The sequence below is a fragment of the Neobacillus muris genome (assembly GCF_943193175.1).
Taxonomy (GTDB): Bacteria; Bacillota; Bacilli; order Bacillales; family Cytobacillaceae; genus Neobacillus; species Neobacillus muris.
On sequence record NZ_CALPDF010000007.1, the window covers coordinates 57672 to 114669 of the forward strand.

Annotated in this window: 64 protein-coding genes and 1 riboswitch (2 of these 65 only partly in view); of the genes, 18 read left to right on the top strand and 46 right to left on the bottom strand. The window is 42.5% G+C overall.

Annotated features, from left to right (window positions below):
• Positions 1 to 608, bottom strand: partial view of an FAD binding domain-containing protein gene (locus tag NFS43_RS07345; protein ID WP_251550957.1) — the 5' portion only. The gene continues 247 nt to the left of window position 1, outside the view; 608 of the gene's 855 nt are visible here — the first part of the coding sequence; the start codon lies at positions 606 to 608; the stop codon falls past the left edge of the window.
• Between the two features lie 55 nt (positions 609 to 663).
• Positions 664 to 1704, bottom strand: coding sequence for an XdhC family protein (locus NFS43_RS07350; protein WP_251550959.1), 1041 nt, complete (start codon positions 1702 to 1704; stop codon positions 664 to 666).
• 379 nt (positions 1705 to 2083) lie between these two features.
• Here NFS43_RS07350 and NFS43_RS07355 point away from each other — a divergent pair, with 379 nt between their 5' ends.
• Together NFS43_RS07355 and ade are read left to right on the top strand one after the other, a co-directional pair.
• Positions 2084 to 2554: a nucleoside deaminase gene (locus NFS43_RS07355; RefSeq protein WP_251550961.1), complete on the top strand. Its 471-nt coding sequence runs from the start codon at positions 2084 to 2086 to the stop codon at positions 2552 to 2554.
• Between the two features lie 20 nt (positions 2555 to 2574).
• On the top strand, positions 2575 to 4320 hold the full coding sequence (ade, locus tag NFS43_RS07360; protein ID WP_420910305.1) for an adenine deaminase: 1746 nt from the start codon (positions 2575 to 2577) through the stop codon (positions 4318 to 4320).
• 238 nt (positions 4321 to 4558) lie between these two features.
• Here ade and NFS43_RS07365 read toward each other — a convergent pair whose 3' ends face one another.
• Positions 4559 to 5530 carry a bile acid:sodium symporter family protein gene (locus tag NFS43_RS07365; protein WP_251550965.1) on the bottom strand — a complete coding sequence of 324 codons (972 nt, stop codon included), beginning with the start codon at positions 5528 to 5530 and terminating at the stop codon, positions 4559 to 4561.
• A gap of 190 nt (positions 5531 to 5720) precedes the next feature.
• Here NFS43_RS07365 and liaG point away from each other — a divergent pair, with 190 nt between their 5' ends.
• From liaG to NFS43_RS07380, 3 genes are all read left to right on the top strand, one after another.
• Positions 5721 to 6578, top strand: coding sequence for a LiaG family protein (gene liaG / locus NFS43_RS07370; protein WP_251550967.1), 858 nt, complete (start codon positions 5721 to 5723; stop codon positions 6576 to 6578).
• A gap of 102 nt (positions 6579 to 6680) precedes the next feature.
• Positions 6681 to 7070: a YuzC family spore coat inner layer protein gene (locus NFS43_RS07375; RefSeq protein ID WP_251550969.1), complete on the top strand. Its 390-nt coding sequence runs from the start codon at positions 6681 to 6683 to the stop codon at positions 7068 to 7070.
• 141 nt (positions 7071 to 7211) lie between these two features.
• Entirely contained in the window at positions 7212 to 8567 is a 1356-nt protein-coding gene (locus tag NFS43_RS07380; protein ID WP_251550971.1) for an MATE family efflux transporter, read from the top strand.
• Between the two features lie 83 nt (positions 8568 to 8650).
• Here the strand turns inward: NFS43_RS07380 and NFS43_RS07385 are convergent, their stop codons facing one another.
• Positions 8651 to 8794 (bottom strand): hypothetical protein, encoded by a 144-nt coding sequence (locus tag NFS43_RS07385; protein ID WP_251550972.1) that lies wholly within the window; start codon positions 8792 to 8794, stop codon positions 8651 to 8653.
• 120 nt (positions 8795 to 8914) lie between these two features.
• Positions 8915 to 10327, bottom strand: coding sequence for an NADP-dependent phosphogluconate dehydrogenase (gene gndA / locus NFS43_RS07390; protein ID WP_251550974.1), 1413 nt, complete (start codon positions 10325 to 10327; stop codon positions 8915 to 8917).
• A gap of 253 nt (positions 10328 to 10580) precedes the next feature.
• A riboswitch (PreQ1 riboswitch) is annotated at positions 10581 to 10625 on the top strand.
• Positions 10626 to 10633: 8 nt separating this feature from the next.
• Between gndA and NFS43_RS07395 the strand changes: the two genes are divergently transcribed.
• Both NFS43_RS07395 and NFS43_RS07400 read left to right on the top strand, forming a co-directional pair.
• A complete protein-coding gene (locus tag NFS43_RS07395; RefSeq protein WP_251550976.1) occupies positions 10634 to 11170 on the top strand; it encodes a QueT transporter family protein in 537 nt (178 codons plus the stop codon).
• 87 nt (positions 11171 to 11257) lie between these two features.
• Positions 11258 to 11812, top strand: coding sequence for a DinB family protein (locus NFS43_RS07400; RefSeq protein ID WP_251550978.1), 555 nt, complete (start codon positions 11258 to 11260; stop codon positions 11810 to 11812).
• Positions 11813 to 12470: 658 nt separating this feature from the next.
• Here the strand turns inward: NFS43_RS07400 and NFS43_RS07405 are convergent.
• The 19 genes from NFS43_RS07405 to NFS43_RS07495 all read right to left on the bottom strand — a co-directional run bounded on the left by NFS43_RS07405 (position 12471) and on the right by NFS43_RS07495 (position 30052).
• Positions 12471 to 13079, bottom strand: a complete 609-nt coding sequence (locus NFS43_RS07405) for an exonuclease domain-containing protein (RefSeq protein WP_251550980.1) — start codon at positions 13077 to 13079, stop codon at positions 12471 to 12473.
• A gap of 140 nt (positions 13080 to 13219) precedes the next feature.
• On the bottom strand, positions 13220 to 13441 hold the full coding sequence (locus NFS43_RS07410; protein ID WP_251550982.1) for a hypothetical protein: 222 nt from the start codon (positions 13439 to 13441) through the stop codon (positions 13220 to 13222).
• Between the two features lie 226 nt (positions 13442 to 13667).
• The gene (locus NFS43_RS07415; RefSeq protein ID WP_251550984.1) at positions 13668 to 14852 is read right to left on the bottom strand and encodes a M20 family metallopeptidase; all 1185 of its coding nucleotides are present in this window, start codon (positions 14850 to 14852) and stop codon (positions 13668 to 13670) included.
• A 310-nt stretch (positions 14853 to 15162) separates the two neighbouring features.
• Positions 15163 to 15528 (bottom strand): DUF3899 domain-containing protein, encoded by a 366-nt coding sequence (locus tag NFS43_RS07420; RefSeq protein ID WP_251550986.1) that lies wholly within the window; start codon positions 15526 to 15528, stop codon positions 15163 to 15165.
• A 161-nt stretch (positions 15529 to 15689) separates the two neighbouring features.
• The gene (locus tag NFS43_RS07425; RefSeq protein WP_251550988.1) at positions 15690 to 17321 is read right to left on the bottom strand and encodes a peptide ABC transporter substrate-binding protein; all 1632 of its coding nucleotides are present in this window, start codon (positions 17319 to 17321) and stop codon (positions 15690 to 15692) included.
• A 21-nt stretch (positions 17322 to 17342) separates the two neighbouring features.
• A complete protein-coding gene (locus NFS43_RS07430; protein WP_251550990.1) occupies positions 17343 to 18296 on the bottom strand; it encodes an ABC transporter ATP-binding protein in 954 nt (317 codons plus the stop codon).
• The gene (locus NFS43_RS07435; RefSeq protein ID WP_251550992.1) at positions 18293 to 19312 is read right to left on the bottom strand and encodes an ABC transporter ATP-binding protein; all 1020 of its coding nucleotides are present in this window, start codon (positions 19310 to 19312) and stop codon (positions 18293 to 18295) included. Before NFS43_RS07435 ends, NFS43_RS07430 begins: the two co-directional genes overlap by 4 nt.
• 13 nt (positions 19313 to 19325) lie before the next feature.
• The gene (locus NFS43_RS07440) at positions 19326 to 20270 is read right to left on the bottom strand and encodes an ABC transporter permease (RefSeq protein ID WP_277613909.1); all 945 of its coding nucleotides are present in this window, start codon (positions 20268 to 20270) and stop codon (positions 19326 to 19328) included.
• Positions 20271 to 20272: 2 nt separating this feature from the next.
• Positions 20273 to 21199 carry an ABC transporter permease gene (locus tag NFS43_RS07445; protein ID WP_251550993.1) on the bottom strand — a complete coding sequence of 309 codons (927 nt, stop codon included), beginning with the start codon at positions 21197 to 21199 and terminating at the stop codon, positions 20273 to 20275.
• A gap of 28 nt (positions 21200 to 21227) precedes the next feature.
• The gene (locus NFS43_RS07450; RefSeq protein ID WP_251550995.1) at positions 21228 to 22076 is read right to left on the bottom strand and encodes a M55 family metallopeptidase; all 849 of its coding nucleotides are present in this window, start codon (positions 22074 to 22076) and stop codon (positions 21228 to 21230) included.
• Between the two features lie 75 nt (positions 22077 to 22151).
• A complete protein-coding gene (locus NFS43_RS07455; RefSeq protein WP_251550997.1) occupies positions 22152 to 23213 on the bottom strand; it encodes a M42 family metallopeptidase in 1062 nt (353 codons plus the stop codon).
• A gap of 14 nt (positions 23214 to 23227) precedes the next feature.
• Positions 23228 to 23674, bottom strand: a complete 447-nt coding sequence (locus tag NFS43_RS07460) for an Lrp/AsnC family transcriptional regulator (protein ID WP_251550999.1) — start codon at positions 23672 to 23674, stop codon at positions 23228 to 23230.
• Positions 23675 to 23977: 303 nt separating this feature from the next.
• The gene (locus NFS43_RS07465; protein WP_251551000.1) at positions 23978 to 24781 is read right to left on the bottom strand and encodes an energy-coupling factor ABC transporter ATP-binding protein; all 804 of its coding nucleotides are present in this window, start codon (positions 24779 to 24781) and stop codon (positions 23978 to 23980) included.
• On the bottom strand, positions 24778 to 25623 hold the full coding sequence (locus tag NFS43_RS07470) for an energy-coupling factor ABC transporter ATP-binding protein (protein WP_251551001.1): 846 nt from the start codon (positions 25621 to 25623) through the stop codon (positions 24778 to 24780). Before NFS43_RS07470 ends, NFS43_RS07465 begins: the two co-directional genes overlap by 4 nt.
• Positions 25620 to 26387: an energy-coupling factor transporter transmembrane component T family protein gene (locus NFS43_RS07475; protein WP_251551002.1), complete on the bottom strand. Its 768-nt coding sequence runs from the start codon at positions 26385 to 26387 to the stop codon at positions 25620 to 25622. The genes NFS43_RS07470 and NFS43_RS07475 overlap by 4 nt, the downstream gene beginning before the upstream one ends.
• Before the next feature lie 34 nt (positions 26388 to 26421).
• On the bottom strand, positions 26422 to 27027 hold the full coding sequence (locus NFS43_RS07480) for an ECF transporter S component (RefSeq protein ID WP_251551003.1): 606 nt from the start codon (positions 27025 to 27027) through the stop codon (positions 26422 to 26424).
• A 15-nt stretch (positions 27028 to 27042) separates the two neighbouring features.
• Positions 27043 to 27795 carry a nucleoside phosphorylase gene (locus NFS43_RS07485; protein WP_251551004.1) on the bottom strand — a complete coding sequence of 251 codons (753 nt, stop codon included), beginning with the start codon at positions 27793 to 27795 and terminating at the stop codon, positions 27043 to 27045.
• A 417-nt stretch (positions 27796 to 28212) separates the two neighbouring features.
• A complete protein-coding gene (locus NFS43_RS07490; protein ID WP_251551005.1) occupies positions 28213 to 29535 on the bottom strand; it encodes a DUF4179 domain-containing protein in 1323 nt (440 codons plus the stop codon).
• Positions 29528 to 30052, bottom strand: a complete 525-nt coding sequence (locus NFS43_RS07495; protein WP_251551006.1) for an RNA polymerase sigma factor — start codon at positions 30050 to 30052, stop codon at positions 29528 to 29530. The genes NFS43_RS07490 and NFS43_RS07495 overlap by 8 nt, the downstream gene beginning before the upstream one ends.
• Before the next feature lie 441 nt (positions 30053 to 30493).
• Between NFS43_RS07495 and NFS43_RS07500 the strand changes: the two genes are divergently transcribed.
• A complete protein-coding gene (locus NFS43_RS07500; RefSeq protein ID WP_251551008.1) occupies positions 30494 to 30586 on the top strand; it encodes a YjcZ family sporulation protein in 93 nt (30 codons plus the stop codon).
• Between the two features lie 102 nt (positions 30587 to 30688).
• On the opposite strand, the gene NFS43_RS07505 is transcribed toward NFS43_RS07500, so the two are convergent.
• The 6 genes from NFS43_RS07505 to NFS43_RS07530 all read right to left on the bottom strand — a co-directional run bounded on the left by NFS43_RS07505 (position 30689) and on the right by NFS43_RS07530 (position 35623).
• Positions 30689 to 30856 (bottom strand): hypothetical protein, encoded by a 168-nt coding sequence (locus tag NFS43_RS07505; RefSeq protein WP_251551010.1) that lies wholly within the window; start codon positions 30854 to 30856, stop codon positions 30689 to 30691.
• 126 nt (positions 30857 to 30982) lie between these two features.
• Positions 30983 to 31393, bottom strand: a complete 411-nt coding sequence (locus NFS43_RS07510; RefSeq protein ID WP_251551012.1) for a VWA-like domain-containing protein — start codon at positions 31391 to 31393, stop codon at positions 30983 to 30985.
• A gap of 196 nt (positions 31394 to 31589) precedes the next feature.
• Positions 31590 to 32837: a cation:dicarboxylate symporter family transporter gene (locus NFS43_RS07515; protein WP_251551014.1), complete on the bottom strand. Its 1248-nt coding sequence runs from the start codon at positions 32835 to 32837 to the stop codon at positions 31590 to 31592.
• Positions 32838 to 33064: 227 nt separating this feature from the next.
• Positions 33065 to 33571: a GNAT family N-acetyltransferase gene (locus NFS43_RS07520; RefSeq protein WP_251551016.1), complete on the bottom strand. Its 507-nt coding sequence runs from the start codon at positions 33569 to 33571 to the stop codon at positions 33065 to 33067.
• A gap of 122 nt (positions 33572 to 33693) precedes the next feature.
• A complete protein-coding gene (locus tag NFS43_RS07525) occupies positions 33694 to 34938 on the bottom strand; it encodes an MFS transporter (protein WP_251551018.1) in 1245 nt (414 codons plus the stop codon).
• A gap of 292 nt (positions 34939 to 35230) precedes the next feature.
• Positions 35231 to 35623 (bottom strand): hypothetical protein, encoded by a 393-nt coding sequence (locus NFS43_RS07530; protein WP_251551020.1) that lies wholly within the window; start codon positions 35621 to 35623, stop codon positions 35231 to 35233.
• Between the two features lie 108 nt (positions 35624 to 35731).
• Here NFS43_RS07530 and NFS43_RS07535 point away from each other — a divergent pair, with 108 nt between their 5' ends.
• The gene (locus NFS43_RS07535) at positions 35732 to 35974 is read left to right on the top strand and encodes a hypothetical protein (RefSeq protein ID WP_251551022.1); all 243 of its coding nucleotides are present in this window, start codon (positions 35732 to 35734) and stop codon (positions 35972 to 35974) included.
• Between the two features lie 54 nt (positions 35975 to 36028).
• Here NFS43_RS07535 and NFS43_RS07540 read toward each other — a convergent pair whose 3' ends face one another.
• The 7 genes from NFS43_RS07540 to NFS43_RS07570 all read right to left on the bottom strand — a co-directional run bounded on the left by NFS43_RS07540 (position 36029) and on the right by NFS43_RS07570 (position 41089).
• The gene (locus tag NFS43_RS07540) at positions 36029 to 36379 is read right to left on the bottom strand and encodes a YnfA family protein (protein ID WP_420910302.1); all 351 of its coding nucleotides are present in this window, start codon (positions 36377 to 36379) and stop codon (positions 36029 to 36031) included.
• A gap of 153 nt (positions 36380 to 36532) precedes the next feature.
• Positions 36533 to 37243, bottom strand: a complete 711-nt coding sequence (locus tag NFS43_RS07545) for an MOSC domain-containing protein (protein ID WP_251551023.1) — start codon at positions 37241 to 37243, stop codon at positions 36533 to 36535.
• 151 nt (positions 37244 to 37394) lie between these two features.
• A complete protein-coding gene (locus NFS43_RS07550) occupies positions 37395 to 38006 on the bottom strand; it encodes a superoxide dismutase (RefSeq protein ID WP_251551024.1) in 612 nt (203 codons plus the stop codon).
• 181 nt (positions 38007 to 38187) lie between these two features.
• Positions 38188 to 39162, bottom strand: a complete 975-nt coding sequence (trhO, locus tag NFS43_RS07555) for an oxygen-dependent tRNA uridine(34) hydroxylase TrhO (RefSeq protein ID WP_251551025.1) — start codon at positions 39160 to 39162, stop codon at positions 38188 to 38190.
• A gap of 93 nt (positions 39163 to 39255) precedes the next feature.
• The gene (locus tag NFS43_RS07560; RefSeq protein WP_251551112.1) at positions 39256 to 39711 is read right to left on the bottom strand and encodes a flavin reductase family protein; all 456 of its coding nucleotides are present in this window, start codon (positions 39709 to 39711) and stop codon (positions 39256 to 39258) included.
• A gap of 194 nt (positions 39712 to 39905) precedes the next feature.
• Entirely contained in the window at positions 39906 to 40748 is an 843-nt protein-coding gene (locus NFS43_RS07565) for a 2OG-Fe(II) oxygenase (protein ID WP_251551026.1), read from the bottom strand.
• 47 nt (positions 40749 to 40795) lie between these two features.
• Positions 40796 to 41089, bottom strand: a complete 294-nt coding sequence (locus NFS43_RS07570; protein ID WP_251551027.1) for a HesB/YadR/YfhF family protein — start codon at positions 41087 to 41089, stop codon at positions 40796 to 40798.
• A 308-nt stretch (positions 41090 to 41397) separates the two neighbouring features.
• On the opposite strand from NFS43_RS07570, the gene NFS43_RS07575 reads away from it, so the two are divergent.
• Positions 41398 to 42021: a helix-turn-helix transcriptional regulator gene (locus NFS43_RS07575; RefSeq protein WP_251551028.1), complete on the top strand. Its 624-nt coding sequence runs from the start codon at positions 41398 to 41400 to the stop codon at positions 42019 to 42021.
• 38 nt (positions 42022 to 42059) lie between these two features.
• Here NFS43_RS07575 and NFS43_RS07580 read toward each other — a convergent pair whose 3' ends face one another.
• From NFS43_RS07580 to NFS43_RS07600, 5 genes are all read right to left on the bottom strand, one after another.
• Positions 42060 to 42545, bottom strand: coding sequence for a DUF1189 family protein (locus NFS43_RS07580; protein WP_251551029.1), 486 nt, complete (start codon positions 42543 to 42545; stop codon positions 42060 to 42062).
• Positions 42546 to 42578: 33 nt separating this feature from the next.
• The gene (locus tag NFS43_RS07585) at positions 42579 to 42827 is read right to left on the bottom strand and encodes a YuzB family protein (RefSeq protein WP_251551113.1); all 249 of its coding nucleotides are present in this window, start codon (positions 42825 to 42827) and stop codon (positions 42579 to 42581) included.
• Between the two features lie 208 nt (positions 42828 to 43035).
• Positions 43036 to 43767: a CAP domain-containing protein gene (locus tag NFS43_RS07590; protein ID WP_251551114.1), complete on the bottom strand. Its 732-nt coding sequence runs from the start codon at positions 43765 to 43767 to the stop codon at positions 43036 to 43038.
• 312 nt (positions 43768 to 44079) lie between these two features.
• Positions 44080 to 44838: a hypothetical protein gene (locus NFS43_RS07595; RefSeq protein ID WP_251551031.1), complete on the bottom strand. Its 759-nt coding sequence runs from the start codon at positions 44836 to 44838 to the stop codon at positions 44080 to 44082.
• Positions 44835 to 45170: a PadR family transcriptional regulator gene (locus tag NFS43_RS07600; RefSeq protein ID WP_251551033.1), complete on the bottom strand. Its 336-nt coding sequence runs from the start codon at positions 45168 to 45170 to the stop codon at positions 44835 to 44837. Before NFS43_RS07600 ends, NFS43_RS07595 begins: the two co-directional genes overlap by 4 nt.
• A 172-nt stretch (positions 45171 to 45342) precedes the next feature.
• Here NFS43_RS07600 and NFS43_RS07605 point away from each other — a divergent pair, with 172 nt between their 5' ends.
• The 4 genes from NFS43_RS07605 (at position 45343) to NFS43_RS07620 (ending at position 49836) form a co-directional block, all read left to right on the top strand.
• Positions 45343 to 46035, top strand: a complete 693-nt coding sequence (locus tag NFS43_RS07605) for a response regulator transcription factor (RefSeq protein WP_251551034.1) — start codon at positions 45343 to 45345, stop codon at positions 46033 to 46035.
• Positions 46032 to 47036, top strand: coding sequence for a sensor histidine kinase (locus NFS43_RS07610; protein WP_251551035.1), 1005 nt, complete (start codon positions 46032 to 46034; stop codon positions 47034 to 47036). The genes NFS43_RS07605 and NFS43_RS07610 overlap by 4 nt, the downstream gene beginning before the upstream one ends.
• A 102-nt stretch (positions 47037 to 47138) precedes the next feature.
• Positions 47139 to 47900, top strand: coding sequence for an ABC transporter ATP-binding protein (locus NFS43_RS07615; RefSeq protein WP_251551036.1), 762 nt, complete (start codon positions 47139 to 47141; stop codon positions 47898 to 47900).
• Positions 47890 to 49836 carry an ABC transporter permease gene (locus NFS43_RS07620; RefSeq protein ID WP_251551037.1) on the top strand — a complete coding sequence of 649 codons (1947 nt, stop codon included), beginning with the start codon at positions 47890 to 47892 and terminating at the stop codon, positions 49834 to 49836. Before NFS43_RS07615 ends, NFS43_RS07620 begins: the two co-directional genes overlap by 11 nt.
• Before the next feature lie 66 nt (positions 49837 to 49902).
• On the opposite strand, the gene NFS43_RS07625 is transcribed toward NFS43_RS07620, so the two are convergent.
• Complete coding sequence (locus tag NFS43_RS07625) at positions 49903 to 51321, bottom strand: hypothetical protein (RefSeq protein WP_251551038.1); 1419 nt, start codon at positions 51319 to 51321, stop codon at positions 49903 to 49905.
• A 479-nt stretch (positions 51322 to 51800) separates the two neighbouring features.
• Here NFS43_RS07625 and katA point away from each other — a divergent pair, with 479 nt between their 5' ends.
• Complete coding sequence (gene katA / locus NFS43_RS07630) at positions 51801 to 53255, top strand: catalase KatA (protein ID WP_251551039.1); 1455 nt, start codon at positions 51801 to 51803, stop codon at positions 53253 to 53255.
• 93 nt (positions 53256 to 53348) lie between these two features.
• On the top strand, positions 53349 to 53774 hold the full coding sequence (locus tag NFS43_RS07635; RefSeq protein WP_251551040.1) for a Fur family transcriptional regulator: 426 nt from the start codon (positions 53349 to 53351) through the stop codon (positions 53772 to 53774).
• Between the two features lie 53 nt (positions 53775 to 53827).
• On the opposite strand, the gene NFS43_RS07640 is transcribed toward NFS43_RS07635, so the two are convergent.
• Complete coding sequence (locus NFS43_RS07640) at positions 53828 to 53989, bottom strand: hypothetical protein (protein ID WP_251551041.1); 162 nt, start codon at positions 53987 to 53989, stop codon at positions 53828 to 53830.
• Between the two features lie 196 nt (positions 53990 to 54185).
• Here NFS43_RS07640 and NFS43_RS07645 point away from each other — a divergent pair, with 196 nt between their 5' ends.
• Complete coding sequence (locus tag NFS43_RS07645) at positions 54186 to 54467, top strand: YggT family protein (RefSeq protein ID WP_251551043.1); 282 nt, start codon at positions 54186 to 54188, stop codon at positions 54465 to 54467.
• Positions 54468 to 54648: 181 nt separating this feature from the next.
• The gene (locus NFS43_RS07650; RefSeq protein WP_251551045.1) at positions 54649 to 55353 is read left to right on the top strand and encodes a DUF421 domain-containing protein; all 705 of its coding nucleotides are present in this window, start codon (positions 54649 to 54651) and stop codon (positions 55351 to 55353) included.
• 602 nt (positions 55354 to 55955) lie between these two features.
• Here the strand turns inward: NFS43_RS07650 and NFS43_RS07655 are convergent.
• The gene (locus tag NFS43_RS07655) at positions 55956 to 56204 is read right to left on the bottom strand and encodes a hypothetical protein (protein ID WP_251551046.1); all 249 of its coding nucleotides are present in this window, start codon (positions 56202 to 56204) and stop codon (positions 55956 to 55958) included.
• Positions 56205 to 56324: 120 nt separating this feature from the next.
• Positions 56325 to 56998: the 3' portion of a glycine-rich domain-containing protein gene (locus NFS43_RS07660; RefSeq protein ID WP_251551047.1), read on the bottom strand. 322 nt of this gene lie beyond the right edge of the window; only the last 674 of its 996 coding nucleotides appear in the window; the start codon falls outside the window, past its right edge; the stop codon is at positions 56325 to 56327.

Sequence of the window (56998 nt, forward strand, 5' to 3'; positions counted from 1 at the left end):
TTGGAATTGACTCTGCAGCTGCCTGCAATGGTCACGACACTCGGGGTAAACGCCTCCCGTCTTCCCACCTTTTTAAAAAACTTCTGGCCGCCGGTTTCGAATAGGTCGATTGAAACAAGTATCGAACCATCTTGAAGAATTCCTTCTTTCAGGCAATCCTCTAACGGCTTTTGCTGAATCTCTGTTCCGTTCACAAACGAAATGTGAGCATCCATTACTAAAAAAGCCGGGATGGTGTCACCCGTACCGCCGGCAATATTTCCTCCTATTGTTCCTCTGTTGCGGACAGCCGGTGCAGCAATACTTCTGGCCGCTTCCGCCAATAGAGGAAGATTGGATAAGAAAAAAGGATTCTGTATTATTTCGGCTAATGTGGTTAAAGCGCCAATCTGGATCATTGGCCCGCCTTCGGATGTTTCTTTTTTAAAACCTTGGAGTGCTGTTATTCGCTCTAAACTAATTAGATAAAGCGGGATCGGCTGGTCCTTTTCCCAGTTTGTTTGCAGGAGTGTACCCCCGGCAACGAACTCGGCATCAGCGCCAAATTGCTGCTTCAAATTTAGTGCAATTTCCAGTTCTTCCGGGATCCAAACAATAGAAGATTCCATTTTTGCTGTGCCCTGACTAACCATATCCCGCCACTGCTCCTCTCTTCTTTTACTATTAAATAAACACCCCTGCCATTTTTTTGCTCCTATGCCGCTGAATTAATTCCGCTACAATGCTAATGGCAATCTCAACGGGACCTTCCGCACCGATTTCCAATCCGGTTGGACTGTTTATCTGGGAAGCTATTTCGTTTCCATCAAGGAGGCGTTTCGTTCGATTCCTTGGTCCGAGAATCCCTAAATACTTTAATTCCTGATCTTTTAATAGATGCAATAATTCTCTATCCCTTTGAAAGTGATGGGTAAGAAGCAGCACCGAATCTTGTGCGGACAAATCAAGATATGGAATGGTTTCTTTTGGGAAACCAGCAATAATCTGCTGGGCATCGGGGAAATGGACTTGATTGCAAAATTCTTCGCGCCAGTCCGAGACAAAAACGGAAAACCCAGCTTCCGAGGCAAGCTTTACTAAAGGGATCACATCCGGTCCGGCTCCAAAAACAAACAAGCGTGGCTTCGGTTCAAATGATTGAATAAATAGATGGGCCGATATTTCCGGAAAGCAATGAATCCCTGGTTTAAAGGAGGTTATATGCTTCTGATGAATGATATTTTTTAGTTGGACGGAAATTCCGCCGTGCCATTTACCGAATAGCTGCCCATCGTCTGTCATGAACAAATAATCCGAAACAGAGCAGTCTTCCTTCAATTTTTTTATCATGGTTGCTCGGTCTCCATTTTCAAGATGAAACTGCAGCTGACTAAGATGCTCCCGCAACACGATATCCACTGGTTCCAGAAGCACATGGATGACACCGTTGCAGCCTGCGCCCTGTCCCCAAGCTAAGTCGTCCTCTGCCCGCATATCATAAACAATCGTTTTAGCCTCCCGGCTTTTCTTTACCTCCTGCGCTTGCCAGGCTAAATCGGTTTCGAGACAACCGGCACTGATCATGCCGATAGTCTCGTTCTCCCGAAACAGCATCATCGCGCCTTCTTTTCGGTAAGCTGAGCCTTCCACCCTGACAACCGTAGCCAGCACATCGTCATGGATGGAGGAACAAACAGCCTGTAAGATTTCATGAATTCCGTCCATTTCCCCTCCTCCTTTCATATGTATGAATAAATAACTAGACCCCCTAAAAAAATACAATCCTATGTTTCTATCTCTATAAGGCATGGGGGATTTTCTGCCAAACCATAAACAATCGCTTCAAATCCACCATCAATTTTCACTTATCATATACAACCGCCCCATAATCATCCACATTGATGTCACATAATCTTACATAGATTTTCACGATACCCTATTAAGCAATTCAGAAAAAACCTGTCAGAAAACCTTCCAATAAGTTAGAAAATTTAGAAAAAATATAGAATAATGTAAATTAACTTCACAGCAAAAATGGGGACAGTCCCCCGCCTTAGTAATACGTTAAAGCACTGGGGGACTGTCCCCTCAGAGGGGGATTTTTGTGTCTAATTCGGAATTTATGCATGAGGCGATTCATGTTGCGTATGATAATGTGACGGCTGGTCACGGTGGGCCTTTTGGGGCGGTTGTGATTAAGGATGGGAAAATCATTGGTGTGGGCAGAAATGAAGTGACTTCGTCTAATGATCCAACGGCCCATGCGGAGGTGCAGGCGATTCGGGCTGCCTGTCAGCATTTAAATGACTTTCAGCTTCACGACTGTGAAATCTATACAAGCTGCGAGCCTTGTCCGATGTGCATCGGCGCCATTTACTGGGCCCGGCCAAAAGCTGTTTATTATGCTTGCACAAAGGAGGACGCGGCCAAAATAGGGTTTGACGACCAATTTATCTATGAAGAACTGGCCCTGCCGATGGAACAAAGGAAAATCCCGATGAAACAGCTTTCACTCCCACAGAGTGATTTGCCTTTTCGAACATGGGACCAATCAAAAGTGAAGGTAGAATACTAATTTATGATCATAAAAGGAGGATTTCAATGTGGCGAAGCTCATTAACCAAAAGGATTGCTGCCGCTTCTGGCAGCCTGCCGGCAGAGACCGTCATTAAAAACGGAAAAATTATTGATGTCTTTAATGGAGAAATAATCGAAGGAGACATTGCCATTGAAGACGGTTATATTGTTGGCATTGGAAATTACGAAGGCACCAATGTGATCGATGCGGACGGCCAATACGTTTCACCTGCTTTTATCGATGGCCACGTTCATATTGAATCGTCCATGGTAACGCCAGAGGAATTTGCCAAAGTCTTGCTCATCCACGGGGTAACCAGTGTAATTGCTGATCCGCATGAAATCGCCAATGTTTTAGGTGCCGACGGAATCCAATATATGCTCGATTCGTCTGATAACCTTCCCTTTGACTTTTACTTTATGCTTCCCTCCTGTGTCCCTGCGACAGAGTTTGAGCATGCTGGCGCCAAATTGGCCAGCAAGGACCTGCAGCCCTTTTACCAGCATCCCAGAGTATTGGGACTAGCAGAAGTGATGAATTTTCCTGCCGTTAAAATGGCAGAAAAAGACATGATGAAAAAAATTAACCAGGCCCAGCAAGCAGGAAAAAAAATTGATGGCCATGGGGCAGGCTTATCTGCCATGGATATCAATGTCTATCTGGCAGCCGGAATCCGGACCGATCATGAAAGTACAACAGCAGATCAGGCAAAAGAACGGCTTAAAAGAGGAATGTACTTGATGATAAGGGAAGGTACCGTTGCCAAAGATTTAGAGCAATTAATCCCCATTGTGAATGAACGGAATGCCCGAAGATGTTTATTTGTCACGGATGACAAGCATTTAGATGACTTAATCCATGACGGAAGTATCGACCATAATATCAGGCTTGCAATTCATTCCGGCTTGTCTCCTATCACCGCTATACAAATGGCCTCCATAAATGCAGCAGAATGCTTCGGATTGGCAGACAAGGGAGCCATTGCACCAGGTTATAAAGCGGATTTTCTTTTATTAGATGACCTGGAAACCATCAAGATTTCACAAGTGTATAAGGATGGCAAATTGATGGCCGATGAAGGAGAAATCAGCCAGTTTCCACCCTTCCATCCGGTCACCCCAACGGCAAAATTGAGGAATTCTGTACGATTTAATGAATTGTCTTCAGATGACTTCTCTATTTATTTGCCATCAAATAAAGCAAATATTATTGAAATCATTCCTAATAGTCTGGAAACGCGGCACATCATTGACGAAGTAACGATATGTGAAAAAGGCTATTTCCAAGCCTCGACAAGTGAAGATTTACTGAAATTGGCTGTGATTGAACGCCATCATATGACAAACCAAATCGGCCTGGGCATTGTGAAAGGGCTGAAGCTGCAGTCAGGAGCTATTGCCACGACGATTGCGCACGATTCCCATAATCTGATCATTGCGGGAACCAACGATGTCGATATGGCGGCTGCCGCCAAAGCCTTGCAATCGATTCAAGGCGGTTTGGCAGTGGTCAACGGTGGGGAAATCATCGCAATGCTGGAACTCTCCATCGCGGGCTTAATATCCGAAAAACCGTACCAGGAAGTCCATTCCCAGCTGTTAACGATTCGCCATGCACTTGAAAGCATTGGAGCAAGCAGCCAGTTTAACCCATTTCTGACCTTATCCTTTTTGTCCCTGCCTGTTATTCCTGAATTAAAGCTGACAGACAAAGGGCTTTTCCAAGTCTCCAAATTTGAACATATCAACATCAGTGCCGGTTGAGAGCCCCAAATAGGCCGGCCGCTGCAATCCGCTGTTAAAAGCAATCATTCCTCTACCCATTTTCCCCTTGAATCACAAGGGGGACCCCTCAATTATTTGAGGACTCCTTACTCCCTTTTTTGATGCCTTGTGTCCTTGAAGGATCCCTTTAGGGACACGGCTCTCTTTTTTCCCCACACAGTAATGTAATAAGGGCAAGCCCCTGCGGCTTGCCCTCAACCCTCTCATTGCCATCCAGCTAGGCAGCAAAAAAATCATCTTGTCCAGATGATTTTTTGTGATGATACCATGCCAAGAAATGCCCGCTAAGCGAGGCCAAAGTTTGTTGAAAGAGCATGCCAATCACCACCGGAACTGCTACGGAAGCAGGAAAATATGTAACGCCTATTACGGCTCCAGCACTAATATTTCTCATGCCGGCTGAGAACGTGACGGTAACCAAGTTGTCCCAATCCTTGATCATAAAACGGCCAAATAGGAAGGAAAAAATGTAACCAGTCATGGCAATAAAAAACACAACGGACATGATTCCCATAAGCTTTAAGTTAAAATCCTTTATATAAGGTGAAATAATGGCGCCGTTAAGCATGACCACGACTCCTACACCCATTTTCGAAAACGGGGCAAGCCGCGGTCCCCATTGCTGATGGATATTCCCTTTGGTCAGCTGATTAAGCAGCATGGCCAGAATAGAAGGGATGACGACCATTAATAAAAGACCCTTCATTAAATCCAGATAATCCATTTCAATGGTTTGGCCGACAAAAAAGGAAATGGAAAAAGGCACAATAACAGGTGATAGCAAGGTATCGATCAATATAATGGATAAAACCATCGGAATGTTCCCCTTATAAATAGAAACCCAAATGAAACTAGTAATGCCTGTTGGAATGACCATGACTAAAATCAGACCTGTAATGGTATAAATATCTCCCGGGAACGCAACATGGCCGACTCCCCATGCCCAAATGGGCATAAAAACATGGAGGATGAGCATGGCCATAACAATCGGAAACGGGTGGGCAGCCACATCTTTCAAGGAGCGGAAGTTAGAACCTAAACTGCCCGCGAAGGTCATAAAGGCAAAAATCCAGGGAATTAGATAGGTAAAATCTTCAAGATAAGCACTGAGGAATACCCCCGTTATCACACTGATTGGAGTTAGTATCGGCATGATTTTCTCAAGGAACTTATTTAATTTTTGCAGCATTCTTGAGGAACTCCTTACTGTTAGGAATGGATTTACCAGAAAAATTAAACTTCAATAAATAAAGGATATCATATATTCGATACCAAAATACACCTCAAGTCTTAGAAGGGATAAATCTCGAGTACATGGGGAAACAGTCGAGGATATTGTATCCTATACATAGAAGGCAGATTCAAGGGAGGAATTCTGAATGAAGCGAATTTTTATTTTGCTGTTAATGATTACAGGTCTATATATTATTTTTCACACGGCTGTCCGTTTTGACCTATGGAATGCGAAAGAAGGAAACGGGCAGGCTCCCATATCAAATGATACACAAATCATTCAGGTAAATGTGGGAAGTGCCCAAACGGAAATTATTCCGGAAGATCGGTCCAATCTAAGAGCCGTCTATAATGGGGATCAAAAGCTTAAGGTGCATGATTCAGGTGATTCGGTTGAGGTTTCTTTGAAAGGGAGCTGGTTTGATTGGTTCAACTGGGGTTCATCAAAGCGTAAACTGATCATCTATATTCCAAAAGACTACGCTCGTGATATGGATATCCAATTAGGCTCGGGAAGCCTGCAATTCTCCGGCGCCAAACAAGCGCCCATGAAATTGGATCATTTAATGGCCGACATTGGTTCAGGAAAAATGGCGTTATCGAATATTGAAGTCAGCCAGCTCAAACAGGACGTCTCTTCGGGAGAGGTCAGCCTAGATTCAGTAACAGCGCAATCCGGAAGCTTTGATGTCAGCTCGGGCAAACTCGATATCAAGCACTATCAAGGGGCCGTTACAGCGGATGTATCGTCAGGATTATTTAATCTGCAATTGGATCAATTGATGGATTCTGTTACCATGGACGTGAGTTCCGGTTCAGTCCATTTGGATCTGCCTAAAAAGGCAGGCTTTACTCTCCAAGGCGATGTTAGCAGCGGGAATATTTCCTGTGACTTTCCGTTAACTGAAAAAGAGTCATCTGACAAACACCTCTCAGGGAAATATGGTTCAGGGACACATAAAATCACATTGGATGTATCCAGCGGGAATATCGATATTTATTAAGATCAGAAAACCAGGGACAGCATTCCTGGTTTTTTTGTAACCAAATTTCCCCAGCGGGCATACCGTATAGTGCCTTGCGCTCTATAGGGAAGGAGAATCACCATGTACTACAGCACTTCTAATTATCCGGCCATGCCCCAAGTTCAGCCCTATTGTCTTCCAGTATGGGGGCCGCCTCTATACCGTACGTATCCCCCCGTGGATATATCCATATTTCAAGGTTCCATCCATTCATTTCATCGATTGATGGAACAAGGAAGCATTTTGCTCACGCATTTAGCGGATCCTTCATTTTCCCGCAGAATCATGGCCGCTGCCCAGCAAGGGAAGCAGGCAGAAGTGGACACCCTCATGAAGTCAATTGGCTTAAAAGTGCCCATCTCAACTAGATATACCCCAAGCGGTGTTGAATTTACTCTCTCTGCCCAAACCGCGGCTGCCAGTCCGAATGACTGCTGCAGCCTGTCAATATCGTTAAAATGGGGACGCTGAAAGCACTTCCTCTTGGATACCTGCTGTGTTTTTTTAGCAGGTATTTTTATTTTTTACATACGCATCTTTTCTATTTCTCAAAATAAAAAAAAGGAGTAAAATGTAGTTTATTAACTTAATAGAAAAGAGGAGCCGCCCAGCTTGGAAGAACAGAAAAACACCTATCAGGAACAATCCCTTTTCAGTATTTCATGGCCGCTTTTTATTGAACTTGCCCTCCACATGGGAGTAGGCATCATTGCCACCTTTATGCTTGGACATTACTCAGATGCAGCCGCTGCAGGTGTTGGCGTGGCAAACCAGCTTTTGAACTTATTTATTTTGGTCTTTAACGTCACTTCCATTGGTGCCACCGTTTTAGTCAGTCAGCATCTGGGGGCAGGACAGTTTAAAAAGGCCAGAGATCTATCCCGCTCGGTTTTCGGTTTGAATTTTTGGTTTGGGATTATCGTCGCAATCATTCTGTTTGTATTCGGTGAACAGCTATTGCAGTTGTTTTCCATTGAAGGCAAAGTACTGGACTACGGGCTTATTTTTGTGAAAATTTGCGGGTTGTCTTTATTTTTCGAATCCCTGTCACTTGCTTTAAGCTCTGTCCTCCGGAGCTATGGGTATACGAAGGAATCGATGTTCGTTACATTGGCTATGGATCTCATTAGTGTCACTGGGAATGTCATTGCATTATCCGGTATCTTCGGCCTGCCCGTTACAGGAGTTGCAGGCGTTTCATGGAGCATTATGGCAGCGCGTGCTTTTGCAGTTATCGCCCTGCTCTACTATGTCCATAATCGGCTGGCCTTAAGCCTGACCTTAAAGGATATTTGGAAGGCTAAAAAAGCGGATATCAAAGGCTTGATGGAGATTGGCATTCCTTCTGCTGGAGAGAATTTATCCTATCAATTGTCCCAATTAATCATTACGAGTTTTGTCGTTTCTCTCGGCACTGCCTCCCTTGCCGCCCGTGTGTATGTATTGAATATTAATATGCTATGTTTTTTAATCACACTCGCTATTGCCCAAGGAACACAACTGCTGATTGCGCGGTATATCGGCGCTAAACAATTTGACCGTGCCTTTCGGCGGGGCTTACGAACATTGAAGATTGCCTTAGCTGCTTCGATGATCGCATCATTGATTATTGCCCTGGTTGGTTCCCCGCTCCTAGAAACATTTACGAGCGACCCAAGCATCATCGCAGTCGGTCTGCCGGTTTTATGGGCTATCATTTTTGTTGAGCCTGGAAGAGCCACTAATATTGTGCTGATGGGTTCGTTAAAATCGGCCGGGGATGTCCGCTTCCCTGTTATAATCGGCATCATTTCCATGTGGGGAGTAGCCGTTTCCTTGAGTTACTTGCTGGGCGTTCATTTAGGGCTTGGCCTTTTAGGAGTTTGGCTTGCGCAAGGAGCGGATGAGTGGCTAAGGGGCTGCTTTGCCTTACGTCGCTGGCTCATGAAGCCTTGGGAACGGCGGAGCAAGATTCAAGTTCCTGTCTGACACCAGAAACGGTATCCATTTAGGATGCCGTTTTTTATGTAATCAGGCTGACTCAAGGAAGAGTCAGCCTTTTGCTGTGAAGCTTAACGATTAGGATGGGTTTTTCCACCCGCATTATCGTTCGGTGAATCACCTGTCCCATTTTTGCTTTTGCTATTTGGAGTTCCCATGATTTGATTATCCTTTGTCACTTTGGCTCCCCTTGAAAAATTATCTTTTGTTTTCATTTTTTAAGCTCCTAATAAAAATATTTTTGCTTTTATATTATTTGTTATTATTTAATAAACATGCCAAAAAAAAAAGTGTACTCAACATTCATCGTGCTGAGTACACTTCCCATTCATCCTTTATTCCATCCAGTTTGTATGGAAGATGCCTTCTTTGTCCACCCGTTGGTACGTATGGGCGCCAAAATAATCACGCTGAGCTTGCAGCAAATTAGCCGGCAGCGTTTCAGTGCGGTAGCTGTCATAGTAGGAGATGGCGCTGGCAAAAGCCGGAACTGGAATGCCGCGCTCAACCGCAACAGAGACTACCTTCCGTAATGCGGACTGATAAGATTCCACAATTTCCTTAAAGTAAGGATCCAGCAAAAGATTGGCTAATTGGGCATCACGGTCATACGCATCTTTAATCTTTTGTAGGAATTGAGCACGAATGATGCAGCCGCCCCGGAAAATCATCGCAATATCACCGTAACGAAGATTCCAGTCATATTCTTCAGATGCCGCACGCATTTGGGCAAATCCCTGGGCATAGGAACAAATCTTGCTCATATACAAAGCCTTACGGACGGCTTCGATCAATTCTTTTTTGTCACCGTCAAACGCTGCTGTCTGCGGACCTGTCAGTAACTTGCTGGCACGTACGCGCTCTTCCTTCATCGCTGAGATAAACCGGGCATAAACAGATTCTGTGATCAGCGGCAGCGGCACGCCTAAATCCAATGAATTCTGGCTTGTCCATTTGCCGGTTCCTTTTTGGCCGGCTGTATCTAAGATTAGGTCCACTAATGGTTTGCCCGTTTCCTCATCGATTTTTGTAAAGATATCCGCAGTGATTTCAATCAAATAGCTGTCAAGTTCACCCTTATTCCACTCTGCAAACACGCTGTGAAGCTCTTCAGCATTAAGTCCTAAAACATTTTTTAAGATGAAATAGGCTTCGCAAATTAATTGCATATCGCCATATTCAATGCCATTGTGAACCATTTTGACATAGTGTCCGGCACCATTTGGGCCAATATAAGTACAGCATGGATCGCCGTTTACTTTGGCAGAAATCGCTTCTAAAATCGGCTGGACCAGATCATAAGCTTCTTTTTGGCCGCCAGGCATAATCGCAGGGCCCTTTAAGGCTCCTTCTTCGCCGCCTGATACTCCGGTTCCGATGAAATGGAAGCCCGCATTCGCTAATTCTTTGTTGCGTCGAATCGTATCCTGGAAGAAGGTATTTCCTCCGTCAATCAGAATATCGCCTTCTTCAAGGTATGGCTTTAGCTGTTCGATGGTGGCATCGGTTGCTGCTCCTGCTTTGACCATGATCAAGATTTTTCTTGGCTTTTCTAAGGAATTGGCAAATTCCTCGATCGTTTTGGCTCCGACAAAATTTTTGCCCTTTGCTTCGTTATTCAAGAAATCTTCGGTTTTATCATAAGAACGGTTGAATACTGCCACTGAATATCCGCGGCTTTCAATATTTAAGGCAAGGTTTTTCCCCATGACGGCCAAACCGACAACGCCAATTTGTTGCTTCGACATATGTATCCCTCTTTCCTGCTTTATCCTAATTAGATAACCATATTCTTTGCTAGATGACAATAGATGTGCCTTATAAATTCAAAAAATTTTTATAGGGCGGTTAAATATACCGTTAGTTTGTCCCATTCCTGCTCATCCTACTATTAATATGGAAAAAATGATTTCACTTTGACGTTTCGGCTGATTTTTTCAAAATAATGTCATTGACCCGCCGCTTTATTTATACTATTATACTAGATTGCAGGTGTTTTCTTTAAGAGTGGTTCGAGAACCTCCCACTATAAAAAACTAAGGAGAAGTGAAAATATGGAGAAAAATAACACATTGGGTGCACCTTATGCATCCAGTAAAACACACAGCAGGGTCCAGGAAATTGTTGTAAATGGAATTATAGCGGCATTGTATATTGCGGTATCTGCCCTTATACAGCCATTTGGGTTTACCCAGGTGCAGTTCCGGGTATCAGAGATGTTCAATCATCTGATTGTGTTCAATAAAAAATATCTTTATGGAATTATTTTGGGTGTCTTTTTGACCAATTTATTCTTTTCGCCAATGAAGGCCTATGACCTGATTTTCGGTGTCGGCCAATCGCTCATTGCATTATTGATTACCATTTTGTGTGCACGCTTTATTAAAGGCATGTGGGCTCGGATGATTGTGAATACGATTGTCTTTACCTTTACCATGTTCTTGATTGCTCTTGAACTTCACCTAGCTTTTGATTTGCCATTTTTATTTACCTGGCTGACAACGGCAGCTGGTGAATTGGTGGTCATGGCTGTTGGGATGCCCGTCATGTATGCAATCAATAAACGTGTGCACTTCGATAAACTCGTATAAGACCTGTCACAAAAAGGGGCTGGCTTTCATAAAGTCAGTCTCTTTTTTATGGAAATTTTTCCATTTTGCCAATAGAATAAAAGAGTAATGAAATGTGGGAAGGGTGAAATCCAATTGATCAAACGTCCAGAAGAAAAAGAATATCCACTGTACTATGTACCCTATGTCGAATTGGTGCCGGAGGGTGACCTGCTGCAAATTTTAAAGGAAAATCTCTTGCAGGTAACGGAACTGTTTGGCTGCCTTTCAGAAAAAGATGCTGATTTTCGGTACGCTCCAAATAAGTGGAGTATCAAAGAGGTGCTGGGGCATATGGCGGATACGGAAAGAATTATGGGATACCGGCTTCTTCGCATCGGCCGCGGCGACCAGACCCCATTGGCTGGTTTTGAAGAGAACGATTTTGTTTCCGGATCACAAGTGAGTCAATTGCCCATTGAGAAAATTCTTGAGGATTTTACAGCCGTAAGAAACGCCACCATGACATTGGTTCAAACTATGCCTGAAACTGCCTGGGCCAACAAAGGGGTTGCCAATAACCTGGAGGTTACAGCCCAAGCCATCGCCTATATTATCGCCGGCCATGAAATGCACCATCGAAATATCGTTACCGATCGGTATTTATCAATATTGCAAAAGTAATGGTATATTTTTCATTTCCGCACGGCACTCCAAAGACTTATTGACGGAAGAAAAAACAAAACAGCTCAAATCGAGGAGGAAAGGATTCCGTTAAATGGTGCACGGAGGCAGATTGACAAAGGAAATGGCATGCGAATGAATGCATGCCATTTTGTTATGTATCAATGGTTTTGAAGGTGTTTAAAGAAAAATTGTCACGATTATAAATAAGTAAAATAACAAGTGTCGATACTTATTGTGCAACGATAATTTGGTGTCAAATTAGGTGCCATTTCTATTTCCCAAAATAGGTGCCAATTAAGGAATATTCATTCAAAAATTGTCGGCGGGAAAACACTTCTGAAATAATGCAAAAGCGTCCTCCGTCATCATCGCTATTAAAGACAAATCCTCCTTTGAAATCGGCAAAACTGTCATCAAACACAGCTATTGAGGACAAAGCTCGCCTGGAACTCGGTAAAATTGTCCGCATTCACCTATCCCAAACCAAGCAAATTTTGAGAAAAAATTGCTTAGATAAAAAGAGTGCATTTTCTATTTAAAAAGGCACTCTTTTCTATGATTATTTGCTGCCAACTGCTCTGGCGTTTACTTACCAAAACGAGGTTATGCACCTCTAAAGTGAACCCCTTAATCGAGGATTAGAGCTGTTTTTGTTTTATCCCATTTTTGCCTGTGACACAGAGGGCCGATATTTTCTCATTGGACCATATTCTAAAACCTCTTGAAGATAAAGATTTCCATTTGGGCTTGTTTTCTTTAGCAATTCCATGAGATATGTAATATCGTCCATGGCCCTATGTGTTTGATAGCTCGTAATTTGGTGGGCTTGGAGCAGTGTAAGCAGCTTTCCATTTGGAAAGCCATATTGCTTCCAAGGCACATTTCTCATCGTGCAGTACCAATTTAATTCATTAACTTCCGGATACATCTGAAGTAAAAAGCTCCGGTCAAACGAAGCATTATGGGCAAACACAGCATCCGTCTGGTGGAAATAAGCCTTTATTTTTTCATCGATAAAGCTTTTCCCTTTTACGGCGTCAAACGGAATCCCATGGACATGAAAGGCTCTCTCATAGTTTCTCCGTGCCGTGCTCTTCATCGGCTCTCTTAAGAATGCCTCTTCTTTGAGCACGTCGATAATTTCACCCGTATCAGGCCAATAAGAAAATAGTTTTACTGCCAATTCGATTACTTCGTCTGTCGCGGGACCTAAACCGGTTGTCTCCACGTCTAATACCAATCCGATTCTTTCCTTATTCAGCACAATAATCATCCTTTAAGCGAAATTTATTCTATTATATCAAAATTGGGCCTATCCCTTACATCACTTTTTACCAAGACGGTCTGGCAGTAATGTAAAAGCGTCCCGATCTTTGTTAGGACCGAGACGCTCATTTCTTTTTATTAAAAACTGCTATCTTCTTCCAACTCGTGTCTGTTGGTATACCAGTTTGTGATTTGTGATAGGATGGCAAAAACGGCGAAGAAATTCATCGCCCAAACGTTTATGAAGGGAGCTATTCCGCCAAACTCAATGGTAACATACCCTTTAAGCTTCATCACAATCATCGATTCAATAAAAACTAGGATAAATCCGACAGTACCCGCAATTGCAGCTCTAATCACTTTCTTCTCCCCCCAATGTTGGTATCATAATAATCATCAAAACAAAATTAAATTTGACAAATTTGTGAACATCTTATTCTCATTATATAGCAGAGGGGGAGAAATCTACAACGAATTAGCTCATTAAATTTTTTTAATTTTACCACATTTTCATAAAAGCTAAAAAAAAAAACAGCCAATCAATTTGGCTGCCTTTTGCAAATTTTCTATTTCAACTATGAGAGACTTATTTCACAAATTTTAATGCGGCATTTACAAACATTTTTACCCCGATTTCTAAGGCATCCTCATCTATGGTAAAACGGGCATGGTGGTGCGGATAGGTGATTCCTTTTTCAGCATTGCCGGCGCCCACATAAAAGAACGCTCCTGGCGCCGCCTGCTGGAACGCAGAAAAATCTTCTCCGCCCATATTGGCCGGGATTAGCTCCAATGTTTCCTTGCCAAACACATCTAAAACCGTTTCTTCAAGAACACGGGTAACTTCCTCATGATTGATCACTGGGTGATAACCGAAATCATATTTAAAATCATAAGAGGCCCCATGTGCATCTGTTATGCCTTTGATAATCCGTTCCATTAATCCGGGAACTGATTCCCTGAGCTTTTTATCAAAGCTGCGGACAGTGCCCATGATTTCTACTGTTCCAGGGATCACATTGTGGGTGGTACCTCCAACAAATTTAGCGACAGTTACTACCAGCGGCTCTAACGGATCTGTGCAGCGTGAAACGATATGCTGCAGGTTAGTCACTACCTGTGCTGCAACGGCAATGGAATCCACCGTTTGATGCGGCAGGGCAGCGTGTCCGCCTTTTCCTTTAACCGTAATATAGAAGGTATCTGGGGAAGCCATCATCGCTCCGTATTTGATGCCAACTTTTCCTACCTCAAGCGGTGACCATAGATGAGCGCCAATCACGAAATCGACTCCCTCCATGACGCCGGCAGCCACCATTTCGGAACCTCCTCCAGGGAATAGCTCTTCACCATGCTGGAAAAAGAATCGGATTTCACCTTTAATCTTGCTTTTGAATTGGCTAAGGATTTTTGCTGTACCAAGAAGTATGGATGTATGGCCGTCATGACCACAGGCATGCATGACGCCTGGATTTTTTGACACAAATTCAAAGCTATTCTCCTCTTCAATTGGCAGTGCGTCCATGTCCGCACGGATTGCCAGCACTTTACCCGGTTCATTTCCGATTAATCGCGCCATCACACTAGTTTTGGTCGGACGGGAAAGCTCCAGATTGCCAAACGACTTTAACGTCTCATAAACAAATTGAGCTGTTTTTTCCTCTTGAAAGGAAAGCTCCGGATTTTGGTGCAAATATCGTCTCCAACGGATAATATCTTCTTTTACTTCATCCGTTAATTCAATTAAGCCCACTTCTGTATTTGCTGTCATCATTCTCTCCCCCTTAAGATAAAGCTTTTAGTATAAGGCTCTGTTATAACTGAACGTTGATTTTCTGTGCTTGAAAAATTAACGGAAAAATTCCGCTTATATTGGGAAATATGGGTATTTCCTTAAAAATAAGAGAGTTTTTTCCGTTTATTGTATCAAAATCAATGAATTTTGGCTTATTTAGAGCCGTTAAGCGGAATTTCTCCGCTTATATCGGCTTCTTAAGGTACCTCTATCTACAATAGACGGAAATTCTCCGCCTATTAATTCTCATACCTAGGCGAAAATCAACAATGAATCCTAACAGAGCCTAGTATAAAATAAGGCCGCAAATGGATACGGCAATCGAGCTGGAACCAATTAGAAACGCCAAAACCACCAGCTTGGCTGCCATTGCTTTCTTAAAAGATTGAAAGCGGTGATCCGCTTCAACCAGCTGGTCTGTCCGCTCCATCGCCCTTGGTTTTGGAGCAGCCATCGAACCGATAATTCGAAACCCTTTGAAAAACAAGGATAAAAAGCCCGATTGAAAAATCACCATGATCGCCCAGACTAATAAACTGATAATCCCCACCAAGAAAGACTGGTTGATCCAATCAACTAAAGAAAGTCCTGATGCTGCTTTCACTCCTATCCAAATCAGTATGAACAAAAGAAAAACCATCGCTTTTTTCATTTTTTCCATCCTTCCTGATGTACGATTATCTTTAAGTCTTATGACAAAAATGGATAAGCAGACAGGAATTTGACTGCATCCTGTCTGCTTGTAAAGGTTTGTTCTATAGTCTATCGGATGATAAGGTTCGAAAGCTCGTAAACTTGGAAAACGAACCGTTCTTACTCAGAAACCTTTTTCGCATATCTTACATCCGGATAACGGTTGTAAGGATAGATTACGCCTTCAAATTTTTGAGATGTTAAGTAAGTATTTGTGTAATGGTAGATTGGAACAAATGGAAGTTCATCCATTAATACTTTCTCCGCATCATGCATTAACTTGAAGTGTTCTTCTGGATCCTGAGCCGTTTTTCCTTGTGCCATTAAGCTGTCATATTGCTCATTTACCCAGCCAGTACGGTTGTTCGGGCTGTCTCCAAGATAGTAGTCTAGAATAACAGAAGGATCAAGCAATACGCCAATCCAGCCCATCCGAGCCATTTGGAAATTGCCTTGTGCAGTCGTATCCAAGTAAGTTTTCCACTCTTGATTTTCTAATTTAATATCGACGCCAAGGTTTTTCTTGTACATCTCTTGAACGGCTTCCGCAATTTTCTTGTGGTTTTCAGCCGTATTATAAAGCAGAGTTACTTCTGGAAGAGTTGTCCAGCCTTCTTCTTCCATACCCTCTTTTAATAGTTTTTTCGCTTCAGCAGCATTCTCTTTGAAGTAGTCGCCGCCTTCTTTACGGAAGTCACCGTCTGGAGTTTCAACACCGCTTGGCACGAATGAATATGCAGGAATCTCTCCAGCCTTTGTTACATTCTTTGTTAAAGTTTCGCGATCAAGTGCCAAGTTAAAGGCACGGCGGATTTTCTCATTTGTAAAAGGTGCCTTAGTTACATTAAACATGTACATATAAGTTCCGAAATATGGAGTATTCTTATATTCTTTGTTGTTTTTCTCTTGTTCGATTACATCAGTAGGCAAGGTTTGAATTAAATCAAGCTCACCTGTTTTGTACATTTGATAATAAGTAGTCGCATCTGGAACCATTTTCCAGGTAACTTTTGTTAAATTAACCTTTTTGCTATCATAGTAGTTTTCGTTTTTGGCCACTACGACATCGCTGTCATGCTTCCATTCAGACATTTTGAATGGACCGTTTGACACATAGCCTTCAGCTTCTGCTGCCCAGTTTTTATTGCTTTCAACAAGCTCCTTCTTCACTGGGTAGAACGTCCACATGGTCAATAATTCATTAAAGTAACCTAGTGGTGCAGCTAATTCAACGACTAGAGTTTTATCATCCTGTGCTTTTACACCGACATTTTCAGCAGGCCCTTTGCCTTTGTTGTAGTCCTCAGCACCCTTTAGATAATAAAGATAGAAGGCAAATTGGCTTCCTGTTTCAGGATTTAATACACGTTTCCACGCATATTCGAAGTCTTGAGCCGTTACAGGTGTTCCATCTGACCATTTTGCATCATCACGAAGAGTAAAGGTATAAGTTTTGCCGTCATCGGAAACTTTAACATCTTTAGCTGTTCCAAGAACCGCATTTCCCTTTTCATCCTTTTTGTACAATCCTTCAAAGATATGATCCAGCACCCATCCAGATGTTGTATCAGTTGCCATCGCCGGATCAATGGCAGGCGGTTCAGAGATGGCGTTTAGAGTAAGTTCCTGTTTCACATTTTCGGCACCTTCTTTTTTAGAGCCAGATGCATTATCGGCATCACTTCCGCCGCAGCCTGCCAGCGCAGTACTGATTAGAAGCGAAGCAGCAATAGCTGTTAACCACTTTTTCATGGTTGTTCCTCCCTTTTTTGTTTAGTTATATAGATGGCATGCTGTCCAATGATTGCTCCGGACTTCTTTCCAGACTGGAGCGGCCTCAGAACATATAGACATGGCATGCGGACATCTTGTACGGAATCGGCATCCGCTTGGCGGGTTAACGGGGCTTGGCGGGTCACCCGCCAGCACAATCCGTTCTCTCTTTTTGGCTCTTGGATCTGCCACCGGAATCGCCGACAATAAAGCCTGTGTGTAAGGATGAAGCGGCTCTGCAAATAAATCATCACTGCTGGCCAGTTCCATCATTTTTCCTAAATACATAACCCCGATCCGGTCACTGATGTGCTTCACCATACTCAGGTCATGGGCAATAAATAAATAGGTTAATCCTTCTGTTTCCTTCAGGTCCTCGAGCAAGTTCACTACCTGTGCCTGAATGGACACGTCCAAAGCCGCTATCGGTTCATCCGCCACAATAAATTTTGGCTGGACGGCCAACGCCCGGGCAATGCCGATCCGCTGCCTCTGCCCGCCGCTAAACTCATGTGAGTACCGTTTCGCATGCTCTGGCACTAACCCTACCCGGTCAAGGAGATCATAAATCCTCTCTTGCCGCTCTTTGCCTTTGGCCAGGCCATGGGCATCGATACCTTCTGCAATGATGTCGCCAACGCGCATCCGCGGGTTTAAGGAAGCATACGGATCTTGGAAAATAATTTGCATTTCTCGGTTGACGATGCTTTTTTCTTTCTTGTTTAGCGATGCTACATCGACGCCATTGTAAATGATTTTCCCTTCGGTCGGCGCTTGTAGGCCGACTACCGTTTTCCCGAGAGTGGACTTGCCGCTTCCGCTCTCCCCTACGAGGCCGAATGTTTCGCCTTTTTTGATAAATAGTGATATATCATCAACGGACTTAACCGATTGATCCTTGCTTATAGAAAAATACTTTTTTAAACCCTCCACTTGGAGCAGTGATTCACTCATTTTTGAACCCTCCCTGCTGCGATTTCGATTTCTGCCATTGACGCTCGAGGGTCATTTAACCAGCATTTAGCCGTATGGCCGCTTTCCACCTCAAATGCAGGCGGCATTTCTCCTAAACAGATTTCCATCGCATAAGGGCATCTTGGTGCAAATGGGCAGCCCTTCGGCGGAGAAAATAAATCTGGCGGTGAGCCTTCAATCGGTACAAGCCGCTCTTTTCCTTCTGCCTGAGGGTTTGGTCTTGACGCCATCAATCCCCATGTATAAGGATGTTTAGGGTTGGCAAATACTTCTTCCACTGTTCCGGTTTCCACCATCATGCCGGCGTACATCACGATGACGCGTTCAGCTGTCTCCGCCACCACTCCCAAGTCGTGGGTGATGAGGATAATCGCCGTGTTCATCTTATCCCGCAGGTCCTTCATCAAATCAAGAACCTGGGCTTGAATGGTCACGTCCAAGGCTGTTGTCGGTTCATCGGCAATCAGCAGCTCTGGATTGCAGGCAAGGGCAATCGCGATCATGACACGCTGCCGCATACCGCCGCTGAATTCATGCGGATATTGATTGTAACGTTCCTCGGGATTTGGAATCCCTACTAATTTAATCATCTCGATGGCACGCTTTTTGGCGTCCGCTTTACTAAGATGCTGGTGGACGATCAGTCCCTCTTCAATTTGCTTGCCGATTTTCATTGTTGGGTTCAAAGACGTCATCGGGTCTTGGAAGACCATACTAATCTTGGAACCTTTTACTTTTTGGAACTCCCGTTTTGATAGTTTAAGAAGATCCTTATTATCAAACAAAACTTGTCCATTTTTAATTTTGCCGGGCGGAGTCGGAATCAAGCCCATAATCGATTGGACCGTTACACTTTTTCCGCTGCCGCTTTCCCCTACGATTGCGACAATCTCTCCCTTGTCCACATGAAACGATACATTTCGGACAGCCTTTACTTCGCCGCCGTATGTTTTAAAATTCACTTCCAGGTTTTTAACATCAAGTAAATGAGACATCAAGCCACCTCCTTTATTTGCGATTTCGTGGATCTAATGCGTCCTGTAATCCATCCCCAAAGGCATTAAAGGCAAACATCGTAAGTGAAATCATGAATGCCGGGAAGAACAAGCGCCACCACTGGCCGCTCAAGATAACCCCTAACGAATCGTTGGCCATTGTTCCCCAGCTGGCGAATGGCGCTTGAACACCAAGGCCCAGGAAGCTTAGGAATGACTCTGAAAAGATTGCTTGCGGGATGGTAAATGTTAGATTAACAATAATAATGCCCAATGTATTTGGAATGAGATGGCGAAGAATAATTTTCGCATGAGATGTACCAAGCTTTTCAGCAGCAAGGACATAATCCTGGGACTTAAGCTGCAGGACTTGTCCCCGTGTAAGCCGGGCCATTCCTACCCATCCAGTTACCGAAAGGGCAATGACAATCGTCGTAATCCCTGGCTCCATAATCACCATTAACAAAATCACGACTAATAAATAGGGAATACCATAAAGAATCTCGACAATCCTCATAATGATCGTATCCACCCTGTCACCCAGCTTGCTTCGGCCAGCCATGTAACCGGCGATGCCTCCGACAGTAACCCCGATCACTAAGTCGATCATCGCGGCGATGATTCCAATGGCAAGGGATACGCGGGCGCCATACCAGGTTCTTGACCAAACATCGCGGCCTAAATCATCTGATCCAAACCAATGCTTTCCGTCAGGTGCCATATTTGCGTTTAATAGGTCTTGCTCCGTAGGGCTGAACTTGACCATCATTGGGCCAAATATCGCAAAAAAGATAATGATGATTAGCAGCGAAGCGCCCAGCACTGCCAGCTTATTTTTCAAAATGTTTAATACCGTTTCCTTCCAGACACTTAAGGAAGGACGCTGAATGGTTTCTGTTGCCTTTGCATCAGGAGAAACCGGTCTAAACAGATTATTTTCCATTGAATTTGTCTGCATTCTCAGTTCCCCCCACTTGTTAATTTGATTCTCGGGTCAATCAATCGGTACGAGATGTCGATTAGGAACAGAATCACGACTAACACCGTACTGTAAAAGATAGTTGTTCCCATGATCACCGGATAATCCCGGTTAAAGATGCCATCAACGAAATATTTTCCTAATCCCGGAATGGCGAATATTTTCTCGATGACAAATGTCCCTGTAATTAAGGTAACGGCCAGCGGGCCAATAAAGGTAATGACTGGAAGGATGGCGTTGCGGATTCCATGCTTTAAAACAATCTTAAAGGTGGATAACCCTTTCGCATCCGCTGTTTTGATGTAGTTCTGGTTCATGACGTCAATCATGCTGGAGCGCATAAACCTGGCAATAACCGCTAATGGCGATAAAGCAAGAGCGACAGATGGCAGGATGGTGTGATCCCATGTTCCCCAAGATGCTACCGGAAGCATCTGCCACTCAACCGCAAAGTACTTGATTAACAACGGTGCCAGAATAAAGCTTGGGACAGAAATCCCTAGAATAGCGATCATCATGGCCACAAAATCAATTGCTCGATTATGATAAAGCGCAGCGATAATGCCTAAAATCAATCCAAAAACAAGGGCGATCACCAGTGCTTGAATCCCAAGTGTTGAGGAGACTGGAATCCCATCAGAAATGATGTCATTAACGGATCTTGTTTCCGATTTAATCGATGGTCCTAAATCAAGCTTGGCAAGATCTTTCATATATAACGCATATTGAACAGGGAGAGGCTCATCCAAGTGGTACTTCGCTCTAATATTCGCCAGCACTTCTTCCGGCAATACATTTGCATCAGAAGCAAATGGATCTCCCGGAATACTTTTCATAATGACAAAGGTTAACGTGATAATGACCCAAATGGTTAACAGCATCATGAGTATTCTTTTGATGATATACATTCCATTCACCTCCTAAATTTGAACGAAATTATGCATTCACGGATCCTAAAACGCCATTGGTGGCTGTCATAGCAATAATGGCACAGCCCCACATATGCTTGTAGGCAGTTACGATATCCTCACAAGTAAACCGGATATTCTTTGGTCCTGTCAGCTCCACCGTTGGAAGCGTGGTAGTCATTTTCGCCTGCTGCGGCCCCTTCAGCTCGATGTCAAAGGTAACGGGTCCTTCAAATGTCATCGGTTTAAAAGTCCCTGTTTTTTTAACAGCCGCTTCTGCTTTGGTACGGATTTCTGCACGGGCCACTTCAGGATGAAGCAATTCTGCCGCAAACCGGTCAACAGCTCGTTTTGTAACCGCCGCTTCGACATCAGGCAAGGTTTCTTTGACTTCTCTCACATAGGCATCGTCGCCGCTGATGAAGATGGCCGGTACCCCGAATGCGCCAGCAACCAGCGTATTCATTTCCGTTTCTCCGACTACTTTTCCATTGATTTTCATTTCGTTGATACAAATGCCGGCAAGTGTATGGCTGATGACGGTTACATCCGAACCGCCTTCACGGCCATGATGGCCAACGAACATAATGCCATCGAATGTGTCATCAAGTCCTTCGAGCTGGCACATGACACGGTTGCTGCCGGAGACTAGGCGGGCACGGGGATCCAGCTCCTCTATTAAAATATTGGACATGTTGCCATGGCCGTCTGCCACGACTACTTCTGTCGCTCCCCCATTGAACGCTCCCTCTATGGCGGCATTCACATCTGCAGTCATTAATTTACGGAACCGCTGGTACTCGGAATTTGTTTTTAGCTGCTGATTGGTGGCTACCCCTGAAATGCCCTCCATATCGGCTGAAATAAATATTTTCATATTAAAAACTCCCATCAATTAAATTTAAATATTATGAAACTAACATTTACAGTTTTTCATTTCACTATCAATCTTTTAAAAAGGAAAAGTCTGGCCCTCGTGAAGATTTAAGATAAAGGCTTTGACTAAATCTTTGGTTGCTTCCAGGTCCCCTGCATCCACAACCTCTACTGGAGAGTGGGCATAACGGGATGGAATCGATAAAACGCCTGTCGGAATGCCTTTATTCGCATAATTAACGGCGCCCCCGTCGGTTCCAATACCAGGGAATACCTCGAGCTGATAAGGGATCCTTTTCTCTTTGGCCAGTCTGACGAACAAATCCTTCATTGTCTTATGTACAATCAAGCTAAAGTCCATCACCTTGATGCCTGTTCCTGCCCCCAAGGCCAAGCTTTGGTCCATTGTTTCTTCCGGGGTATCACTAACAGCAGTGGTATCCACCGCGATAGCTGCATCTGCTTCCAAATGTTCTGACGCCGTCTTGGCTCCTCTTAATCCCACTTCTTCTTGGACAGTAAAAAGGAAGATCAGTTCCCCCGCAAAAGATTCAGTTTGCAATTCGCTTAAGGTTTGCAGAAGGACCGCGCAGCCTGCCCGGTCATCTAGTGATTTGGAACGGTATCTTGGCGCTGACTTAGGTCCGATGACCTGGAATTCAGTTCCCCATGTTACCGGAGTCCCGATCTCTACGCCCATTTCCAGCACTTCTTCTTTAGAAGCGGCACCAATATCGATATACATCTGGCTATGTTTTCTTACCTTCGAAGAATCGTCAAATTTCGCAAAATGGGCAGAGATGGTTCCAATTACTCCTGGAATCTCACCGTTTGCTCCCATGACTGTTACCGGCTGGGCCAGGAGGATTCTGTCATCATTTCCCCCAAGCTTTTCAAACCTCAACAACCCATTTGCCTCTATCTTTTTGACTATAAATCCAACCTCGTCCATATGGGCGGTCAATAACACGGCAGGTCCAGGCCTGTCCCCTTTTTTTCTGGCTATCACGTTGCCAATCGGGTCAATCGTTACTTGATCCACTTTCCCCTGTAAATATTCCTGTAAAAAATTGGAAACCGAATGTTCGTAGCCGCATGGTCCTGATAAACTTGTCAATGTTTTTAGAATCTCTAACATTTCTGCCCCTCCCTTTAAAAATAATCAAATGTGTTTTTAAATACATCCATCTGTATGATGGTATTCATTTCAGTAATAAAAGGAATTTCATTTAATTTATATAGCAGCTCCGTAATATCTTCCTGATTCGGAACAGCTACTTGGACCAGCAGGGAATAGGGACCGGATGTCATCGTTATGTACCTGATTTCCTTAAACTTTTTCAATTCCTCAATGACTTCCATCATCCGCTGGGATGCTGTCTTAATCTGAATGATGGCACCGGATTTAATGCCGATCGCTGCAGGATTCACGACTCCAACCACTTCAATGATGCCGTTGTCCAATAGGTTTTTATATCGCAGGCGAATCGTTTTCTCCGAAACAGTTAATTTTGAGGCAATTTCCGTAAAAGAGACTCTCCCATCCTTTGAAAGATGGTGAATGATCCCTCTGTCCAGTTCATCCAATTCGTACTTCACGACGTTTCCTCATTTCGGCCTGTATTTCCTAAAATATTCCTTAACACAGTAGTAAAACGAATGGTACAGGGCTAATTTCATTATTCTGATTTTATTTTATTGTCTGAATTAGGAATTTAAGAGTAATTATAGTTAAATAGTTTTTAGAATGCAACCATTTTTACCACTTTTCTGAAAAATTTTTTAAATAGAAATATTATGTATTCGCTTTCTTTTTTGTGGTTACTGTATTCCATAAAAAAAATCCTGCCTGAAATCGGCTTACCTAAAAGCCAATTTCTCAAGCAGGATGTTCGGATGAATTTATTTGTTGGCATCCACCTTGTCTATGAATTCGCCAATCGATAAAACAGTACCGGCAAAGCCAAGCTTGTCTGCAAGCTGGGTAATATAGGGCGCCTCGACATTTGCCTGCAGCAATGCTTGCTTTTGGGAGAAGACCTCCCGTGTCGGCCCATCAGCCAAGACCTTCCCTTCGTTAAAAACAATGGTCCGTTCGAAGTTCTCAGCAACAAAATCCATATCGTGAATGATAGTCATGACAAGCTTGCCTTTGTCTTTTAGCGTTTGGATAATCTGCTTAATTTTTTCCTTTCCCTGGTTATCCTGGGCAATCGTAGGCTCGTCAAATATGATAATATCGGTCTCCATTGCCATAACAGATGCCATACAAAGCAGCTTTTTTTCTGATAAGCTTAAATCATGAGGATTCGTGTCCAAATGATGATCAAGTCCGGCCATTTTGAGGGCCTCAATGGCTTTTTCTTTTGCTGCCGATTTTTCCATTTGAATATTTAAAGGACCAAACATGACTTCATCCAGGACGGTTCGTTTAAAGATTTGATCATTTGGATTTTGAAAAATCAGTCCAATCGTCCGAGCCAGCTCCGCTGCTGTTTTTCCCTTGATATCCTGACCCTTAATGGTGATCTGTCCTATATCAGGTTTCAACAGTCCCTTTAACAGCTTGACGAATGTGGTTTTCCCAGCGCCATTTTGGCCAATAATGGCTGTCGAACGCTGGTCAAACTCTAAATGTATGTCTGACAGCACTCGCGCGCCCTCCGTTTTTTTATAGGAAAAGGAGAGGTTCTTCACGTTAATCATCTTCTGATCTCCTTTAAGACCGCTTCTGCTTCCTCTAGGGTAACAGGATAAGTGTTTGTTCCTTGCTTTTTGGCACCCAGCGCTTTGCAAACTTTGGTGTAAACAGGTGCCGCAACTCCATAAGATTCCAGGTCATCCCTTGAAAAAATCTTTTCGGGAGTATCATAATCAACTGCTTTCCCGTTATCAAGAAGCAGAATCCGATCACAATACTGGGCTAGCTTTTCCATCTTATGTTCTGCCATAATGATGGTAATTCCCTGTTTTTTTAAACTCTGGACTGCCTGGAAGACCTCCTCTGAACCGCCCGGGTCAAGCTGTGAGGTTGGTTCATCGAGAACGATGATCTCAGGCCTCATGGCGATGATACTGGCAATGGCCATCCGCTGCATTTGTCCCCCTGACAAATCAAATGGATTATGGTCCTTTACATGTTCAATTTTAAACATTTTTAGGACTTCATCGATTCGCTGCACCATCTCAGACCGCGGCACACCGATATTTTCCAGTCCGAAGGCAATTTCCTCATAGACGGACATTTTTGACCCTGTTACTTGTGTAAATGGATTTTGGAAAACCATGCCGACCTTAAGAGCAATATCTGCAATGGAATGGGTTTTTACCTCGAGCCCGTCCACCAGAACCTTTCCTCCATAAGCCCCTTTGTAAAAATGGGGGACCAGTCCGACCAGCGCCTGGCACAGAGTAGACTTGCCAGCTGAATTACGCCCAATGATTCCAATAAACTCGCCTTCATTTACTGTAAATGAGATATTGTCCAGTGCCAGTGATTCTGATTGGGGATATTTATACTTTAGGCCTTCCACTGCAAGCTTCTTCATGAGACGATCCTCCACACGATGGCACCGGCAATCCCAAGCAGTAACAGGGATTGGATCAGTTTACTATGGGCATACGTTTTTTCTTCATACAAATACGTTTTTGGAACACGGGAATTGAAGCCTCTCACTTCAAGGGCCATCGCCCTCTCTTTCGTGTTAATTAATGAACCTAACACGACTGGACCGATTAATGGCAGGAACGCCTTGACACGCACGAAAAAGTTTCCTTCCGTCTCCATTCCCCGGGCCCTTTGGGCATCTGTAATCGTACTCACTGCCGCCATCATCTCCGGAATAATTTGAAAAACGGAAACAATCATATAACCGATTCTTGGCGACAGGCCTTTGCGTACCAGCGATTCGACAAGCTCGGATGGCTTCGTTGTCAAAACCAAAATCATAAAAGCGCTGACGATATTGATGACTCTGAGTGTAATCGTTAAAGCAAATAACAGTCCCTCTTGATACATGGTGATGGGACCGATTTGAAACAATATGGTTTCATTTTCCGGTTTAAACAGCCCCTGAATGATGATCACTGTGATGAGAATAAGGAAAACAAAACTAAATACAGGGACTGTTTTTCGAAGCACTTTGGCAAATGCAAGCAGGACCAAACTAATCCCAACACAAATGAATGAAATTGTAAAAGATGGCAGGATAATCGGTATCAAGATGGCAAATACAATATAGATTAGTTTGGTAATTGGGTCGATATCATGCACGAATGAATTTCTTTCGACATATAAGCTGATTGAATTCAAAAGGTTTCACCGTCTTTCTTTTTCGAAAAGAGGCTTAATCAAGGGTTTCGATTTTGTCATTATGGCTATACAATTGGACAATATTTTTTGGCAGTCCCTTGAAAATCCCATAGCTGATTAAGACAACTAATAATTTGTCCGGCACATCCACCACTACTTCATCCAGCAAGGAGGCAATCCATGTTGAATCCGTGTTGGCCAATACAGCAGCAAACAAGGCATCGCCCCAAATGTTTCCAGTCTGGCCGCCCCAGAAGCCGATGTTAAGCGGCGTGGAGACGACTGTGGCCACAAGCCCAATAATGATTCCGGCAGCCAAAGCTTTTCCCCAGCTGGAAATATAGCCTTTGTAAAATAAAATCCCTGTGACTAAACCGATGGCTACACTTGTAATGGCATAAACGAATGAGATTGGGTCGGCTGTGAGCCCGTAAATAATATTGTTGATGGCACCTGCAAGCGCTCCGACGATCGGACCTCCCAGCATGGCTGCCAGCACGGTTCCGATGGAGTCGAGCCATAATGGCAGTTTTAATAAACCTGCAATCAATTTTCCGATGTAGTTAACTCCTACTGCCACTGGAATAAGTACCAATGATGCTGTTGATAAACGTAACGACCACATACTTTGTTTGTTCATCCTAAAAACCCCCTTTTAATCTTTTAATCTAGAATGATAAGAGAAAATGGTCTCTAATGCCGTAAGAATCTCGAGTTCTTCCCCGCGTTTGCTCTTTGCTTCCTTTTCGACGTAATCATTGATTCCTCCTTCCAAATCTCCTTCTTTTTCCACAACAACATTTAAAATAGAAGCGGTTTTTATCCCGCGCAAACCGCCGATGACGAATAAGGCAGCCGTTTCCATATCGGAAGCCAGCACTCCTTTTTCCGACCAATACTGATCAATTTCGAGCTCTTTATCAGTATAAAAGCTGTCATGACATCTGACAATACCTGTGTAAAATTTTGCGTTTACTCTCTTTGCTGCCTCTACAGCGTGAAACAGCAATTGGGTGTCGGGCACTGCAGGGTAAGCGTGTTCAATATAAGCGGCAGTAGCGCCATCATTTCTGACTGCACCCGAAGCGATGACCAAATCACCAAGTTTAAGCTGCGGCTGCAGGGCGCCGCTTGAACCGATCCGGATCATGACGTTTATGCCGATCTTGTTTAGTTCTTCCACCGCAATGCCAGCAGAGGCTCCGCCAATACCGGTTGATGTCACTAAAAGGGGTACCCCTTTATAGGTTCCTTTGACGGTTCGGTACTCCCTGTTGCAGGCGATTTCTTTTGCATCATCCAAGAATTTGGCTGCTTCCAGAACACGGCCTGGGTCTCCGGGCAATAGGGCATAGTTTATTTTTGTTGCTTTTCCTAGTCTGATATGGGGCTGCAGGTTTGTTTCCATGCTTTTGTTCTCCTTTTATCTTTGTTATGTCCAAATAGTTATGTGTGTTTAAGTTAATATTACCAAATGTTGCATAATTCTGTTATTCTAAAATGGAAAATCTTAAAAGAAAAAGTAATTTTATTGTTTTAATGAAAATAAGTTTTTTTATCCCAGACTTTGTAATGAATCTTATACGGTCCATTGTGCGGCGGTCCTTATTCATCCAAAACTACTCCATATCCCCGGTTCGGGCTTTTGGGGCGCTCCCTATTTACCCTAACTTCCACCTTCCATTCGTGTCGGGCCTTTGGCGCCCCCTATTGACCAAATCCACTACTTACACCCGTTAAGTCGTTTTTAGATAGGAGGGGCTTCCACAAAACTAGAGATTTACCCAAAGACAGCCTGACACCAATCAGGCGGCAGGCTGTTTGACTATTTTATCCTTATCCTTTCATGTCCCTCAATCCAGGAAGGAAATGACGATAATTCTAAAGATACGGGATTAACCTGATTTGTAAGATTAGGGATATGAACACCCATCTCCGTCATTTGAGATTCATCCCAGCCGTTCATAAAACTTTGATCAGATTCTATCGTCTGGCCATTTCCATCTGTAATCTTACTGAAAAGGAAAGAATTAAATGCCTTTTCGGTTTTAAAGCTAAATAGCAGGTTTTCCCCGTTCACATACATAGATCGGAAGATATCCCCCTTTGGCTGCTTGATGATTTGCTGCTTCTCCGCATCGACCACAACCTGAGCTTCAGCTTTATTCACAGCTTGAATTTTATCAAGCACCAAATACAATTCCTTCGGCTCACGGAAATAATTACTTTGCAAATAGAGAATCATTTCGTCCGGTGTAATAAAACTGGCTGTAATGCCATTATTAATCTTATTCCAGATCTCTCCCTGCTCATCAACCAGCCTAATATCATCAAAATAGAGCAGCCGCATCGTATTATTGGGGTCCATCTTGACTGTCACCGCAGCTCTCAGCGGATAGATAACTGCCTTCGTAAACGTCATTCTTTGTCCCTCAACCGTTATCGATTTATTCAACACATACTCCTTCTTGGGTTGAATATTTTTCCTAATTTGAAAGTCCAGGCTGAAGTCTTCCTGTTTAGGTCCGCCTTTCACACGAACATTTAAAATAAATTCCTTTGTCTTTATGGGTGTTTGAAGATAAAACTCCATCATTTTCACTTGCTGCGCCTGCCCTGCTTCTGAAGAAAAAGTGCTGTCGAAAGAGGAGCTGCCCATGTTTAAATTTTCACCATTCGCACTCTCCAATTTAACGTTCTCGATTTGGATTTCTTTATGTTTTTCCCTTGATGTTAATGTATAAAAAATAACCAGCCCATTTTCATCGGCAATTGCCCCTTCAATGGTAAACGTCAGTCCATTTTTCTCTTGGGATATATTGATTTTTTCATAGTAATCATTTTCAAATGCTGACATTTTCCCTTTATCGGTTCGGATGAGGTCCACCAACTTTTCCATCCCGGGGATCGTTGATAGACTATTTGCAAAGGCAGGAGACATACGGATAGAGGCAAAAAAACCAATAAAGATCAAAACAGCTGCAGTCAAACTAAATACTACTTTCTTTCCCATTACTCTTTTCTTCTTCTCTAACTTTGCTCTTTGAAACCCAGTTAATATAGCATCATCAATTGCTTTTATCGGGATATCGAGATTCTCAAAGGTGTTTCTATATTGGGACAGCTGCTCTTCTTCTTTTTCAAACATGAAAACCGCCTCCCTTCTCCTCCAATTTTTCCCTTAGTAACTTTAACGCCTTGTTGAGCCAAGTTTTTACCGTCCCCTCAGGACACTGCCACGCAAAAGCAATTTCGTTAATCTGCATTTCATTGAAATACTTTAAGGTCAATATTTCTCGCGACCGCTCATCAAGCCTCATAATGGCATCTTTTAGTTCTACGCCATTATAGTTTTCAGAGATGCCTTGCAGGTTTAAAATTTCCTCGTTAAAAACAAACCGCTTTTGCTTTTTTATTTGATCATTGCAATAGTTTATCATGATGCGAATCAGCCAGGTTTTACAATAGGCGGCATCCCTGACAGAGTGTATTTTTTTATAGGCACGGTACATCACTTCCTGGATCGCTTCAAGCGCCTCTTCTTCATTACGCAAAAAAGCAAGAGATGTTTTATATAAATCAAGTTTATATATCTGCATTAGCTGCAAAAAGGCCTGATCATCCCCGCCTATGGCCCTTTTGATACATGATTCATGTGAACTCATCCTTCAGACCTCCTGGCCTTCTTTAATCTACATATTAGACTATAAAACAGGAGAAAAGTTTTATTTTTTTAAATAGATAAAAAAATGCCAGGATCACCAGCCCAATGAAAGCTCAACCGGAAATCTTCACAACTTCCACACAACTTGCCTATAATTTCTCCACAAGTTTTTCTTACTATATAAGTAACTTAATTAGGAAATAGGTTCACTGAACTGATTTCTTAAAACTTCCCATAATTTTGGTTGGTGCCATGCACCAATCTTTTTTTTGCCTGCTTAATAAAAAAATTTGTCCTCCGTAACAAAGACAAATTCTTAAATCCCCTCATTATTTTCAAAAAATGTACTTTCATCACACCGATGTTTCCATGCTTGTCCATAACGCTTGTCTAATCCATTTCATATATTGTATTACCTTTCGATGAAAGGTGGTGAAGCAGAATGTCTGGTTATGGATCAAACAACAGCTTTGTATTAATCGTAGTCCTATTCATCCTCTTAATCATTGTAGGCTCTTTCTACTATGGCGGATAATCAAGCCCCATAGTCAAGCCAAATCGCCAAGAACTGGCAAATCCAAAGCCAAAGGTTGCCTCTTGCCTTTTTTAAAGCGCGATTTTTCGCGCTTTTTTTCGTTCAACTCCTTTTCGGGCTTATCAGTTTATTAATCAGGCTGTTTCCCAGCAAAAAAGCAGCAATACAAATGGGGATCACCAAAAAACCAAGCCCCGCTGAAAATACATTGCCTAATAGAATAACCAGAACCAGCCAGCCAAATTTAAAAAGCCAAAAAATGAAATTCATCCCCTTCGCCCTCCCCCTAAACGATTTAATTCTATATTTACCCAAATGGTCCTGCCTTTCAATGATTCTGCCTTCCCTATTCAAAAAAATAAATCCCCCTTGCCGCTGCAGGGGGGATGAACATGATTATGCCACTTTTATCGCTTTTCCAAAAGGGATCTTCGGCATGAAAGTACCCGATACAAGCCAAAACAACTCAAAATCGACACTTTCCATATCTTCAGGCAAAAATCCGGTTACGTCTGTGATATAAAATAATGTATCAATCTTCTCTTCCTTTGCCCACTCAAGCACTAAGGTATAGGAAGATTTCCCGTGAGTATGATACGTTATCGTATCACTTTTTACAGGAGCGGTACTTCTAATTTTAAAATCAGCTTGAACGAGAATGGTGTCAGGCTTTACTGTTTCAAACAGCTTAACGATATTATTAATTAATTCGGTTGGTGCTTCCTTGGTCGAAGTGTCTACTGCCAATGCGACCTTTTTATCTTGGCGATCCTGAATCATTGAAAGGATTCGTTTATGCCATTTCATCTACGTTTCCCCCTTGTTTTGAATGAGCAAGCGATATTATTTTAAGTCATTCCCGATTGGAATATGAATGGATATATATCACATTAAACTTCTGAATTATTTTTGAATAAATGAGAATATTACCATATGTAGTGCATTCATGAAAAAAGGTACCTGATACCAAAATGATATCAAGCACCTATTAATCCAACCGTAATTATGCAGCTATTTTCTCTGAACTGTCTTTAAGCTTGTGGCCTTCCCATTTCGAAATAACAATCGCTGCCAATGAGTTCCCTACAATGTTAACACAAGTTCGGGCCATATCTAGAATTCGGTCAATACCGGCAATAAAGGCCAAGCCCTCTGCAGGAATACCGACGCTTCCTAAGGTTGCCAAGAGTACCACAAGGGAAACTCCAGGGACTCCGGCAATCCCCTTGGAAGTGACCATCAACACAAGAACCAGCGTGATTTGATGGGTAATGCTCATATGAATGCCGTACATTTGTGCAATAAATAATGCAGCAATCGCTTGATAAAGAGTAGAACCGTCAAGGTTAAAGGAATATCCAGTTGGAATAACAAAGGAAGTAATCGCTTTTGGACAGCCGATTTTCTCCATTTTTTCCATTATTCTCGGAAGAACGGCTTCCGAGCTAGCAGTGGAATAACCCAATAATAATTCATCTTTTAAATACTTTAATAACTTGAAGATATTATAGCCAGCAATCTTGGCCGTGATGCCAAGTACAACGATAATAAAGAAAATCATGGCTCCGTATACGACCAGCACCAATTTCCCTAATGGGATCAATGATGATAAACCAAACTTAGAAACGGTAACGCCAATTAACGCAAAGACGCCGATCGGTGCCACTTTCATAATTTGGTTGGTGACATAGAACATCGCATCAGCGGTTCCCCTAAAGAATTGAAGCAAAGGCTGCCCTTTTTCCCCAATCGCTGCCACACCAAGTCCAAACATAGCTGAGAAGAAAATGATAGCCAGCATGTCGCCACTTGCCAATGCCTGAATGATATTCGTTGGGACAATATTGACAAAGGTATCAATCTTCGAATGGGATTGTGTGGTTTCTGCTGTCTCCACATACGTATTAATATCTGTTTTCGTTAATTGTGACATGTCCACTCCTGTACCAGGATGGAACAGATTAGCCATCAGAAGGCCGACTATGATGGCGATCGTCGTAATGATTTCAAAGTAAATCAGCGTTTTTCCGCCAAGCTTTCCTAACGTCTTCATATCGCCTGTGCCGGCAACCCCAACAATAATACTTGAGATCACAATCGGTACGACAATCATTTTAATTAATCGGATAAAAATATTCCCAATTGGCTGCAATATTTCGGCTACATGAGGATTCCCATAGAAAATACCGCCAATAATAATACCAAGAACTAAACCGATAAAAATTTGCCAAGCTAGGCTAATTTTTTTCATTTGCACCTCTCCTTTTCTCTAAAAATCAAAACAATGTAATTCCTTATTTTATACTATATTAAAATAATAGTAAATACACTTTTATTCCTAATTTAATCGTGACACTAGTATAATTTTAATGATGTTCTATCGGATAATCAATCTGAAATAGCTTCCAATTTCCTATTACAGCATAAAAAAAACTCTAATAAATTAGAGTTCAACAATGCACTTACTGGAGATTTTTTCTATACTAAATGGAGGACCATATGTTCATCATCGTAGTACACACCATCGATCTTTAAGGCCTTTTCCTCGTATCCAAAAACTTTGAAACCCAATTTCGCATATAGTTTTTTTGCGCTTTGATTACTGGCTGTAACGGTTAAATTAAGTTTCTCCATCGTTCCGATCGCTTTCGCAAAACGGATCGCCTCGGTCAAAATAGCCGTTCCTGCACCTTGCCCTTGTTTTGCCGGCGTCACGTACATGGCAAAAATATTTCCCCTGTGACGGATTTTTTCTGCCTTTTCTTGCGTGAGCGTCACCACTCCCACCAGTTCCTTTGCTTCAAATGCTCCAAATGTCCAGAAGCCTTCTTGGACAAAATTTCGGGCCGTTTGCTCAATTGGATTTTCTCTGGCCGCTGCTTCCTCATAACTGGTTAAAAATGCCTCCGGATTGTGCTTTAACGCTTCTAATCTAAGATTCCAATAATCCTCTGCATCAGCAGCCTGTAATCGCCTGATTTCCAAATTGGATTCCCCCTTTATGTATGCTGACCAATCGAAGTCTCGTATTCATTACAAGTTCATTTTAACAAAATATCCAGGAGAAAAGGGAACAGGCTCCGCCAGTTCCCCCTCCAACTAATACGCTATACCTCTTTACTCTTTTCTATTACGGGTGCCCCTCCTTTAAATAGCGGGACTAGGAACATGACACCGACAATAAATAAGATGGCTGATGTCTCATAAATGGCCACTAGCGAAAATGTCTGCTTTAACCAGCCGCTTATGGTCATGGTGACAACCATCGTCCCCATAAAAACGGGATTTAGAATTCCGTTCACACGGCCAATGAATTCCGCTTCCGTGTTCTTTAAGATCATCGTATTTATGCCGATATGAATGCATGGCATAAAGATGCCGCAAATAAATTGGACAGTCATTGTCAGCCAGAACGATTCAGAAAATCCCATTACCATAAAACTTAAGGCATTTACGGTCATTCCCATGGCGAGCAGGATTTGCGGCAGTATTTTTTTCGCCAATCCGACGGTCATTCCTCCACCCAAAATCATTCCGGCCCCAAAGGCCATCATCAGCCATTGCAATTGTTCCTTCGGCAGTCCCAGCTGCTCCGTGACGAGAAAAACAGTCAGCGGCTGCGTAAGCCCCAATGCTAATCCGGAGCCTGCAAAGCACCACCCCAGCAAGGTCAATGCCCGGCTGTTCCAAACATAGCGAAATCCATCCTTCATTTCCTGTAAAACCGTGGTTGTTTCTGGCTTTTCCTCCTGCTCCATGTCAGGCGGAAGCAGGAATAAGATCCCGGCTGACAGTAAAAAGGCGATGCCCATAATCGCGATGGCAACATCAATTCCGTATTGCTGGTAAACAAATGTCCCAATAACAGGGCCAAGGATCACAAATAATGCAAACGTCGTTTGATAAATGGACATTCCCATTTGAATCAATTCTTCCTTTACATGCAGCTTGAACAGCTTCATTCCCGAAGGCTGGGAGAATTGCGAAAGAATCGAAGAAACCAGTGTGGCAAAGAAAACGGCCTTCCAGCTGCCAAACACAAGCGCCAGCAGCACAACAAAAATAGAAATAGCGCTGAGAAAATCACACCATATCATCGTTCGTTTCGGCTTCCAGCGGTCTGCAAAGGTCCCTCCAATAAATGAAAATAAAAAGATCGGAGCAAATTCAGCCACCGAAATCAGCGATACGGCCACTGGATTTTCATTCGTTTGTTCCACCACAAATAATAAAATCGAGTAATTTCTTACCCAAATACCAATTTGCAGAAAAAAAGTGGAAAGCAAAATCGTTTGAATGACCCGATTCCGGAATAATGCGCCGATAGAAATATCCGCTTGCGTTTTTTCCATAAAAAAATCCTCCTTATCCATAAATCTGGATAGGAGGAAATTGGGCACAGAAAGGAAGCGTATTTCACACACTGGAATCCTTCTATCTCAAAAAGCCCATACCAATCCTATCCAGAAAAAATTTCGTGTTATACGAATTGCTTCTTAAATAGGATTAGTAGATCATTGGCCTTTTTGTCACCCTTCCGATATAAAATGTAGTTCTATATTACTTTATATAATTAGAAGATTCAAGAAGTATTTACATTTTTTGTTTATTTTGTCATTTCGGACTATTTGTCTGCCATTTTACCTATAGTTTCTTTTTCGTTAAATACCCTAAAAGAAAATAACCCATGCACATGCAAAGAATCAAAAACTCTATGGGTCTGCTAAGTGCACCAAGGGAAAGAATGAAAAGAAAAAGAAATCCGATCCCGACTAGCAGTGTGAATCCAAGGTAAAAGTTCCTCCATGCTGTCCGTTTTAAGCCTCTTGCACCCAATCCAGTCAACACGGCCATTCCAAGTAAACCAGCTATGGCAAAAAGTATCAGGGGGTCAACCGTGGATGTCCCCGCCTCACCCGAAAGCGCCTTTCCTAAGGATGAGCCCAGCCAGAAAAGAAGCCCGACGCCCATTACAGAGATTATAGTCAAAATGCACAGGACAATCGCCATTATTTTTGTATATTTGAATTCTCGCATTGATACAGCTCCCGGCCCTTTATTTTAAGGATAATTATACCATTATTGAGATATTCATAGACGGTTAAACTATGGGTGGCCACAAATACGCTGCTTAGGGGGATTGGGATGGCAGAATTTTATGATCTGACTGATTATCAAACAGGAACAGCGATCCGTACATTTACGATTGTTGATACCAGTGTGAGCGAAGAAGGCTATGATGTTTTGTTGGATATTGATCTTGATAGCGGATATGATTTACAGGGGGTTAGGTTACATATCTCATTCGAAGATTTAACGGCCTATGAAACGCAGGACATTCAACAAGCAGTCAGGTATGCTCTAGGTTTTTTTGATCACCAACCATAAGATGGCAGAAAGAAGGGAAAATGACCCCATAAAGCTGGACCCATTTTCCCTGTCTCAATGGCGCGGTGCCCAAAGAATAACAGAGGCACCAATTAAGCAAATGGCGGCTCCCAGCCAGTCATAAAGATCGGGTGCCTTCTTATCCACCAGCCAGCCCCATAGTACGGACAAAATAATAAACACGCCCCCATATGCCGCATATACCCTGCCAAACGAAGGGAAGGCTTGAAAGGTGGCAATAACACCATATAAAGCCAGCGTGATGCCGCCGATTATCCCTAAATAAACGGGTTTTCCTTCCCGTAAAGACAGCCAAATTAGATAGCCGCCGCCAATTTCAGCTAATCCAGCCAAGACAAATATTAAAAAGGCTTTCAACAATGACACTCCTTGTTTTTTCCTCATTATATCAAAGTCCCATTGCTAAGCTAAAAGATTTCCGGATAAAACTCAATTTTGCGGATATATTCAATTTTGTACGGATATCTATGTACTTTTTATGGATATAACACATTGTTTGGTTAAAACCGCTATTTTAAGTGCGCAATGCCGTTTTTTTTATGCCCCATTAGGTCCAAACACGCGCTTTTGAATGTTGGGTGCTTCCTGCTTTTCAACTCGGACGGTTAATTTGTCCCTTAGAATTGGGGCCAAAAGCTCACAAAGAGCCAGCTCTTTCATTTCCGCAAAATTTGGCGCCTGCGCATGGATGATTTGATTGCAACTTTCAATGGTCCATTGCGGATAGGGACGGTGGAGGAGCTTAAAGACCTGGCCTTCTTCAACCATGCCCTCTTTTACGACCCGAAAATACCAGCCGGTCCTGCCTGTATTTTGAATGGACAAAGCCAAATTTTTGATTTTAAAACGCCGGGCAGGCTTCCAGCAGGGCTGCCTTGGCTGAGATACTTGAACCATAGCTTCGCCAATTTGGTAGGTATCGCCAATACAAATCTGGTCTTCCGCTATATTCGCCAAAGCAAAATTTTCTCCCATCGCGCCGGATGTAAGGCCAGAATTGCCTAATTCGTTCTGCCAATCGGTATAGTTGTCCACCGAATAGCCGAACACGGCTTTCTCCGGACCGCCATGGTTTTTCTGGTCTGCTTGCCCATCCCTAGAAAGACCAGACTCTCCCACCCATACAGGCCCATGGACTGGTTCTTTAAAAATCGCACTCGTCCACTCCCGATCCATTGGATTTTCGGCGTCTTTTTCACCAACGGTCTTCGGAAAACCGGCAAAAATTTTTGTTAGTAAGATAGCCAATTGCTTTCTCCCCCCTAAGCTAATTCGAATGCTGAAAATGAATGACCTCAACCTATTCGACTTTTTTCAACTAGATTCCTTCCTAAGATCCCAAAAAAAAGAACACTTTCCAGACTATGTCTTAGAAAGTGTTCTCTCATTACAGCACTAATTATTTTGCTGCAGCGTATAGTTTGTTCACTTCATCCCAGTTGATGACATTGAAGAATGCTCCAATGTAATCTGGGCGTTTGTTTTGATATTTTAGATAGTAAGCGTGCTCCCAAACATCAAGGCCAAGAACTGGCTTTTTGCCTTCCATTAATGGGCTGTCTTGGTTAGGTGTGCTGGTAACAGCCAATTTGCCGCCATCTACAACAAGCCATGCCCAGCCAGAACCGAAGCGGCCTGTAGCAGCTTTTGTAAATTCATCTTTAAACTGCTCAAAGCTTCCGAAAGCTTCGTTGATAGCATCAGCAATAGCGCCAGTTGGTGCGCCGCCGCCGTTAGCAGAAAGCAGGTTCCAGAATAGGCTGTGGTTAGCATGTCCGCCGCCATTGTTGCGTACAGCTGTGCGGATATTTTCAGGAACAGCATCAAGGTTAGAGATTAATTCTTCAACAGATTTGCTTGAAAGATCATCATGACCTTCAAGAGCTGCATTTAAGTTGTTTACATATGTAGCATGGTGACGATCATGGTGAATATTCATAGTTTGCTCATCGATATGAGGCTCAAGTGCATTTGCAGCATATGGTAATGCTGGAAGTTCGTATTTTGCCATTTTCCATTCCTCCAAATAAATAGTGGTTTATTACTTTTTTATTATAGAATAGGATAATTAACTTTTTCAACTAATTAGTTTAGAAATAAGATATATTCTTCAGGTATAAAAAATGAGCCGTAAAAGACGGCCCATTCCATTCCAATCTATCTATACGGTTTTCAGCAGCCAATCCTCTTGATCAGCTTTGCTTAACTGGATATTCTTCGTCAATGGCATGCAGTCTCTCGGCTACCTGTTCCTCGGTCAATCCATGTTCTTTTACATAAAGGTTTCGCGGATCCACCCGGCACTCATGGGTGCAGCCCCGCAGATATTTATGTTCATTTTCCTCAGAACAGAGAATTTGCTTATTACATTCAGGGTTTGCACAGTTTACATACCGTTCACATGGTTCACCCGTGAAATAATCCTTCCCGACAATGACATGTTCCTTTTGATTGACAGGAACGCTAATCCGTCCGTCAAATACATAGCATTGGCCGTCCCATAGCTGTCCTTGCACCTCAGGGTCTTTACCATAGGTGACAATCCCGCCGTGCAGCTGTCCTACGTCCTCGAAGCCCTCTTTTACAAGCCAGCCAGAAAACTTCTCACAGCGAATGCCTCCGGTACAATAGGTCAGAACTTTTTTCCCTTCGAATTGGTCTTTGTTTTCCCGAATCCATTGTGGAAGCTCACGAAATGCCTTGATATCCGGGCGGACTGCTCCTCTGAAATGACCTAAATCGTACTCATAATCATTTCTGGCATCAATGACAACTGCATTTGGATCCTGCATCGCTTCATAGAACTCTTTAGGGCTCAAGTGTTTACCCGTCAGTTCGTTTGGATTAATATCGTCTTCCAAGCGGAGAGTGACAAGCTCCGAACGAGGGCGGACATGCATCTTTTTAAAGGCATGGCTGTCCGCTTCATCCACTTTAAATACCATGTTAGCAAAGCGAGGATCTGCATGCATGGTTTTCATATACTCATCCGTTTGTTCGACGGTTCCGGATACCGTTCCGTTAATCCCTTCGGCAGCCACAAGAATCCGGCCTTTTAATTCAAGCTCTTTACAAAATTTAAGATGCTCTGCTGCGAATTCTTCTGGATTTTCAATCGGAGTATACATGTAATACAGTAATACTCGATATGGTTTTGTTTCTGTCATCTTGTTTTCCACCTATCTGTTATATTTGCAAGATATACCAATTAGGCTTGGTTTTCTTAACCACTTTTCTCTTACAAATGATATTTTTATTTTTTACAAGTAAAACTGTTCCGGGATTTTTCCGAATTTCCGGCGGTGATATAAAAGCGGGTCCGTATTGGCACTTTGAATATCCGTTACCTCACCAATTAAGATCATATGGTCACCGGCTTCGATTGTTTTAAATGTCTTGCATTGGAAAACTCCGGCAGCCCCAGAAATGATCGGCAGATTGTTTTCCGACAGCTTCCATTCGCACTTGCTGAATCGGTCTGCCCCTTTTGTTGCAAACAGGGAACATACATCGCTTTGATCTCCTGCCAAAATATTCACTGCAAATTTTTCAGTCTTACAAAACGTCTCATACGTTCCAACCCGTTTATCGATAGACCATAAAATCAGCAGTGGATCAATTGAAACGGATGCAAAAGAATTTACGGTAAGGCCAAGCGGCTGATTATTCTCATCCACCGTTGTGACAACTGTAACACCGGTTGGATAGTTGCCCATTACTTCTTTAAAAAGGGTTACCTTGTTTTCCACGCTTTTACACACCTTTCCCTTTGTTCTCGATATTCATACACGTTTTTTTCTATTTATTAAACATTTAAGTATAAAAACCAAAGTTAATTATATCATCAATGAGAAAAACTATCTTGTTAAATGCTTTGGATATCGAACCTCTTTTTTCCATCAAGCATGAGTTAATAGATCTTTCCTTGTCTGATCCATTTTGTTGCCACCCATTTTTCACCTTGGGAAACCGGAATACTCGTGTGCAGGGACATCCGGTCCACTTGGCCCTTACTGTTTCCATAATGAAAATAGACCGCGGTTCCTTTTTTCGGAACAATGGTGACACCTGCTTTTGGAAAAACGGTTTCGCCGCCTGCTGGTACATCATTTAAATAGATTAACAGCGTTCCAACACGCTGGCCACCTTGTTCTGGCTTCACTCTGTTTGGAGGGAAATAATCAAAATGCGGCTTATACTCTTCTCCAATTTTGTAGTTCAACACCTGAAGGCCTTCCCCATTTTCTATTGGATAATTGGTTAATTCCGCTATTCTTCTTTCAATAGTAGTAACGAGCCAATTTTCACCTAAAGTAAAATACATTCCTTTGCTTGTTCTGCCTGGAGCAGCCTTTTTTTCACCGGTTTCTGAATCGATGATTTGAGAGGGCTCCAGTCTGTCCTTGGAAAGATGAATGAGTTCATCGCTTTCTTCATAGCTTAATAGATTGTCTAAATGAAGAATAAACGGCTGGTCCACTCGGGAGAGCACATGAATGTCTCTGTCGCTGGTCGTAATCACATTCCCCTTTTGGCCGATTTCAGGGACTTCATAAACAAAAGGAGATGGGCTGCGGTCAGCCGTCTTTACCGATTGGTTTCCGACAATACGCAAAAGTGTCTGATAAGCAAACGTTTCATCAAATCCCTTTTTGATCATAGCTGCAGCAATGGCTTCAGGGGCTGCGCCGCTTTTTAAGGTTTTCATAATCCAATCCTTGAATTCAACTGAGATATGCTTGATTTTCTCCATTTACTCCCTCTCCCTCTAGGACGAATCGCCACTCTAATCTTTTGGAATTAAGCCTTGATATAATTATACTCTAGTTCATCTTCTTGTTCATGATAATTCACATGCAAATTATGCCCATCAAAGAACCATAGGTCCGCTTCTTCAATAAAGAATAAGATTCCCTCTGCCTCTGTGCTTACCGCAATATCGAGGGGATCCTCTTTAGTAAAGGCAAGTGTATACCCATCCTGCACAGGACTGGAACCATAAATTTTCACATAAAACCTAATTTTATCTCCACTCTGTAAACCCACTTCTTCTTTAAACCATTTTATCGCCTGTTCACTAATCACAATCTCCATGCAAATACGCCTCCATTAAATACCCAAAATGACAAAACATAACAGTTTGTTCATTAGATTTAGTCACACCAATCCGTTGTATACATCCTAAAAACATCTTCTCGGTCAATTTATATTTAAATACCACTTTTGTCAAACAATCGAATTGACAGATATGATAAAATAAAAGTGTTTTTATACCTTTTGGTTTCGAAATGGGGACAGTCCCCCATTGCAGTGAAGCGTTAATTCGGCGGGGGCCAGTCCCCCATCGCAGTACAGCATTAATCCAGCGGGGGACTGGCCCCCAGTTAGGCAGGTGAATGATATTGGCTGCAAGGTTTTCTACGAAGGATAGGATTCTGGAGTTGTTAAAGAAAGAGACGAGCTTAACGGTAGGTGAGCTGGCCAGGTTGTTGGGGATTACTGAAATGGCGGTCAGGAAGCATTTAAATATATTGGAGCGGGATTCTTTTCTTATGATTACGGAGATGAGACAGCCGATGGGACGGCCTATACAGGTTTATTCCTTGTCGCCAAAGGCGGACGATTTGTTTCCGAAGAATTATGAAACGATGACGCTTGAGTTTATGCGCGATTTAAAAGATCTTCATGGCGATAACGTGATTGAGTATCTTTTAGAAAAAAGAAGTGAGCGGCAAAAAAACGAGTACTTGCCCAAAATGCAGAATAAGAGTTTGGAAGAAAAAGTGGAACAGCTGAAAAATATCCAGGTCCATAAAGGCTATATGGCCGAACTGAAAAAACTTGGAAATAATCAGTTCGAATTAATAGAATACAATTGTCCTATCTTTACAGTTGCATCAGAATTTAAACATGCCTGCAGCTGTGAAACCAATATGTTCAAACAGGTATTAGGCACCGAAAAGGTCAAACGGGTCTCCTGCAAAACCGATAATGAAGACCATTGCCGTTTTTTAGTAGAAGCCTAAAATAAACCAGGCTGGCCCATTTACAGGGTCAGCCTGGTTTATTTTTTCTTAGGCTTTGGATACACGGCGATCATTTTATACAGAATATACAAAACAAAAAGCATTAACACGATCGATATCACTAGATTAATGGAATAAAGATTCCTGACGAGCGCGTAGAGAATCAACGGGGTCGTCGAAGCATGGAGAGACATCTTCCAAAGCAGCGCATATTTTATTCTTCTTTGCATCCATTTATTCATCAATAAGCCGGCAGCCGCTGCCACTGTTATTCCTAATATGCCGATAAAAATACTTTGAAACGGATAAAAAACAACAATCTGAAATATAAACACACTGCGCGGCAAATCACTAAATTGAGTATCATAAGACAGGATCAGCCTGATTAAATCCGGCAGGGTAATCAATAAAATCAGCAAAGCAAAATAGAACACAGACGTGCTGACCTTCAATTTATTAATCTTTAAAACCGCCTTTTTGCTTGGCAGCATCAAGCTGTTCACAAAGGAGGAAACAATCCCCATTCTTTTATCCTCCGCCTATCAAATAGATTTTTATCATGAACGATAAATCGATAATTCCTCTTCAATTTTTTCTCTTATGAGGGTTAAGCATTCTTCCTGAGTTTTGGCAAAGATCCGTTTGCCATTCACAATGGCGTACGGCCGCTTGGCACACATCCCGCAAAACGACATACATTCATTGCGAAGGACAGCGACTTCCGGATACTCCGCCTCCAAAATCGCTTCTAAATCCAACAGGCTCATCAAGTTGGAATCACAAATTTCCACTACTACAATCCCTATGGCCGTACACCTCCTCAAATAAAGCTAATTGATTAATTACTATCATTGCCTTTAAAAAAAGAAATGAATCATTTTAAACCAGCACTAACCTATTTTTATACAAAATGGTTTTGAAAGTAAAGGAAAAACGATTATTGACAGTGGCTAAATTCATGAAAAAACGCTGAAGCCTATCTGAGCTTCAGCGTTTTCATCATTATCTCTTTTATTATTTGCCAATGAATTCCTGAGTCCAGTAATTTCCTTCCGCTACATAGCCCACGCCAATATAGGTAAAGTCCGGGCTCAGAATGTTCTTGCGGTGGCCTTCACTATTCATCCAGGCAGTTACCACTTCTTCCGGTGTTTTTTGCCCCATGGCAATATTCTCGCCAGCATAGCTGTAAGAAATGCCATATTGTTTCATCATATCAAACGGTGATCCATAGGTTGGGCTCGTATGGCTGAAATAGTTGTTGGCAGACATATCTCGTGATTTCTCATGTGCCATTTTGCTGAGTGCAGGATCGGCCTTCAGCGCTGGAAGTCCATTTTTGGCCCGCTCTTGATTGGTAAGGTCAACAACTTTTTGCTCATAAGCACTTAAAGCAGCGGACGTTTCTGTTCCAGATAGCTGCTGCTCAGCAACTGGCTGCTGCTGTTGAGCTTGGCTTGGCTGCTGGACTGTTTGCGACGGCTGCTGTGTTTGGGTTTGCTGCGCTGGTGCTGGTGCTGCAGGCTCTGGCTGGCTTGCCGTTTGCTTTGTCGCATTGATCCCAAACTTCGCATAAAAGCCGGCTAGCATTTTATTAATCTCGGAAAAATTAGAAGCCTTATAAACAGATACGTGCTGCTGTGCCGTGTGTGTATCTGTTGTTGCGGCAAAGGCTGGTGCTGCCAACGGATTCGCCAAGATGACAGCTGCCGCTGCCGCTACTGTTAAAATTGCTTTTTTCTTCATCATAACTTACATCCTCCCTGATCCATTCATTCGGTTGCTTTGCCCGTTCATCATAACACGCGATTTTTGTCATATTTCAGGAAGGATTTAACAAAATGATACCACTCAACATGTAAATGTCATTCAAATTCTCTGTTTGCTCGTCCTTTGCAGCATTTTCTTGCTATTCTGTCTTTTTAATAGCATTTGGAAATACTTCCATATTTTATAGTAGAAAAAGAGGTTGACAGTCTTTTATTTTTCCCGCTTTTTTAACAATCATTTCAGAAGCATGACGAGACTTACAATCAGGTTAAACGCTAAACAGGAGCATTATTGGCTCTTATATCGTTTCCAAAGAAAATAGCTGGCAAGTCCTGAAATGGTTAATACCCCAACAGAAGCCCATGCCATATATACGGGATTCTCATTTATTTCCTGAGGCAAAAAACGTTCAGCAAGCGGACCGATTGCCAAAAAAATCGGGATCACGATGGAAATCCATGATTTGCTATAGACTGCCGAACCAATAAAAATGAGGATACAGACAGCCACAATCAAGTTATTCTCCAATGGACTGGCCACAAATACAGCCTCTGCCTCTTGGCCTTTAGACCAAAGCAATAGAACAACACCCAATCCCGTTACGAGGAAACTAGTCATAATGGTGATAACGTAACCCCATTTAGAATGAAAAAATTTAGGGATGACCTTGAACAACAGGATCCCGTAAGCGATCATTCCGATGACTCCGCCTCCAATCGCTATCCATAGAATGATCGAGGACAAGAGAAAGTTCCCTTCAATTGCCGGTCCAAAGCTGAAATAGGCGGCCAATAAGAGAATCGTCATCGGGATGAGACCAGCCATTTGGCGAAAATCCGTCTTCATCGAATCACCAATACTCTTCATATAGTCTTTCGGACTTTTGCCAATAATATGGCTTGTATCCTTTCCCGCTGCTTCTGCCTGCAGCAAATGATCCTCCAGCTCCTCCGTAATCTCATTAATCTCCTGGTCATTTTTTCCTCTGGACATCAAATACATCCGAAGCTCAATCAAAAATTGCTCGGATTTTTTGGATAGCGTCATTTTCTATTTCCCCCTTGATTTAATACGTTATTGACCGATGCACTTAATTGCTCCCACCGCTGAATGAACTCGTCCAGCTCCTGCTGTCCTTTTTCAGTTAGGGTATAATATTTTCGTTTTGGCCCTGCTGTGGATTTTCGCAATGTTGCAGTGACTAAATTTTCTCTTTGCATTCTTAGCAGCAGAGGATAAATCGTCCCCTCACTAAACGCTTGAAACCCATATGACTCTAGCTTAGCCGCTAACTCATACCCGTAAATTTCCCCTTCATGAATAATCGCTAACAGACAGCCATCTAATATCCCTTTTAACATTTGTGTTGTATCAGCCATGAAACAGGCTCCTTTCAATACCTTGTATTGCAAGATATATCTCCATGATAAACTTTACTATCTTGCATTGCAAGATAGTATTGGAAAAATAAACAAAAAAAACGATATCTGGTCCCTTGGATTTTTTTGCTATACTATCTGAGTAAGTATGATAAATAGTGTGGTGGTCCGTTTGCTAAAATTATTATTGATCGAAGACGACGCAACCCTGTTCCAAGAAATAAAAGAACGGCTGATGAGCTGGTCCTATGAAATATATGGCATTGCCGATTTCAGCCAAGTGATGCAGGAATTCACCAGGGTGAAGCCTGATTTAGTCATCATTGACATCCAGCTTCCCAAATTCGACGGCTTTCATTGGTGCCGGATGATCCGCACCCATTCCAATGTTCCCATCTTATTTTTGTCCTCGCGTGACCATCCTTCCGATATGGTCATGTCGTTGCAGCTTGGAGCCGATGATTTTGTCCAAAAGCCGTTTCATTTTGACGTCTTGATTGCCAAAATTCAGGCGATTCTCCGCCGGGCCTACAACTACAGCACCGAGCAAATCGAGCTGAAAACCTGGAACGGGGCAACAATTGATTATCAGAAAAACACCGTATCAAATGAGGCTGGTTCAATCGATTTGACAAAAAATGAAATGTTCATCTTACGCCAGCTAATTGAGAAAAAAAATAAAATCGTTACCAGAGAAGCCTTAATGAAACGTTTATGGGATGACGAACGGTTTGTCAGTGATAACACCTTAACGGTCAATGTCAATCGGCTGCGAAAAAAGCTCGATGAGATCGGCCTGGGACACCTGATTGAGACGAAAGTCGGGCAGGGCTATATAGCAGTTGAAGAGGTTCCTTTCATATGATGAAGGAATTTTTGAAAGAACGGCTAAGCTGGATTCTGCTGGTGGCAGGCTTAGAGCTGCTAATGGTCCTCCTTTCCTTTTTAGATGCCGCCATCCCGCTTTGGCCCATTCTCTATATTGTTTTTTTATCGGTGATTATTTTCATCCTCTTTTTCCTTTTTCGTTACCAAAAAGAAACTAGGTATTACAGGAGTTTAAAAGACTGGGATAAAGACTTAGATCTCACCACTCTTGCACCGGCTGAGTCGCCATTTGAAAAAATAGCGGAAGATACCCTTGTGACACAAACCGAATATTTAAAACAGGAAGCGGCGAAGCATTTTTCCTCGTTAGAACACGAAAAAGATGAGCTCCTGTCTTGGATCCATGAAGTAAAAACACCGTTAACGGCCATGAGTTTGATCATCGACCGCTTGGAGGACGAACAAGTAAAATCCCGTTTGCTCTATGAGTGGCTGCGGATTCACCTGCTGTTGGACCAGCAGCTGCATCAAAAACGGATTCCTTTTATGGAAAACGATTTATACATAGAACAAACACCGTTAAAGCCGCTTATTTTTCAAGAAATCAAAACGCTGCAATCCTGGTGCATGCAAAAGGGAATCGGTTTTGAAACAGACTTACATGTGGAAGAAGTACTGACAGATGCCAAATGGTTCGGCTTCATCATCAGACAGCTGTTAACGAATGCCGTCAAGTATAGCGAGGAAGCGGACATCGTAATCAAAAGCTATCAGAAGGACGGCCATACTTGCTTGGATGTGACAGACTGCGGCCGCGGCATTGCCCCAAAGGATCTTCCCCGCATTTTTGACAAGGGCTTCACTTCGACATCCCATCATCAAGACAGCGCCGCGACCGGGATGGGGTTATTTCTGGCTCAAAAAGCAGCGGAACCATTACGAATCCAAATCGCAGTATCCTCGCAATGGCAAGAAGGAACGACCTTTACTTTAACCTTCCCTAAAAGAAATGAGTTCGTCCATATCACAGGCGTGTGACAAAAATGTCACATGCTTTTCTTGTTTTGTTCGCCCAATCGAAGGAAGGAATCCCGATCGCTTTTTATAATAAAACTATCGAGTAAAGGAGTGTGTGTAACGATGCAAATCTTACAAGCGAATCAAATATATAAAAGCTATGGGAGCAAGCTCAACAAGCAGGAAGTATTAAATGGGCTGGACCTCTCGATTGAACAAGGGGAATTTGTCAGCATTATGGGGCCTTCCGGTTCAGGAAAAACGACCTTATTAAATGTCCTATCCTCCATTGATCAAGTCAGCAGCGGAACCATTCAAATTGAAGGAAAAGAAATTACCCGGATGAAAGAAAAGCAGCTGGCCGATTTTCGCAAGCACCATCTAGGGTTTATTTTCCAAGAATATAACTTACTGGATACTTTGACCGTTAAAGAGAATATCCTCCTCCCTTTATCGATCAAGAAAGTATCGAAAAAAGAGGCTGATGACCGGTTCCAAGAGGTAGCGGCGGAGCTCGGCATTGCCGAAATCGCCGGCAAATATCCAAATGAAATCTCGGGCGGGCAAAAACAGCGGACTTCAGCAGCACGAGCGTTTATTCACCAGCCGGGCATTATTTTTGCCGATGAGCCAACCGGGGCACTCGATTCCAAATCCGCCTCCGATCTATTAAACAAGCTTAGCCAATTAAATCAAAAACGGCAGGCTACCATCGTCATGGTCACACATGACCCAGCCGCCGCCAGTTACAGCAGCAGGGTCATTTTTATCAAGGACGGGCAAATATACACCCAATTAAATAAAGGCGAACAATCACGCCAGGCCTTTTTTAAGGACATTATGAAAACCCAAGGGGTATTAGGCGGGGTGCAAAATGAGCATTAGTCAGCTGATCCTCCGCAGTTTCAAAAAGAACTTAAAGAATTATTATCTGTATGTGTTTGCGCTCATTTTTAGTGTCGCCCTGTATTTCGCCTTTGTCACCCTGCAGTATGATCCATCGATAAAGGAAGTGAAAGGTTCGATAAAAGGGGCGGCTGCCATTAAGGCGGCCTCGGTTGTCCTGGTCGGCATTGTCTCGATTTTCCTGCTGTATGCCAATAATATTTTCATTAAACGCCGGAGTAAGGAAATTGGCTTATTCCAGTTAATCGGGATGACCAAAAGCCGGATTTTCCGAATTTTAAGCGCCGAGAATTTTATGCTTTACTTTGGTTCATTATTGATCGGCATTTTCTTGGGGTTTTCTGTTTCACGATTTATTATCATGATTTTATTTAAAATCATAAAAGTGGATGCGATGGCCAGGCTGCATTTTTCCTATCAGGCGCTGATCCAAACCCTGATCGTATTTGGCGCTATTTACTTGCTGATCATGCTGGTCAATTATATTTTCATCAAAAAACAAACGATTTTAGGATTGTTTAGAGTCGTTTCCTCAGCGGAAGAAAAAATTAAAAAGCTGTCTATCTGGGAAATCATCATCGGTCTGGCCGGCATCCTGTTGGTCGGCTTAGGCTATTATTTATCTTCCAAGCTGTTTAGCGGCGACTTTGTGACAATGCAGGAATTATTTTTGGCGATGATTGCGATCTTAGGATCGGTCATTATTGGCACCTATCTTTTTTATAAAGGGTCTGTCAGTTTTATTTTCCATCTGATCCGCAAGAAAAAGGACGGCTATTTAACAATTAACGAGGTATTATCCCTGTCATCGATTATGTTTCGGATGAAGTCCAACGCGCTGCTGCTCACGATTATCACAACCGTCTCTGCGCTTGCCATTGGCCTATTATCCTTGAGCTATATTTCCTATTACTCTGCTGAAAAGCAGGCAGCCAATTATGTGGCGGCCGATTTCTCCTTCGCCCAGCCGAAGGATGCAGATAAATTCAAGCAGCAATTGGATGCCCATCATCTGAACTATGAAGAGAGAAAAATCGATGTGATTCAAGTAGAGGCCAATCTCACAGATATAATGGACACAGAGGCAGAAGGGTTCACCACAAACCCAAGCAGTATGCCGCTCCCTGTCGTGAGTGAACAGGATGTACCAGGAGTCGATGTCTCTCCAGAGGAGACCGTCTTTACCGGCTATAACGATTTGCTGCAGAAATATATGGCGCTAAAGGACTCCGGCCGGATCGAATTCAACGAGAAAACGGAAGACATTCCCCAAACATTTTTGGGTCTAAAAAAAGAATTCATTGTTTCAGGGTATTTTACCGATGGCGGCATTCCGGCTGCCATTGTGGATGACAGCGTCTTTGAACGTTTAAAAACCGGCCTGGATCCCTCGATTCAACGAGAATCCTCCATTTTTACTGGAATTCAGCTGAAAGAAGACGCTGATTTGGAAAAGGCAGATCAGCTATTTCAAGAGATGGATTTGGATAAAACAGGCATGAGCGATTCCCGCCTGCAAATGAGCAATGAGCAGAAAGGAAATATGGGCTTGATTATGTTTATTGTCGGCTTTTTAGGACTGACCTTCCTGATCACTTCCGGCTGTATTCTTTACTTCAAGCAAATGGGTGAGAGCGAAGAAGAAAAATCAAGCTACACCATTTTACGGAAGCTTGGGTTTACGCAGAGTGACTTAATAAGAGGCATTCGCGGCAAACAGCTGTTTAGTTTCGGGATCCCTTTGGTAATTGGTTTATCCCATAGTTATTTTGCCGTCCAATCGGGCTGGTTCCTGTTTGGCACTGAACTCTGGACACCGATGATGGTTGTCATGGTCATCTATGCTGCCCTCTACTCTATCTTTGGGATTCTTTCGATTCAATATTATAAAAAAGTCATCAAAGAAGCTCTGTAAAAAAACGAAAAGGAGACTAATCATTGGCAGTTAGGATGCCTTCCATTAGTCTCCTTTTATTGATGGTTAACCAGCTGCCTGATTGCTTTTTAATTGCGCAAACACTTTTTGATAGGCCGCTGCCTCTTTGGCCATTCCTTTATATTGATACATTTTGCTGATTTTTTGGACAGGAGAAGGGTTTTTCGGATCCAGTTCCATCTCCCAAAAGAAACAGTCGATCGCCTTGTCGAATTGCCGGAATTCAGCAAAGCAATCCCCCAGCTCCATCATTCGGTCCGGATCCTCTAACAACCCCTGCATCATGTTCATTTTTCTCAATACCTTGGAATCGGGATAGATTTTTCTGAATACGGAAAGCTTATCGCAAACTGTATCGAGTTCATATTGATTAAGCAATGTGACGGCAAGCTGGAAGGCCTTTTGTTCAAATTCTTGAAATGTCTCACTTTGTGGAAGAAGGCTTAATAGCCCGATAAAGCGGTCGAGGTGCGAGATGATAAAATTCGTTTCAGCTTTTTCCCAAATCGTCTGGAGGATCGGCATGTAGGTATCCGGCAGTTCTTCCATATGGTCAAATAAATACAAGGCTGCCCATTCGGCATTCCCCTTTTGAACCATTTTTTCTATGATTGCTTTGGAATCTGCCAATACCCGAAAAGGATTGATACCAGCCATGGATAAAATGAGCAGCCATTCTTCTTTTGTTACTAACTGCAAAGCGATTTCGGTATATTTCTCCATCGCAGCGGAATCCGGAAGTTGTTCTGATTTTTCCAGCCACAGCCATAAAACCGTCCAGCCATCATGTTCGGCTGCAAGGTTGGCTAGAAATGTCCAGCTGTCTGGCTGGGTGCGATTTTTAAAGGCAGATAGTTCTGCAAATAGAGGATCTTTGCTCATGATAGCCGGCAGATTGGAGGATTGATAAAAGTGATGGTAAGGGATAAATTCCTGGGAATTGATCAGGTGCTTCATGGATTTTATTTCAGGGGCAAACGTATTGAGCAGCTGTACGATTTGAAACGATTTGAAAAATTTCCCGCTTCTTCTATAGTGATAAAAGATTTTGTCAATAAAGGCAGCTAGCTGATCTTTTTCAAAAAATGCATCAAGGGTTGCAGCGATATAAGCGGATTCCTGTAACGTGAAATCGGTTTGGATCTGGGAGAATACTTTATTTTTATTCGGTATGGCAACAGATAAATGAGGAATTCCGGCCGATAAGAGCGGATGGGGAGAGACGATGGAAATGCCTTCTTGAAAAGCTTTGCTGATAAACGTTCCGGATGGAGCCTGCTCCAGCTGGGCGCCGTATACCATGTGGTTTTTATAATAGACCAGATAATAACACGCTTTTTCTCCTGTAAGAACCTCCACGACTTTACTTCTTGCGTAAACCGCCAGGCGTGTGATAGTCCCTTTTACTACTTTCTTTTTATCCTTAATCGTGAGTTCTGCTGGTTTGATTAATTCTTGATTCATATGGATTGGCCCCTTTCCGAATAAGAAAATCTCTGTGACTTAATTATATTATATCATGCATGCATACAATATGGTTCTTTGATTGGCTTCTTTATGAAACGAAATCAACATTCTTTTGCCCGGATGGGAGCCTCCTGTTTTTTCCAATAGTTTACCACTATCAACCTTCTTTATGTATAACTAGTCAGTGATTCTTCCGAACAGATTCTCATTTACTACAAAATTCTCCTTCTATATAGGAATGTTTTCAATCATATAATCAATAATTTTAGAATGATAATGAAAAAACTTTACTATTTTCAGAGGAAATAGCTTTAGATAAATCCCAATATACAATCGATGTAACCGATTTTATAAAGATAAATCCATTTAAGTATTTTTTACTAAATTATAATAATTATAAAAAAGTATTGATTTTTGAGTGATAAATGTTATCATTTACTTAAATAAATATAAATTTTTCAAGAGGTGATTTTTTCATGAGTAATTCTAAGAATCTAACAACCAGCTGGGGTGCACCTGTCGGTGATAACCAAAACTCAATGACTGCCGGACATCGCGGCCCAACATTAATCCAAGACGTCCACTTGCTTGAAAAATTGGCCCATTTCAACCGGGAACGTGTTCCTGAACGTGTTGTTCACGCGAAAGGCGCCGGAGCACATGGCTATTTTGAAGTAACAAACGATATGTCTAAATATACAAAAGCTAAGGTTTTCAACGGTGTTGGCAAACGGACTCCTATGTTTATCCGTTTCTCAACCGTTGCCGGCGAACTTGGTTCAGCAGATACCGTCCGTGACCCGCGCGGATTTGCCGTAAAGTTTTACACAGAAGAAGGCAACTATGATTTGGTCGGAAACAACACACCGATTTTCTTCATCCGTGATGCGATCAAATTCCCTGATTTCATTCATACGCAAAAAAGAGATCCTCGGACTCACTTGAAAAATCCAACAGCGGTATGGGATTTCTGGTCCTTATCCCCTGAATCCCTGCACCAGGTTACCTATTTGATGGGCGACCGCGGGATTCCAGCGACCCTTCGCCATATGAACGGTTATGGCAGCCATACCTTCAAATGGGTAAACGCTGAAGGGGAAGCGGTATGGGTGAAATATCACTTTATTTCCGAGCAAGGCGTGAAGAACATGACGGCGGATGTCGCCGAAAAGCTGGCCGGTGAAAATCCTGATTATCATACCGAGGATTTGTTTAATGCCATCGAAAAAGGCGATTTCCCTGCATGGACACTTTATGTGCAAATCATGCCATTGGAAGAAGCAGATACGTACCGTTTTGATCCATTCGATGTGACTAAAGTTTGGTCCCACAAAGATTATCCATTAGTGGAAGTAGGCCGAATGGTCTTAGACCGCAATCCGGAAAACTATTTTGCTGAAGTGGAACAAGCTACCTTCTCTCCTGGCAATTTTGTGCCTGGAATTGAAGCTTCACCGGATAAAATGCTTCAAGGACGCTTATTTGCATATGCCGATGCACACCGTTATCGCGTTGGCGTCAACCATAATCAATTGCCAATCAACCGTCCAAGAGCAGACGTACAAAACTATCAGCGCGACGGCCAAATGCGTTTTGACGGCAATGGCGGCGGTTCGGTTTACTATGAGCCAAACAGCTTTGGCGGCCCTAAGGAAGCGGCAGAGCACAAGCAAACCGCATTTGCCGTGACGGGACAAGCTGCGCAAGTGGCCTATGATTCGGATGACCACTACACTCAAGCTGGAGACTTATACCGCTTAATGTCTGAAGAGGAGCGCACTCGTTTAGTCAATACGATCGTTGCTGCGATGAAGCCTGTTGCAAAAGACGAAATCAAGCTCCGCCAAATCCAGCATTTCTACAAAGCAGACCCAGAATACGGCACTCGAGTGGCTGAAGGCCTTGGTTTATCGGTTCCACAAGAAGTTTAGTAGTCTTGCAAATAAGATTCTATTCTCATCTATGAATTTTCAGGAGGATGACTTGGTCGTCCTCCCCTATTCTTTAATCTCCAAGGTAAGGGGATGTTAACCATTAACAAGGCATTAGAACTGATCCCTTTTTTAAAAGAGCAGGGGCTGCGGATTACTCCGCAGCGGATACAAATTTTACAAAACATATTGGATGCCGGCCATCCGACAGTAGAAGATTTATCGAAGATGATGCCTGGTATCAGTATCGGTACGCTTTATAATAATGTGAAGCTTTTTGTCAAATTAGGCATTTTAAATGAACTGCCCTATGGCAATGGGATCAGCCGGTATGAATTCTATCAATCTAATCATTACCATGTCATCTGTCAGTCATGCGGGGATATTGTGGATTTTGCCTTTCCAAATTTAAAAGAAGTAGAGCAAATTGCAGCGAACCTGACTAAATTCCAAATCAGCTCCCATATAATGGAAGTTTATGGTTTATGTAAGACTTGTCAAAACGATTCATCGAGGTGAAAACACGTGGACTCGCTGTTTATTGAAACACTTGCTAACCTCGTGTTAAAAACCTATAAACAAGAAACAGCCATCCACCAAGTTACCCAATAAGGAGACCAAACCATGACCACCACCAAAAAAATCTGCCCAAAATGCGGCACCCAAATCAAAACACTCAAACACAGCACCAAATGCCAATGCTCAAACAAACTCACCACCATCAAAGCCATCATCTAAGGACTGGGGACAGTCCCCCGCTTTATTAACGCTTTACTGCGTCGGGGGCCTGTCCCCCACTTTATTAACGCTTTACCTCGCCAGGGGACAGGCCCCCTAACTGGCAGCAGAATGAAACCTTTTTTGGGATTGTACGTATATAGGGTAGATGCTTGTTTAGTATGATAAATTTGGAATGTGAGGAGATTGAATTTGGGATATAGCATTTTACTGGTTGGTCAGTTTATTTTGGATGCTTATTATTGGCTTATTATTATATCGATTTTGGGTTCTTGGTTCCCTTCTTTTCATTCGACCAAGATTGGGATGTGGATTTCTAAACTCGTGGAACCTTATTTAGGCATCTTTAGGCGGTTTATTCCTCCTCTCGGCCCAATCGACTTTTCTCCACTTATTGCCCTATTCGCCTATCGGTTTTTGAGTGGGTTTGCTTTAGAGGGTCTCCGCCAATCGGTCAATTTTCTAGGCGTTTAACATTCTATGATGCTTCATCCATTCAAAAGAGCGCACCTGCTCTTTTTTTATTTTCCCATGGTCACTCCCTTCGTACATAGGCATACGATTTTCAGTAAAAAATAGACTATGGAATCTCCAGCTGTCTTTTCCATTTTATGTGTAAAGATTTTATTTCGAATGCTTCAAGGGAGAAAAGGGAATGTCAGGATATCAAGAAATTATTTATCGAACGATTACAGCTTTTGTGTTGTTATGGGGATTTTTTCATTTACTTGGAAAACAAACACTTGCCCATAAATCCTATCACCTATTTATTGCAACCATGACTATGGGAACCATCGCTGGAAATCTAGCTTTCAATACCCGAATCAAATTCCAGTACTTTATTCTTTCCTATATGATAATGGGTTTGATTATTTATATCCTGAATTATGCGGCGTTCAAAAGTCATCGGTTAAGAAAATGGATTACAGGTAAACCTGTCATTCTCATTGAAAAAGGAAAAATTTTGGAAGCGTCCATGCGAAAAATAGGCTATTCTTTAGAGGAATTGCAGCAGGCTTTAAGAGGGAAAGATATTTTTTACATAGATGAAGTGGAATTAGCTATCTTAGAAACAAATGAAACTTTGTCCGTTTTGAAAAAACCGGATTATCAGTCCCTCACTAAAAAGGATTTGTCCATCAACGCCGAACAATTCAGATATCCGGCAGAATTAATCCTAGATGGAAAAATCCAGTTTGAGAGTTTAACCAAGCATGGATTGAACGAGGAATGGCTCAACCGTGAGCTGCAAAATCGCAGCCTCCGCGTTTCAGATGTCGCTTATGCTGTATTAGGGTCAAAAGGCAACTTGTATATTGATTTATATCAGGATCAAATAAGAGATAAAAGCAGTCGCTAAGGTTTGAAAGGTTTCCGTTAAGGGATGCACGGAGGCAGATTGACACACAAAATGGCATGCGAATGGAGGCATGCCATTTTTGTTATGTATTAGTGGCTTTTAGAGGGGTAAAGAAAAACTGACACGATTATAAATAAGTAAAATAACAAGTGACAATACTTATTGCCCAACGACAATTTGGTGTCAAATTAAATACCCATTTCTATTTCCAAAATAGGTGCCAATTAAGGAATATTCATTCAAAAAATTGTAGGCAGGAAAGCACATCTGAAATCAGTAAAAGTGTCTTCCATCATCATCGCTTTTGAAGACAAATCCTCCTTTGAAATCGGCAACACGGTTCTTAATCGCTGCTGTTGACTGCTTCATGACGACAAAACTCGCTTGGAAATCCGTAAAATTGTCCTCAATCACTTATCCCAAACCAAGCAAATTTTGAGAAAAAACAGCTTAGATAAAAAAGAGTGCATTTTCTATTTAAAAAGGCACTCTTTTCTATGATTTTTTGCTGCATAACGCTCTGGCATTTACTTTACCAAAACAAGGTTATGCACCTCTAAAGTGATCCATTTATTAAGGTTTAACGGCTGCTTTTGCCTATCCTATTGTTTAAGGTTTCCCCTCATTTGCTCGGCTATTTGAGTTTGATGGCAGTCCGAAGAATTTTCAAGCTTATCGATAATCAATTGCTGCCGTTTGATAGGCTGATTTTGGCTTAGTTTTGCTTTTGCTTCGATTTGATCGATTTTTATTTTAAAACCAACAATCCCTCTGCTCATCCCTTCGAAATATTCAGCATCAAGGCTGGCGAGCTGATAGGAGCTATCTGGCTTTTCATATTTATTTACCATATCTGCCAAGGAATGATATAGATTTTGTCTTCATCCTCGACTTTAAAATGCTTGGGAATATACATATTCTCACCCACCACTCTTTTGTGAATTGGTTTTTTCATTGCTGTTCATTTGGATTTATGATGAGCAGCCGCTGCCGCAGCTCGAACAGCTTGAGCAGCTGGAGCAGCTTGAACCTCCTCCGTCATGGCCACCTCCGCCCCACCCTCCGGAATCCCCTGAGTGGTCAGTATCCGCTGATGCGTAACCGCAAAAAACGGCGGTCGAGCACCCGCTCGTGTATCTAGCAGCATTGGCAAAGGCATAGGCTTTTGCATGGGTCCAGTAATCATCAAAATAAAAATAGGAATAAAAAAGCATTACTGCTGACAAGGAAGCCGCATCACCAAAATTTCTCGGTCTTGTAAAGCTCCCTTTTTTATCTACAGCATACATTTTCTCTGCTTCACCTAATTGATATTTCATTTGAAACAATAAATATTCAATTACATCCTTGTTATCTGGGGTCACATGAAAATATTTTTCTAGTAAATTTTCTTCATTGCCTTCTTTAAATTCCTGTAAAAGCTTGATATCCACGGGGTTTTTATAAAAACTGCCCCATGTTTTCCAAGTAAATTGGGTTATTTGAAACAGCTGGGAAAATACCCAGTCAAAAAAGGCGCGTTCCTGAGGTTCCGGCATTGGATTGGTGTTAGGGGTATGGTGCAGCATTTTTCCTAAGAACCGCTCCGAGAAGGTTTGATATTTCTGAGTAAACAGCAGCATGCTATGCCAAACTTCATCTACTT

Excerpts from the sequence above, each read along its gene's own strand:
- NFS43_RS07350 (WP_251550959.1), bottom strand. The coding sequence starts at position 1,704 with ATGGACGGAATTCATGAAATCTTACAGGCTGTTTGTTCCTCCATCCAT.
- NFS43_RS07365 (WP_251550965.1), bottom strand. The coding sequence starts at position 5,530 with ATGCTGCAAAAATTAAATAAGTTCCTTGAGAAAATCATGCCGATACTA.
- liaG (WP_251550967.1), top strand. The coding sequence starts at position 5,721 with ATGAAGCGAATTTTTATTTTGCTGTTAATGATTACAGGTCTATATATT.
- NFS43_RS07375 (WP_251550969.1), top strand. The coding sequence starts at position 6,681 with ATGTACTACAGCACTTCTAATTATCCGGCCATGCCCCAAGTTCAGCCC.
- NFS43_RS07385 (WP_251550972.1), bottom strand. The coding sequence starts at position 8,794 with ATGAAAACAAAAGATAATTTTTCAAGGGGAGCCAAAGTGACAAAGGAT.
- gndA (WP_251550974.1), bottom strand. The coding sequence starts at position 10,327 with ATGTCGAAGCAACAAATTGGCGTTGTCGGTTTGGCCGTCATGGGGAAA.
- NFS43_RS07395 (WP_251550976.1), top strand. The coding sequence starts at position 10,634 with ATGGAGAAAAATAACACATTGGGTGCACCTTATGCATCCAGTAAAACA.
- NFS43_RS07400 (WP_251550978.1), top strand. The coding sequence starts at position 11,258 with ATGAAATGTGGGAAGGGTGAAATCCAATTGATCAAACGTCCAGAAGAA.
- NFS43_RS07415 (WP_251550984.1), bottom strand. The coding sequence starts at position 14,852 with ATGACAGCAAATACAGAAGTGGGCTTAATTGAATTAACGGATGAAGTA.
- NFS43_RS07420 (WP_251550986.1), bottom strand. The coding sequence starts at position 15,528 with ATGAAAAAAGCGATGGTTTTTCTTTTGTTCATACTGATTTGGATAGGA.
- NFS43_RS07425 (WP_251550988.1), bottom strand. The coding sequence starts at position 17,321 with ATGAAAAAGTGGTTAACAGCTATTGCTGCTTCGCTTCTAATCAGTACT.
- NFS43_RS07430 (WP_251550990.1), bottom strand. The coding sequence starts at position 18,296 with ATGAGTGAATCACTGCTCCAAGTGGAGGGTTTAAAAAAGTATTTTTCT.
- NFS43_RS07435 (WP_251550992.1), bottom strand. The coding sequence starts at position 19,312 with ATGTCTCATTTACTTGATGTTAAAAACCTGGAAGTGAATTTTAAAACA.
- NFS43_RS07440 (WP_277613909.1), bottom strand. The coding sequence starts at position 20,270 with ATGCAGACAAATTCAATGGAAAATAATCTGTTTAGACCGGTTTCTCCT.
- NFS43_RS07445 (WP_251550993.1), bottom strand. The coding sequence starts at position 21,199 with ATGTATATCATCAAAAGAATACTCATGATGCTGTTAACCATTTGGGTC.
- NFS43_RS07450 (WP_251550995.1), bottom strand. The coding sequence starts at position 22,076 with ATGAAAATATTTATTTCAGCCGATATGGAGGGCATTTCAGGGGTAGCC.
- NFS43_RS07455 (WP_251550997.1), bottom strand. The coding sequence starts at position 23,213 with ATGTTAGAGATTCTAAAAACATTGACAAGTTTATCAGGACCATGCGGC.
- NFS43_RS07465 (WP_251551000.1), bottom strand. The coding sequence starts at position 24,781 with ATGATTAACGTGAAGAACCTCTCCTTTTCCTATAAAAAAACGGAGGGC.
- NFS43_RS07470 (WP_251551001.1), bottom strand. The coding sequence starts at position 25,623 with ATGAAGAAGCTTGCAGTGGAAGGCCTAAAGTATAAATATCCCCAATCA.
- NFS43_RS07480 (WP_251551003.1), bottom strand. The coding sequence starts at position 27,027 with ATGAACAAACAAAGTATGTGGTCGTTACGTTTATCAACAGCATCATTG.
- NFS43_RS07485 (WP_251551004.1), bottom strand. The coding sequence starts at position 27,795 with ATGGAAACAAACCTGCAGCCCCATATCAGACTAGGAAAAGCAACAAAA.
- NFS43_RS07490 (WP_251551005.1), bottom strand. The coding sequence starts at position 29,535 with ATGTTTGAAAAAGAAGAAGAGCAGCTGTCCCAATATAGAAACACCTTT.
- NFS43_RS07495 (WP_251551006.1), bottom strand. The coding sequence starts at position 30,052 with ATGAGTTCACATGAATCATGTATCAAAAGGGCCATAGGCGGGGATGAT.
- NFS43_RS07500 (WP_251551008.1), top strand. The coding sequence starts at position 30,494 with ATGTCTGGTTATGGATCAAACAACAGCTTTGTATTAATCGTAGTCCTA.
- NFS43_RS07505 (WP_251551010.1), bottom strand. The coding sequence starts at position 30,856 with ATGAATTTCATTTTTTGGCTTTTTAAATTTGGCTGGCTGGTTCTGGTT.
- NFS43_RS07510 (WP_251551012.1), bottom strand. The coding sequence starts at position 31,393 with ATGAAATGGCATAAACGAATCCTTTCAATGATTCAGGATCGCCAAGAT.
- NFS43_RS07515 (WP_251551014.1), bottom strand. The coding sequence starts at position 32,837 with ATGAAAAAAATTAGCCTAGCTTGGCAAATTTTTATCGGTTTAGTTCTT.
- NFS43_RS07525 (WP_251551018.1), bottom strand. The coding sequence starts at position 34,938 with ATGGAAAAAACGCAAGCGGATATTTCTATCGGCGCATTATTCCGGAAT.
- NFS43_RS07530 (WP_251551020.1), bottom strand. The coding sequence starts at position 35,623 with ATGCGAGAATTCAAATATACAAAAATAATGGCGATTGTCCTGTGCATT.
- NFS43_RS07535 (WP_251551022.1), top strand. The coding sequence starts at position 35,732 with ATGGCAGAATTTTATGATCTGACTGATTATCAAACAGGAACAGCGATC.
- NFS43_RS07540 (WP_420910302.1), bottom strand. The coding sequence starts at position 36,379 with ATGAGGAAAAAACAAGGAGTGTCATTGTTGAAAGCCTTTTTAATATTT.
- NFS43_RS07550 (WP_251551024.1), bottom strand. The coding sequence starts at position 38,006 with ATGGCAAAATACGAACTTCCAGCATTACCATATGCTGCAAATGCACTT.
- trhO (WP_251551025.1), bottom strand. The coding sequence starts at position 39,162 with ATGACAGAAACAAAACCATATCGAGTATTACTGTATTACATGTATACT.
- NFS43_RS07560 (WP_251551112.1), bottom strand. The coding sequence starts at position 39,711 with ATGGGCAACTATCCAACCGGTGTTACAGTTGTCACAACGGTGGATGAG.
- NFS43_RS07565 (WP_251551026.1), bottom strand. The coding sequence starts at position 40,748 with ATGGAGAAAATCAAGCATATCTCAGTTGAATTCAAGGATTGGATTATG.
- NFS43_RS07570 (WP_251551027.1), bottom strand. The coding sequence starts at position 41,089 with ATGGAGATTGTGATTAGTGAACAGGCGATAAAATGGTTTAAAGAAGAA.
- NFS43_RS07580 (WP_251551029.1), bottom strand. The coding sequence starts at position 42,545 with ATGGGGATTGTTTCCTCCTTTGTGAACAGCTTGATGCTGCCAAGCAAA.
- NFS43_RS07590 (WP_251551114.1), bottom strand. The coding sequence starts at position 43,767 with ATGAAGAAAAAAGCAATTTTAACAGTAGCGGCAGCGGCAGCTGTCATC.
- NFS43_RS07595 (WP_251551031.1), bottom strand. The coding sequence starts at position 44,838 with ATGACGCTATCCAAAAAATCCGAGCAATTTTTGATTGAGCTTCGGATG.
- NFS43_RS07600 (WP_251551033.1), bottom strand. The coding sequence starts at position 45,170 with ATGGCTGATACAACACAAATGTTAAAAGGGATATTAGATGGCTGTCTG.
- NFS43_RS07610 (WP_251551035.1), top strand. The coding sequence starts at position 46,032 with ATGATGAAGGAATTTTTGAAAGAACGGCTAAGCTGGATTCTGCTGGTG.
- NFS43_RS07615 (WP_251551036.1), top strand. The coding sequence starts at position 47,139 with ATGCAAATCTTACAAGCGAATCAAATATATAAAAGCTATGGGAGCAAG.
- NFS43_RS07620 (WP_251551037.1), top strand. The coding sequence starts at position 47,890 with ATGAGCATTAGTCAGCTGATCCTCCGCAGTTTCAAAAAGAACTTAAAG.
- NFS43_RS07625 (WP_251551038.1), bottom strand. The coding sequence starts at position 51,321 with ATGAATCAAGAATTAATCAAACCAGCAGAACTCACGATTAAGGATAAA.
- katA (WP_251551039.1), top strand. The coding sequence starts at position 51,801 with ATGAGTAATTCTAAGAATCTAACAACCAGCTGGGGTGCACCTGTCGGT.
- NFS43_RS07635 (WP_251551040.1), top strand. The coding sequence starts at position 53,349 with ATGTTAACCATTAACAAGGCATTAGAACTGATCCCTTTTTTAAAAGAG.
- NFS43_RS07640 (WP_251551041.1), bottom strand. The coding sequence starts at position 53,989 with ATGATGGCTTTGATGGTGGTGAGTTTGTTTGAGCATTGGCATTTGGTG.
- NFS43_RS07650 (WP_251551045.1), top strand. The coding sequence starts at position 54,649 with ATGTCAGGATATCAAGAAATTATTTATCGAACGATTACAGCTTTTGTG.
- NFS43_RS07655 (WP_251551046.1), bottom strand. The coding sequence starts at position 56,204 with ATGGTAAATAAATATGAAAAGCCAGATAGCTCCTATCAGCTCGCCAGC.